The sequence below is a fragment of the Streptomyces sp. NPDC006193 genome (assembly GCF_040613915.1).
In the GTDB taxonomy this organism is placed as follows: domain Bacteria; phylum Actinomycetota; class Actinomycetes; order Streptomycetales; family Streptomycetaceae; genus Streptomyces.
In genome coordinates, this window is the sequence record NZ_JBEXTB010000028.1 from 1 (window position 1) to 55,775 (window position 55,775).

The window sequence follows — 55,775 nt, forward strand, 5'->3', positions numbered from 1 at the left end:
GAGTGGGCGACCTCCTGCCCGCCGCCCCGGCACAACTTCCTCACCCTGCCGCGGATCCGCAGCGAATCCCCGGCGTTCGACCTGCACCACCCCGAGATCGCCGCCCTCGAGCAGCTTGAGCACGCCGGCCACGGCAGCAGCAACGAGGTCGCGGGCAGCAAGGAGGCCGGCAAGTGAAGATCCAGGGCTGGATGTTCATCTGGCTGAGCCTGTTCATCCTCGGCATCGCCATCGGCTATGGCGTGTGGTCGAAGGAGCCGGCCGGCACCACGGCGCTCTTCCTGGCCTTCGGCCTGTGCATCATGATCGGCTTCTACCTGGGCTTCACCGCCCGGCGGGTCGACACCGGCGCCCAGGACGACAAGGAGGCCGACGTCGCGGACGACGCGGGCGAGCTGGGCTTCTTCAGCCCGCACAGCTGGCAGCCGCTCGCCCTGGGCATCGGCGGCGCGATCGCCTTCCTCAGCGTCGCCGTCGGCTGGTGGCTGATCTACTTCGCCGCCCCGATCATCATGATCGGTCTGTTCGGCTGGGTGTTCGAGTACTACCACGGTGAGAACCGCACCCAGTGATCCGCGGCAGGTGATCCGCACCGAGTGATCCGCGCCCAGCGCGGCCGGGAGCCCGGCCCTCCGTCAGGGGGGCCGGGCTCCCGGCTTTCCGCCGCGGCTGGGGCGGGTCTGTCCTTCGGCGCAGTGTCGTTCGCTCGTACGGATTACCCACCGTGCCGGTACGGTCACCATCTCATAGCGTGATCATATGAACCACATTCCGCGGACCCGCACCGTCGTCAGCTGCACCCTGCTGGTGGCCGCCCTCGGCGCGGGCGTCACCGCTTGCGGTTCGGACGGCGACCCCCTGTCGGACAAGCCGTACGACGCAGCGGGCCTGATCTCCTTCAGCGGCCCCACCGGTGCGAAGAAGCGGGCCGACCCGGACAAGCCCCTGGAGATCACCGCCAACAGCGACGAGGGCCGTATCACCGACGTCACGGCCCAGGACTCCACAGGGCGCTACGTGGCGGGCGAACTCACCGCCGACGGCAGCCGCTGGCACAGCACCTCCCCGCTGGCCGCCAACGCCCACTACACGGTCACGGTGAGCACCGAGGACGAGGACGGCGCACCCGGTCGCCACATCCTCGCCTTCGACACCAGCAAGCCCACGAGCAAGAAGCGGCTGCACGTCACCTTCGGGCCGAACGCGGGCACCTACGGCGTCGGGCAACCGATCACCGCCGCGCTCGACCAGGAGATCAAGGACAAGGCGCAGCGCGCCGTCGTGGAGCGCGCCCTGCGCGTGGACTCCACACCGGCCGTGACCGGCTCCTGGTACTGGGTGAGCGGCAAGGAGCTGCACTTCCGTCCCAAGGAGTACTGGCCCGCCCACGCCACCGTCCGGGTGCACAGCAACCTGGACGGCATCAGGATCGGCGACCGGCTGTGGGGCGGCGCCGCGAAACCGCTGAAGATCACCACGGGGGACCGGATCGAGGCCGTCACGGACGCGTCCTCGCACCAGATGACGGTCTACCGCAACGGCGAGGAGATCAACCAGATCCCGGTCACCACCGGCAAGCCCGGATTCGAGACCCGCAACGGCGTCAAGGTCGTCCTCGGCAAGCAGTACTTCGTACGCATGCGCAGCACCACGGTGGGCATCGCCGAGGGCAGCTCGGACTCCTACGACCTGCCCGTCTACTACGCGACCCGGGTCACCTGGTCCGGCGAGTACGTCCACGCCGCCCCGTGGTCGGTGGGCTCCCAGGGGTACGCCAACGTCAGCCACGGCTGCACCGGCATGAACACGTCCAACGCCGAGTGGTTCTTCAACACCGTCCGCGAGGGCGACATCGTCAAGGTCGTCAACTCCGAGGGCGACGGGATGGAGCCCTTCGGCAACGGATTCGGCGACTGGAACGTCGACTGGCAGAAGTGGCGCACGGGCAGCGCCCTCTTCGACGGCGCCCCGGACGGCCCGCCGCCGGCGGAGAGGGTGCGCCTCCGGCCGGCGGCGGTGTGAGAGCGGGACGCGGTGCGAGGGCGGGGCGCGGTGTGAGGGCGGGGCGCGGTGTGAGGGCGGGGCGTGCCGCGAGGGCGGGGCGTGCGGCCGCCGCGGGCCGCCGGCCGCACGCGGCGCCGGGCGCCCCCGCCCCTGCTACGCGCTCAGCAGCTTCCGCTGCCGCAGCAGGGCCGCCAGCGCCGAGGCGAACTCCACCGGGTCCACCGGCAGGGTGACCGCGGAGTCGGCCCGGCTCCAGGTGGCCAGCCAGGCGTCCTGGGGGCGGCCCATCAGCAGCAGCACCGGCGGGCAGGCGAACACCTCGTCCTTGATCTGCCGGCACAGGCCCATGCCCCCCATGGGCACGGCCTCGCCGTCGAGCACGCAGACGTCGACGCCCCCCTTGTCCAGCTCCCGCAGGACCGCGCCGGGCGTCGCGCACTCCAGGAACTCGACGGCCGGGACGTCCGGGGCGGGCCTGCGCCCGGTGGCCAGCCGTACTTGCTCGCGGGTGGTGGAGTCGTCGCTGTAGACCAGCACCGTGGCGGTCGGCTGCATGGTTCCTCCGGGACGTGGCGTCGTACGGACAGGACGGGCGGGGCCGTTTCGGCGGATGTTACTCCCCTGAAGACCACGTCAGCACCGGTTCGGCAAGCAGCAACACTCCGAACGGCACCCCCCGGAGTGAGGGCGGGATAAGCGACCGACATAATGTCGGTCGTGGCGACAGCAACGACAGTAGAAACCGGGCACGCGCACCCGTCGGTCAACCGGCCGAACCTCACCAGCGTCGGAACCATCATCTGGCTGAGTTCCGAGCTGATGTTCTTCGCGGCCCTCTTCGCGATGTACTTCACCCTCCGGTCGGTGACCGGACCGGGTCACTGGAAGGAGCAGGCGCACGCGCTCAACGTGCCCTTCTCCGCGACCAACACCACGATCCTGGTGCTCTCCTCCCTCACCTGCCAGCTCGGCGTGTTCGCGGCCGAACGCGGTGACGTGAAGAAGCTCCGTGGCTGGTTCATCCTGACCTTCATCATGGGTGCGATCTTCATCGGCGGTCAGATCTACGAGTACACGGAGCTGGTGAAGAAGGACGGCATCTCGCTGTCCTCCGACCCGTACGGCTCGGTGTTCTACCTGACCACCGGCTTCCACGGTCTGCACGTGACGGGTGGTCTCATCGCCTTCCTGCTGGTCCTCGGCCGCACCTACGCGGCGAAGAGGTTCACCCACGAGCAGGCGACCGCCGCCATCGTCGTGTCCTACTACTGGCACTTCGTCGATGTCGTCTGGATCGGCCTCTTCGCCACGATCTACCTGATCAAGTAGCCGGGACCGCTCCCGCACATCCAGAAGCACCGACGCAGAAGATCCTGACACCGGGGTAATCCGTGAAAAAGCTCTCCGCACGACGACGCCATCCGCTGGCGGCGGTCGTCGTCCTACTCCTCGCGCTGGCGGCCACTGGGGGGCTGTACGCCGCGTTCGCGCCCGCGGACAAGGCACAGGCCGACGACACCTCCCAGTCCCTGACCATCAAGGAGGGCAAGAAGCTCTACGAGGTCGGCTGCGCCAGCTGCCACGGCACCGGTGGCCAGGGCTCCTCCGACGGCCCCAGCCTGATCGGCGTGGGCGCCGCCGCGGTCGACTTCCAGGTGGGCACCGGCCGCATGCCGGCCTCGACCTCCCAGATGGCACAGCTGCCGCGCAAGAAGGTCACCTACACCCAGGCCGAGATCGACCAGCTGGCCGCGTACGTCGCCTCGCTGGGCGCCGGCCCGAGCGTGCCGACCAAGCAGCAGTACGGCCCGGAAAACGCGGACATCGCCAAGGGCGGCGACCTCTTCCGCACCAACTGCGCGCAGTGTCACAATTTCACCGGTAAGGGCGGTGCCCTGACCAAGGGCAAGTACGCGCCGAGCCTGGAGGGTGTCGCTCCGAAGCACATCTACGAGGCCATGCAGACGGGCCCGCAGAACATGCCGTCCTTCCCCGACACCACGATGTCGGAGAAGAACAAGAAGGACATCATCGCGTACCTGAACGCGGTCAACGGCGACGAGACGGAGAACCCGGGCGGTCTGGAGCTGGGCGGCCTCGGGCCGGTCAGCGAGGGTCTGTTCGCCTGGATCTTCGGCCTCGGCGCGCTGATCGCGGTCGCCGTCTGGGTCGCCGCTCGGACCGCAAAGGCCAAGAAGTCATGAGTAGCCAAGACATTCCAGAGAAGAACCTGCCCGCAGAGCAGGACCACGCACACGGCGCGGTAGGGGTGGCGGACGAGCAGAACCCGTTCGCCGATCCGGGCCTGCCGCCGCACGAGCACCGGATCCAGGACATCGACGAGCGGGCCGCCAAGCGGTCCGAGCGCATGGTCGCCCTGCTGTTCACGGTGTCGATGCTGGCCACCATCGGCTTCATCGCCTCGTACGTGGCGATCCCGCACGACACGTCGGTCTACGTCTTCCCGATCGGCCACCTCAGCGCGCTGAACTTCGCGCTCGGCCTGACCCTCGGCACGGCGCTGTTCTGCATCGGCGCGGGCGCGGTCCACTGGGCCCGCACCCTGATGTCCGACGTGGAGGTCGCCGACGAGCGTCACCCGATCGAGGCTTCCCCCGAGGTCCGCGCGAAGGTCCACGAGGACTTCCGCCAGGGCGCCAAGGAGTCGGCGCTCGGCCGCCGCAAGCTGATCCGCAACACCATGTTCGGCGCGCTGGCCATGGTGCCGCTCTCCGGCGTCATGCTGCTGCGCGACCTCGGGCCGCTCCCGCACAACAAGCTGCGGCACACCCTGTGGGCCAAGGGCAAGCGCCTGGTCAACATGAACACGAACCAGCCGCTGCGTCCCGAGGACGTCGCCGTCGGCTCCCTCACCTTCGCCATGCCGGACGGCCTGGAGGAGAAGGACGAGGAGTTCCAGACGGAGATCGCCAAGGCGGCCCTGATGATCGTCCGGCTGCAGCCGGGCAACATCAAGGACAAGCGCGAGCTCGACTGGTCGCACGAGGGCATCGTCGCCTTCTCGAAGATCTGCACCCACGTCGGCTGCCCGATCTCGCTGTACGAGCAGCAGACGCACCACGTGCTGTGCCCGTGCCACCAGTCCACCTTCGACCTCTCCGACGGTGCCCGAGTGATCTTCGGCCCCGCCGGCCACGCCCTGCCGCAGCTGCGCATCGGTGTGGACAGTGAGGGTTACCTCCAGGCGCTCGGCGACTTCGAGGAGCCCGTCGGTCCTGCATTCTGGGAGCGCGGATGAGTACTGAACGCAACGAGAAGTCCCGCTCCCGCGGGACGGCCCCGGCCGGCGAGCGGATCGCCGACTGGGCCGACGGCCGGCTCGGGATCTACTCCCTGGCCAAGGCCAACATGCGCAAGATCTTCCCCGACCACTGGTCGTTCATGTTGGGCGAAGTGTGCATGTACAGCTTCATCATCATCATCCTGACGGGTGTGTGGCTGACGCTGTTCTTCCACCCGTCGATGAACGAGGTGGAGTACCACGGCAGCTACATCCCGCTCCAGGGACAGCTGATGTCCGAGGCGTTCAGCTCGACCCTGCACATCTCCTTCGACGTGCGCGGTGGTCTGCTCATCCGGCAGATCCACCACTGGGCCGCGCTGATCTTCCTCGCCGGCATGTTCGTGCACATGATGCGCGTCTTCTTCACCGGCGCGTTCCGCAAGCCGCGTGAGATCAACTGGCTGTTCGGCTTCCTGCTGTTCGTCCTCGGCATGTTCACCGGCTTCACCGGTTACTCGCTCCCGGACGACCTGCTCTCCGGCACCGGTGTCCGCTTCATGGAGGGCGCGATCCTGTCCGTGCCGGTCGTCGGCACGTACCTGTCGTTCTTCCTGTTCGGCGGAGAGTTCCCCGGCCACGACTTCGTCGCCCGGTTCTACTCGATCCACATCCTGCTGCTGCCGGGCATCATGCTCGGCCTGATGGTGGCGCACCTGATCCTGGTCTTCTACCACAAGCACACCCAGTTCGCGGGCCCCGGCAAGAGCGAGAAGAACGTCGTCGGCATGCCGCTGCTGCCGGTGTACATGGCCAAGGCCGGAGGCTTCTTCTTCCTGGTCTTCGGCGTCATCGCGCTCATCGCGGCGATCGCGCAGATCAACCCGATCTGGGCCATGGGCCCCTACCGCCCGGACCAGGTGTCCACCGGCGCCCAGCCCGACTGGTACATGGGCTTCGCCGAGGGTCTGATCCGCTTCATGCCGGGCTGGGAGATCAGCTTCTGGGGTCACACGCTCGTCCTGGGCGTGTTCATCCCGCTGGTGCTCTTCCCGCTGGTCCTGGCGCTGATCGCGGTCTACCCGTTCATCGAGTCCTGGGTCACCGGCGACAAGCGCGAGCACCACATCCTGGACCGTCCGCGCAACGCCCCGACCCGCACGGCCTTCGGCGTCGCCTGGATCACCGCCTACATGATCATGCTGATCGGCGGTGGCAACGACCTGTGGGCCACGCACTTCCACCTGTCGATCAACGCCGTCACCTGGTTCGTCCGGATCTTCTTCTTCGCCGGACCGGTCATCGCGTTCATCCTCACCAAGCGGATCTGCCTCGGCCTGCAGCGCCGGGACCGCGACAAGGTGCTGCACGGCCGCGAGACCGGCATCATCAAGCGGCTGCCGCACGGTGAGTTCATCGAGGTGCACGAGCCGCTCAGCCAGGAGCAGCTCCACACGCTCACCGCGCACGAGCAGTACCGGCCGGCCGAGATCGGCCCGACGGTCGACGAGAACGGCGTCGAGCGCAAGGTGCCGGCCTCGGAGAAGCTGCGCGTGAAGCTCTCCAACGCCTACTACGGCGAGGACAGCCAGATCCCGAAGCCGACCGTAGAGGAGTACAAGGAGATCACGAGCGGCCACGGCCACCACTGATCACCGCGTCGCCACACCACGCCGAGGGCCCCGTCCGTGTCGCGGACGGGGCCCTTCGCCGTGCTCCGGGCTGGATAGGGTGGTGTACGACGGAGCAGGACCCCACCACCAGGAGCGGCTGATGAGCGCTGTGACCCCCGCAGGAGGCGACACCGCGGCGGGCCGGTCCTGGCCCGTCCTGCTGAACGGCCTGCTGGACGGCAGGGACCTGTCCGCCGACGACACCGCCTGGGCGATGGACCTGATCATGCGCGGGGAGGCGACCGACGCGCAGATCGCCGGGTTCATGGTGGCGCTGCGGGCCAAGGGCGAGACGGTGGAGGAGATCACCGGCCTGGTCCGCACGATGTACGAGCACGCCAACGTCATCGAGGTGCCCGGTCCCGCCGTGGACATCGTCGGCACCGGCGGCGACGGCGCCAAGACCGTGAACATCTCCACCATGTCCGCCATCGTCGTCGCGGGCACGGGCGTCAAGGTCGTCAAGCACGGCAACCGCGCCGCGTCCTCCGCCTCCGGCTCCTCGGACGTGCTGGAGAAGCTCGGGATCAATCTGAACCTCACCCCGCGGCGGGTCGCCGAGGTCGCCGAGGAAGCCGGCATCACCATCTGCTTCGCGGTGCGGTTCCACCCCTCGCTGCGCCATGTCGCCGCGGCCCGCGCCCAGCTGGGCATCCGCACCACCTTCAACGTGCTCGGCCCGCTCACCAACCCGGCCAAGGTGCGCGCCCAGGCGGTCGGGGTCGCCGACCCGCGCATGGCGCCGATCGTCGCCGGAGTCCTCGCCGAACGCGGCAACTCCGCGCTGGTGTTCCGGGGCGACGACGGCCTGGACGAGCTGACCGTCACCGCGCCCTCCCGGGTGTGGGCGGTCCGGGACGGCAAGGTGACGGAGGAGGTCTTCGACCCGCGTGACGTCGGCATCGGCCTCGTTCCGGTGTCCGCCCTGCGCGGCGGAGACGCCGGGCACAACGCGGAGGTCGCCCGCCGTCTGCTGGACGGCGAACAGGGGCCCGTGCGGGATGCCGTGCTGCTGAACTCGGCGGCGGCGCTCGTCGCCCTGGAGCCGACGGACGCGCCCCTCGCCGAGCAGGTGCGCGCCGGTATGGCCAGGGCGCGGGAGTCGATCGACTCGGGGGCGGCGAAGCGGACGCTGGAGCGGTGGGTGGCGGCGACCAACCGCTAGCCGCCCGCGACGACCGGGACCGGGCTTCCCTTCCGTCCTCAGGGCGGGCGGGGAAGCCCCGCGCACGACGTCCCATCCCGTCGGCCCGTCCCGGCATCCGGACACGAGTTGCACCGGGATGATCCGCTCGGCTAATTTCCGGATCAGGTCATGAGTGACAGTCATGAGGCCCCGGCCGACTGTCCGGCAACCCTCCGTCCGTGGCGGGGTGCCCCGGGTGAAGACCAGGCCGTGGACAGCAAGGTCCACGGCAAGCGCGGATCCCTCGACACCAAGGGATCCTGGTCGTCGAGGAGTCTTCCGTGAGCAAGCGAATGCGCTAGGGCCGCAGAGCCCCGCCTCCGCATCCCCCTCTCTTCTCCGCCGGCGCCGGAGCGTGCCCGCTCGCGCGGCGGATTCCACCTGCCTTCACGGGAGACCGCCCATGTCCGTCTTCACCGCTGCCGCCGACCGGTCCGTTCATGCCCCGCTGCCCGTTCTGGGCGGGGATGTCACCGTCCCGCTCGTCACCGGCGGCGAGGTCGCCTACGCCGCGCTCGACTACGCCGCCAGCGCCCCCGCCCTGCAGCGCGTCTGGGACGACGTCGCCGCCTACGCCCCGTACTACGGCAGCGTCCACCGCGGCGCCGGCTACCTCTCCCAGCTCTCCACGGACCTGTTCGAGAACGCCCGCGGGACGGTCGCCGCGTTCCTCGGCTGCCGGGCGGACGACCAGGTGGTCTTCACCCGGTCGACCACAGACTCGCTGAACCTGCTGGCCCGCGCCCTCCCGGCCGACTGCCGGGTGTTCGTCTTCGAGACCGAGCACCACGCCTCCCTGCTGCCGTGGCGAGGCGCCCCGGTCACCTACCTGGACGCCCCGCGCACCCCGCAGCAGGCGGTGCGGACCCTGGAGCGGGCCCTCGCCGACCGGGAACCCCACGGCCCCGCCCTGGTGTGCGTCACCGGCGCCTCCAACGTCACCGGCGAGCTGTGGCCGGTGCGGGAACTGGCCGCGGCGGCGCACGCCCACGGCGCCCGCATCGTCCTGGACGCCGCCCAGCTCGCCCCGCACCACCCGGTGTCCGTGACCGACCTCGACGTCGACTGGATCGCCTTCTCCGGCCACAAGCTGTACGCCCCCTTCGGCTCCGGCGTCCTCGCCGGCCGCGCCGACTGGCTGCGGGCCGCCGAGCCGTACCTCGCGGGCGGCGGCGCCAGCCGCAAGGTGACGCGCAGGACGGACGGGGGAGTGGACGTGGAGTGGCACGAGAGCGCCGCCCGCCACGAGGCCGGCTCCCCGAACGTCATCGGCGCCTACGCCATCGCCTCCGCCTGCAAGGCCCTCACCGAGGCCGGCTGGGACAGCCTCGTCGCCCGCGAGCAGCACCTGATCGGCAGGGTGCGCGAGGGCCTCGCCGGCATTCCCGAGGTGCGGATCCTCTCCCTCTTCGGCGACGACGCGCCGCGCGTCGGCGTCCTCTCCTTCGTGGTCGAGGGCTGGAACAGCTCCCACTTCGCCGCGGCCCTCTCCGCCGAGTACGGCATCGGCGTCCGCGACGGACTCTTCTGCGCCCACCCCCTGGTGCGCACCCTGCTCGGCAGCGACCCGCAGACCCAGGGCGAGTGCGGCGCCCCGGAGGCGGCCCCCGGCGAGAAGTCGCTCAACGCCGTCCGCGTCAGCTTCGGCGCGGGCACGCCGGACGAGCACGTGGAGCGCTTCGTGAACGCCGTGCGGGAGCTGGTCCGGGACGGCGCCCGGTGGCAGTACCGCACGGAGGACGGCCGCTGCGTCCCCGCGGTCTGACCCGCCGCTCCGTCCCGTCTCCGCCGCGCGGCGCGGCAGCGCGGCGCGGGGGTCGGCGGGGGTGCTCCTGCCGGGTCCCGGCGCCCCGGCGGCGGCGACGAGGGCACGGGTGCCCGGTCCGGGGCCCGGGAGAGGGCCCGCGCGCCGGGGGGCTAGTTGTCGAGGCCGATGGCGAACGCCGCTTCCAGGTCGTGCTGGGAGTAGGTGCGGAACGCGACGTGGGTGTCGGTGGCCTCCACGCCGGGGATCTTGCTGATCCGGCCCGGGATGACCTCGGCGAGGTCCTCGTGCTGCCGGACCCGCACCATGGCGATCAGGTCGTAGGTCCCGGTGACCGAGAAGACCTCGCTGACGCTGTCCAGCGCGGCGATCCGCTCCGCGATCTCGGGGATCCGGTCCACGCTGGTCTTGATCAGGACGATCGCGGTGATCACGGCTGTTTCTCTCCCTCGGTGACCGGAGCTGGGGCGGCTTTCACTCTAGTCGCCCGCCCGTCGCCCGCCGGCGCCCTGCCCGGGCCGCCCTTCGGGCCGGTCCGCCCGTACCGCAGCCAGGCGTAGACGAATCCCAGCCCGAAGCCCAGCAGGTGCGCGAGGTAGGCGACCCCGGGCCCGTCCGAGGCCCGCCCCGCCGCCAGCCACTGCAGGGCCGCCCAGAACGGCAGCACCACCCAGGCGGGGAACCGCAGCGGCAGGAAGAACAGGAACGGCAGGAGACTGGTCACGCGGGCGTGGGGGAACAGGTAGAGGAAGGCCCCGAGGACGGCCGAGATCGCCCCGGAGGCGCCGACCAGCGACCGCTCGGAGGCGGCGTTGGCGGCCGCGTAGCCCAGCAGGGCGAGGTAGCCGCAGCCGACGTAGAACAGGGTGAACTGCACCCGGCCCATGCGTTCCTCGGTCATCGCCCCGAAGACGAAGAGGAACAGCATGTTGCCGAGCAGATGCACCCAGCTGCCGTGCACGAACAGGGCGGTGGCCGGGGTGAGCGCCTCCCTGACCGGCGCGTCGAACAGCTCGGCCGGCACCACGCCCCAGCGGCGGAAGTACGTCCGCTGCGCGGCGAGCAGCGCGTCCCCGGCGCCGTACCCGGGGGTGAGCCCGGAGGCGGGACCGAGGAGGAAGATCACGGAGCACAGGGCGATGAGGCCGTGCGTGATCGGCGCCGTGGTGCCCCGGACCGCTCTCCGTGCCCTGCCGGCCGCCGTTCTCCAGGTGCTGATCATGACTACAGAGCATGACGTAACCGGACGCAAGCTGACAGACCGCCTCGCCGCCGTGGACGGACGGGCGGCGGGCAGCCCTCAGGCCGTAGGGTTACGTGCCACACGCGTCGGCGAGCGGCGCGGACCGACACGACAAGGAAGCGGACAGTCACGATGACGGTTCCCCTGCCGACGGCCACGACACGCTGGCGCTGCACCCTGTGCGGCAACCTGACCCGGTTCGACGTGACCCGCTCCTCCAAGGTGGTCGAGTACGTCCACCTCGACCTGGCGGGTGAGCCGACGGTGGAGGAGCGCGAGGTGGTCAGTGAGACCATCGAGTCGGTGCGCTGTCGCTGGTGCAACGCGGTGGACCAGGTGGAACTCGTGGACAGGCCGGGCGCCGGCTCCTGAGCGGAGCGGGCCCGCAGCAGCGTTTCTCATGTATTGGGGTGTGACGGATGGTGGAGACCGCAGGCGGGGGGCCGGGCGACGGCACCGCTGAGGTGCTTGACCGTCCGCTGCCCGACGGTGTGCGCCGGCGGGTGGTGCAGATCGTCTCGGACGGCTTCGGCGGGCTGACCCTGGTGGAGCTGCCCGCCCAGCTGAGGCAGTACGCCCGGTTCGCCCCCAACCGCCGGGCGAAGTTCGCCGGCAACGCGATGGCCGCGGCGCTGGAGACCGATCCGCTGTTCCGGCAGCGGATCGGGGAGAAGCTCAGAGAGGCGCAGCCGGAACTCGCCGGCGCCCTCGACTCCGGCTCCCCGCCCCCGGCCGCGGACCCGCTCGACGTGGCGGCCGCGGCCTACGTACTGCGCCCGGCGGGCTGGGTCAAGCTGGTGACCGCGGCCGGCGAGGAGGCCCAGCGGGCGGACGCCGAGCGGGCCGACGAGGAGAACCGGGCCGAGCTGGAGCGGCTGCGCGCCGAGCTGGCCCAGGCCCGTGAGCAGACCCGGACCGAGACCGAACGGCTGCGCGCGGAGCTGGAGTCGGCGAAGAAGGAGGCCGAGTCGCTGCACCGCAAGCTGCGTGCCGCCGTCAGCGACGTCAGGCGCGGCGAGGCCGCCCTGCGCAAGGCGCGGGGCGAGATCGACGCCGTCCGGGCCGAGGCGCAGGCGCAGGTGTCGGCCGCGGAGAGCGAGTCCCGGCGGCTCAAGGCCCGTCTCGGCGAGGCCGAGGCCGCCCTGGAGGCCACCCGCCGGGCGGCCCGGGAGGGCCGCAGCGTCGAGGACATGCGGGTGCGGCTGCTGCTCGACACCCTGCTGGAGGCGACGCAGGGGCTGCGGCGCGAACTGGCCCTGCCCCCGGTGTCGGTGCGCCCGGCGGAGACGGTGGACGCGGTGGAGCCGGGCCGGATGACCCCGAAGGACATCGCGGCACGGGCCCTGTCCGAGAACGATCCGGCCATTCTCGACCAGCTGCTGGCACTTCCGCAGGCGCATCTGGTCGTCGACGGTTACAACGTGACCAAGACCGGTTATCCGCAGATGCCGCTGGAGAAGCAGCGCCTCCGGCTGCTGGGCCAGCTGTCGGCGCTCGCCGCGCAGACCGGCGCGGAGGTCACGTGCGTCTTCGACGGCGCCGAACTGGCCGCGCCGGTGCTGCTCGCGCCGCCGCGCGGGGTGCGGGTGCTGTTCTCCAAGCCGGGGGTCACGGCCGACGAGCTGATCCGCCAGCTGGTGCGCGCGGAGCCGCCGGGGCGTCCGGTCATCGTCGTCTCCACCGACCGGGAGGTGGCCGACGGGGTGGCGCGCGCCGGCGCCCGCCCGGTGGCCTCTGCGGTACTTCTGAGGCGACTGTCCTGAACGCCCAACGGGCATGAGGCATGCCCGAATTGGCCGTATCGTCACGCAACGTAGTGTCAATCGCGCATCACTGCTTGTGAGTTCTGTGCAAAGAATGCATTGCGTGACCGGGTTTTTCGCTCCGAGGATTTGAACTGATCACAACTGGGTCACTAGGGTCTGGGCTCGAACCTGCGAACGGGTGATCACTCAGAAGAAGGAGTTCGTCCTCCGTGGCGTCCCACCGTCGACCCAAGCAGCCGAGTCGCACTCGCGTGACCGTGCTGACTACCGCAGCCGCCGCTGCCGTCGCGCTCAGCGCGAACGCCGCCAACGCCGCTCCCAGCGAGAAGCTGAGCAAGGACGAGGTGAAGGCCAAGGTCGACAAGCTCTACGAGCAGGCGGAGCAGGCGACCGAGAAGTACAACGGCGCCAAGGAGAAGCAGCAGAAGCTGCAGAAGGAGATCTCCACCATCCAGGACGACGTCGCCCGGGGCCAGGAGGAGCTCAACAAGCTCCGCGACGGCCTGGGTTCGCTGGCCACCGCCCAGTACCGCTCCGGCGGCATCGACGCCTCCGTCCAGCTCTTCCTCTCCTCCGACCCGGACGACTACCTCGACAAGGCGTCCACGCTCGACCAGTTGAGCAGCCAGCAGGTCGACGCGCTGAAGAAGATCCAGGACAAGCAGCGCGAACTGGCCCAGGAGCGGGCCGAGGCCACCGAGAAGCTCAAGGACCTCGCCGCCACCCGGACCGAACTGGGCAACAAGAAGAAGGAAGTCCAGGGCAAGCTCGCCGAGGCGCAGAGGCTGCTCAACAGCCTGAGCGCCAAGGAGAAGGCGCAGCTCGCCGAGGAGCAGCAGCGCGCCAACCGCTCCTCCACCGAGCGCGTGGACCTCAAGGAGGCGCCGCCCGCCTCCGGCCGGGCCTCGGCCGCCTTCGCCGCCGCCCAGAGCCAGATAGGCAAGCCCTACGTCTACGGCGCCACCGGCCCCTCCTCCTTCGACTGCTCGGGCCTGACCTCCTGGGCCTACGCGCAGGCCGGCGTCTCCATCCCGCGCACCTCCGAGGCGCAGGCGAACATCGGCACCAGGATCACCTCGATGAGCGACCTGAAGGTCGGCGACCTGGTCTTCTTCTTCAACGACCTGCACCACGTCGGCCTGTACGCGGGCAACGGCCAGGTCCTGCACGCCCCGCGCACCGGCACGGTCGTCCGGTACGAGTCCATGAACACCATCGGCGGCCCCTTCATGTTCGGCGTCCGGGTCTGACGCCCGGCGGAACCGGGGACACGGCGGCGCCCGAACGGGCGAATCACCGGAACCGGAACTGACTGCACGCCCCGCCGCTGACCTGCGTCAGCGGCGGGGCGTCATCCTGTGTTGACGCCGCGGTCTTTGGCCGGCGCCCCCGGACACGGCTACTGTCTGCCGCGTTTCCCCGGCGCCGGGGCCTCCCCGTCCCCAGGCGCCGGGAGACGGTCCCCGTCCGCCAGCAGAAGGACTGCCGTGGGCTCTCACCGCCGCCTTGCACCGTCCGGATTCGACCGGGGCGCCGCCGCCCTGTGCGTGCTGTCGGCCACGGCGGCCGCGCTCGGGGCCGTACCGGCGCACGCCGCGCCGCACGGCGGCACGCGCGCCGAGGTGGACCGCCTCTACGAGGAGGCCGAGCGGGCCACCCAGGCCTACGACCGGGCCGACGAGCGCGCCCGGGAGCTGCGCCGGGAGATCCGCGACGCCCAGGACCACATCGCCCGCCGGCAGCAGCGCGTCAACGACCTGCGGGAGCAGCTCGGTTCGCTGGCCGGCGCCCAGTACCGCTCCGGCGGCATCGACCCGGCCGTCGCCCTGCTCTTCTCCGACGACCCCGACAGCTACCTCGACAAGGCCGCCACCCTCGACCGCATCGGCGCCCAGCAGGCGGGCCGGCTGCGGCAGTTGCGGTCCGTGCTGCGCGATCTGGCCCAGGAGCGCGCGCAGGCGGCCGGTAAGCTCGCCGAACTGCGGCGCAGCCGCGCGGCGCTGGCCGCCCACAAGCGGACCGTGCAGCACAAGCTCGCCAGGGCGCGGCAATTGCTCGACGGCCTGTCCGCCGCCGACCGCGCCGCCTTCGACCGGGCCTCCCGCGGCGGCCGCACCGCCCTGCCGGACCCCGCCGCGGCCCCCGGCGGCCGCGCCGCCGCGGCCCTGGCCGCCGCCCGCGCCGCCCTCGGCCGGCCCTATGTGTGGGGCGCCAACGGCCCCTCGGGTTTCGACTGTTCGGGCCTGATGCAGTGGGCGTACGCGCACGCGGGGGTCCAACTGCCGCGCACCTCGCAGGAACAGCGGTTCGCCGGCCGCCGGGTCCCGCTCTCCCAGGCCCGCCCCGGCGACCTGGTCGTCTACCGCTCCGACGCCAGCCACGTGGCGATGTACGCCGGCGGCGGGCAGGTCATCCACGCGCCCTACCCCGGCGCCCCGGTGCGCTACGACCCGGTCGGGATGATGCCGATCGCGTCGGTCACCAGGCCCTGAGCGCGCGTCGCGCCGTACGATCGGCACGTGGGCGGACGCAGACGGGCGTGGAGCAGCAAAGCCGTGGGGCTCGCCCTGCTGCTGCCGCTGGCCGGATGCGGCACCAAGACGACGGCCGACCCGCTCAGGGCCGAGGTGCAGCAGGTGCTCGACCGGCGTGCGGCGGCCCTGCTCGCCCATGACGAGACGGCGTACGGCGCGACGGGCGTCCGCACCCAGTACACCCGGCTGCGCGCCCTCCCACTTGCCTCCTGGAGCTACCGGATCACCGGCCTGCGCCGCACCTCCTTGGGTGCCACCGCCGACGCCGACCTGCGCTACCGCGTCGCCGGCTACGACCGGGCCCCCGTCGACGCCCCCCGCACCCTCACCCTCGGCCGCACCGCCGACGGCCGCTGGTACGTCACCGCCGACCGGCCCGGCGGGCGGGCCCGGCAGCAACTGTGGGACCAGGGCACGGTGACCGCCGTACGGGGCGCGCGCAGCCTGGTGCTCGGCACCGGACGGTCCCCCGCCGCCCTCAGGCGGTACGCCCGGCTGGCCGACCGCGCGGTCCCGGCCGTCGCACGGGCCTGGGGCACGGACTGGTCCCGCCGGATCGTCGTCCTGGTCCCGCGCTCCCTGTCCGGCATGGCCGCCCTGCTCGGCTCGCCCGCCGACGGCTACCGGGGCATCGCCGCCGTCACCACGGGCGAGGCGGGCGGCCCCGGCCGCGCGCCCGCGGACCGGGTGGTGATCAACCCGGAGGCGTACGCGGTGCTCCGCGACGTCGGCCGGCAGGTGGTGCTCACCCACGAGACCACCCACGTGGCCACCCGGGCCCGCACCACGGCCGCCACCCCGCTGTGGCTCTCCGAGGGCTACGCCGACTGGATCGGCTACCTCGGCACCGGCCGCGCCCCCGCCGAGACCGCGCCGGAACTCGCCCGGGCCGTCCGGGACGGCGAGACGCCCGAGGCGCTCCCCGCCGACCGGGACTTCGGCTTCACCGGCGAACCCGGCCGTCTGGCCCGGGCCTACGAGGGCGGCTGGCTGGCCTGCCGGATGATCGCCGACCGGTGGGGCGCCGACCGCCTCGGCGCCTTCTACCGGGCCGTCGGCGCCCACGGGCAGCGGGCCGGCGCGGTGGAGGACGCGCTGAGGAAGGTGCTCGGGACGACACCGCGTGACTTCACCGCACGCTGGCGGGAGTACGTCACGGCACGGCTCGGCGGCTGAGCCGCGGCCCGCCGGGGGCGCGCCCGCGCCGCCGCGGCGGGGCGGTGCCGGGTGTCAGGAGGAGACCGGGGTCCGGCGCGTCCGGGCGGCCCGCGGCGGGGAAGGGGCCCCGGCGGCCGGCGCGACGGTCGAGCGCCACAGCCGGCGGGCCGCCGTCAGGGCGGCCGCGACCAGCAGGGCGTTGCGCAGCACCAGCAGCGTGACGCCGTACCCGTCGCTGGTCACCACGTGCGAGAAGCCGAGCGGGAACTCCAGGACCGTCACGAAGGACGCGAGGACGACCATCAGCGCGGGCGCGCCCATGCGGCCGGCCCGGTACGACAGGCAGACCGCGGCCAGGCCGATCAGCCACACCAGGTACTGCGGGCTGATCACCCGGCTGGTCACCGTGAACAGCAGCACCGCGGTCAGGGCCGCGTCGGCCAGGGTGTGCGGGGCGAAGCGGGAGGCGCGCAGCCGCCACAGCAGCAGCCAGCCGAACGCGACCCCGGTCAGTGCCAGCGCGGCCGTGCTGACCTGGTCCACGTACGGGCCGAGGAACTCGATCGACCCGTAGTTCAGCAGCACCTGCCCGTCCCAGCCGAAGTGCCGGGCGACGTGGAAGACCAGGCCGCCCAGCGACTCCACCTCGGTGCCGCGGTCCCGCTGGAAGGTCAGGAACGCGAACGCCCCCGGCACCGACACCGCGCACAGCGCCGCCAGACCGGCCGCGGTCGCCGCCGCCGACGTCCACGCCCGCCGCCGCACGGCGCCGACCAGCAGCAGCGCCGGCCACACCTTCAGCAGCGCCCCGAACGCGGTCAGCGCGCCCATCAGCCGCGGATGCCGGCCCGCGGCGAGCAGCGCCGCCACCGCCACCGCGGTCACCATCACGTCGTAGCGGGCGTACACCGTCGGCCCGAGCAGCGGCACCCCCGCCACCCACACCCACGCCCCGCGCGGCGACCGGCCCGAGCGGCCGCCCGCGTGGGCCAGCAGGGCCAGCACCACCGCGTCGGCGAGGCACGCCAGCACGAAGAAGGCGTGCGCGTAGGACAGGAACGGCAGGGCGGCGGGGGAGAGGATCGCGAGGGCCGCGACGGGCGGGTACTGCCAGGTCACGTCGTCCAGCGGGAACGTGCCCTGCCGCAGGACCTCGTACCAGCCGCGGTAGATCACCGACACGTCCGAGGTGACGTCCGGGCCCGGGAAGACGTACACCCGGAAGACGAACAGCAGCAGCACCGTGCGGGTGACGCCCCAGGTCGCGAGCAGCCGGGCCAGGCTCCGCCGGGCGGCCTTGGTCTTCACGTCGTCCCCTGTCGTCCGGTTTCCCGCTGAGCTTGCCGCGCCGTTCGATCACGCGTCGAGCGACCATACTGTCCTGCCCGGGCGTGCGCCTGCCACAGTCCCGGCCGCGCGGGGCCGCGTACGGCCGATTCGGTAGGGTCGGCCGCGATGCGCAAGACCCTGATCGTCACCAACGACTTCCCGCCCCGGCCGGGCGGCATCCAGGCCTTCCTGCACAACATGGCCCTCCGGCTGGACCCGGACCGGCTCGTCGTCTACGCCTCCACCTGGAAGCGCGGCCGGGAGGGCGCCCTGGCCACCGCGGCCTTCGACGCCGAGCAGCCCTTCACGGTCGTCCGCGACCGCACGACCATGCTGCTGCCCACCCCGCAGGCGACCCGGCGCGCGGCCGCGCTGCTGCGCGAACACGGCTGCACCGCGGTGTGGTTCGGGGCGGCGGCCCCGCTCGGCCTCATGGCGCCCGCGCTGCGCAGGGCCGGCGCCGAGCGGCTGGTGGCCACCACCCACGGCCACGAGGCCGGCTGGGCCCAGCTGCCCGCCGCCCGGCGGCTGCTGCGCCGGATCGGGGACTCCACGGACACGATCACCTACCTCGGCGAGTACACCCGGTCCCGGATCGCCGGCGCGCTGACCCCGGACGCGGCCAGCCGCATGGTGCAGCTGCCGCCGGGGGTCGACGAGAAGACCTTCCACCCCGGCTCCGGCGGCGACGAGGTGCGAGCCCGGCTGGGCCTCACCGACCGGCCGGTCGTGGTCTGCGTCTCCCGGCTGGTGCGGCGCAAGGGCCAGGACACCCTGATCCGGGCCCTGCCCCGCGTCCTGGCCGCCGAGCCGGACACCGTGCTGCTCATCGTCGGCGGCGGCCCCTACGAGCGGGACCTGCGCCGCCTCGCCCACGAGACCGGGGTCGCCGACTCGGTCCGCTTCACCGGCGCCGTGCCCTGGTCCGAGCTGCCCGCGCACTACGGCGCCGGGGACGTCTTCGCCATGCCCTGCCGCACCCGCCGCGGCGGCCTGGACGTGGAGGGACTCGGCATCGTCTACCTGGAGGCCTCCGCCACCGGACTGCCGGTCGTCGCGGGCGACTCCGGCGGCGCGCCGGACGCGGTCCTCGACGGGGAGACGGGCTGGGTGGTCCGCGGCGGCGACCCGGCCCAGGCCGCCGACCGGATCGTGACGCTGCTGGGCGACCCCGAGCTGCGCCGCCGCATGGGCGAGCGGGGCCGGCAGTGGGTCGAGGAGAAGTGGCGCTGGGACCTGCTGGCGGAAAAGCTCAGAACACTCCTCTGACCACACCCGCACCACCGCACCACCGCACCGCGCGCGCCACCCCGCCGCTGCGGCCCGTGCCCGCCGGTCCCGCGGAGGCGGGCGCACCGGCTGCGGCCTGTGCGGCCTCTCGGGCCTGTGGCCGTGCCCCGGCCCGCACGGCGGCGTGGTGCGGTCACCGGGGGTGCCGCGCCGGGGTGCCGCGCCGGGGGTGTCCGGCCGGGCACGGTGCGGGCTCGCACCGAGGGGGCCCACGGGCCGCCGCCGCGGGCGCCTACTTCGTGTACAGGGCTTCGATCTCGTCCGCGTAGTCCTTCGCCACCACGTTCCGCTTCAGCTTCAGCGACGGGGTGAGGTGGCCCGACTCCTCCGTGAACTGGGCGGGCAGGATGCGGAACTTCCGCACGGACTCCGCCTTGGACACCGCGGCGTTGCCGTCGTCCACGGCCGCCTGGACCGCGGCGAGCAGATCCGGGTCCTCCCGCAGCGACGCCGCGGTGGAGCCCGCCGGCTTGCCGTGCTCGGCGCACCAGCGGCCCAGGAACTCCTCGTCGAGGGTGATCAGCGCGCCGACGAACGGCCGCCCGTCGCCCACCACCATGCACTCCGCCACCAGCGCGTGCGCCCGGATCCGGTCCTCGATCACGGCCGGCGCCACGTTCTTGCCGCCCGCCGTGACGATGATCTCCTTCTTCCGGCCGGTGATCCGCAGGTAGCCGTCCTCGTCGAGGGTGCCGATGTCACCGGTGTGGAACCAGCCGTCGGCCAGCGCCTCGGCGGTCGCGCCCGGGTTGTTCCAGTACTCCTTGAACAGGTGCTCGCCGTGCAGCAGCACCTCGCCGTCGTCCGCGATCCGCACCACCGAGCCGGGCAGCGGCTGCCCGACCGTGCCGATCTTCTGCCGGTCCCACGGGTTGAAGGCGGTCGCCGCGCAGGACTCGGTCAGGCCGTAGCCCTCCAGCACGGTGAAGCCGATGCCGCGGAAGAAGTGGCCGAGCCGCTCGCCGAGCGGGGCGCCGCCGGAGATGGCGTACTCTCCCCGGCCGCCCAGGACCGCGCGCAGCTTGCCGTAGACCAGCTTGTCGAAGACCTTGTGCTTGATCCTCAGCCCGAACGACGGGCCCGAGGGGCTGTCCAGCGCCTTGCTGTAGGCGATCGCGGTGTCCGCGGCCCTGTCGAAGACCGCGCCCTTGCCGTCCGCCTGCGCCTTGGCCCGGGCCGAGTTGTACACCTTCTCGAAGACCCGCGGGACCCCGAGGATCAGCGTCGGCCGGAACGCGGCCAGCTCGTCGGTGAGGTTTTTGATGTCGGGGACGCAGCCCAGCTTGATCGGCGCCATCATCGGCGCGACCTGCACCAGCCGCCCGAAGACGTGCGCGAGGGGCAGGAACAGCAGCACGGAGCACTCGCCGGTGCGGAACAGCGGGCGCAGCCGCTCCACGACGTTCCCGCACTCGGCGAAGAAGCTGCGGTGGGTGAGGACGCAGCCCTTGGGGCGCCCGGTGGTGCCGCTCGTGTAGACGATGGTCGCCGGGTCGTCGGCCCGGGCGAGGGAGCCGCGCTCCTCCACCGTCTCGTCCGACACGCCCTGCCCGAGCCGGCCCAGCTCCGCCACGCCCCCGGCCTCGATCTGCCAGACGTGCTTGAGCGCGGGCAGCGACTCGCGCACCGACTCGACGGCCTCCGCGTGGCCCGGCAGCTCCACGACGCAGGCCGTCGCCCCCGAGTCGGACAGGATCCACTGGACCTGTTCCGGGGAGCTGGTCTCGTACACCGGCACGGTGACCGCGCCCGCGCTCCAGATCGCGAAGTCGAGGAGCGTCCACTCGTACCGCGTCCGGGACATCAGGCCCACCCGGTCGCCCGGCTGGACCCCGGCGGCGATGAGGCCCTTGGCGGCGGTGCGCACCTCGGCGAGGAACTCCCGGGCGGTCACGTCCTGCCAGGCGCCGTCCACCTTGCGGGCGATGACGGCGACGTCGGGATGCTGCGCGGCGTTTCTGCGGACGATGTCGGTCAGGTTGCCGTCCGCAGGGACCTCGTACAGAGCCGGAAGGCTGAACTCGCGCAAGACTGCTGCTCCTCATAGGGCGCCGGCGCCAACGACGCTGTGCGGTGCGACGGTGCGGTCCAAGGCTGGGGCGGGTGCTCCGGGGCCGGCAAGACTCGTATGCCGGCATCCTGAGCACGACTGGACTGCCCGGACGTTACCCGCCGGTATGGCGTCTACGACAGGGGGGCCCGGCGAGATGTTCGCCGCGTCACACAGGTGGACGTTCCTTCGCGCACAGTAGTCCACGGCCGAACCGACCGGCGAGTAACCGCAGGTGGCACCGGCACTGTTCACGAGTGCCGCGCTCCGCCTACCCTTGATCGCCATGGCGCCCACACGCTTCGGCAACCGGACCCGCGTCCACGTGGTCAGCGACGTGCACGGCAACGCCCGGGACCTGGCCCGGGCCGGCGAGGGTGCCGACGCCCTGATCTGCCTCGGCGACCTCGTCCTCTTCCTTGACTACGCCGACCACTCGCGCGGCATCTTCCCCGACCTCTTCGGCAAGGAGAACGCCGACCGCATCGTCGAGCTGCGCACCGCCCGCCGCTTCGAGGAGGCCCGCGCGTTCGGCGCCCGGCTGTGGGCCGGGATCGGCGCCGACCGGGCCACCGCCGTCGAACAGGCGGTGCGCCGGCAGTACGCCGAACTGTTCGCCGCGTTCCCGACGCCCACGTACGCCACCTACGGCAACGTCGACATGCCGTCCCTGTGGCCGGAGTACGCCCGGCCCGGCACCACGGTCCTCGACGGCCGGCGGGTGGAGATCGGCGGCTGGACCTTCGGCTTCGTCGGCGGCGGCCTGCGCACGCCGATGCGCACGCCGTACGAGATCGGCGACGAGGAGTACGCGGCGAAGATCGAGGCGGTCGGCGAGGTCGACGTGCTGTGCACGCACATCCCGCCGGAGGTGCCCGAGCTGGTCTACGACACCGTGGCGCGCCGCTTCGAGCGGGGCAGCCGGGCCCTGCTCGACGCCGTCCGCCGCACCCGGCCGCGGTACGCGCTGTTCGGGCATGTGCACCAGCCGCTGGCGCGCCGGATGCGGATCGGCGCGACCGAGTGCGTGAACGTGGGCCACTTCGCGGCCACCGGCAGGCCCTGGGTGCTCGAATGGTGAGCCCCGGCGGACGGGGTGAAGGCGGCAGGTCGGCGGCGCGGTAGCCTTCACGCTGCACACACGTGCGCAGCCCGGCGCACACAGACCTCTCCGCACGGCCGCATCTGGAGGAGCCACGACGATGGCGGAACACACCAGTTCGAGCATCACGATCGAGGCGGCTCCGGCCGACGTCATGGCGGTGATCGCCGACTTCGCGCGCTACCCGGACTGGACCGGCGAGGTGAAGGAGGCGGAGGTCCTCGCGACCGACGCGCAGGGCCGCGCCGAGCAGGTCCGCCTCGTCATGGACGCCGGCGCCATCAAGGACGACCAGACCCTCGCCTACACCTGGACCGGCGACCACGAGGTCTCCTGGACCCTGGTCAAGTCCCAGATGCTCCGCTCGCTGGACGGCTCCTACCTGCTGAAGCCGGCCGGCGCGGGCGCCACCGAGGTCACCTACCGGCTCACCGTCGACGTCAAGATCCCCATGCTCGGCATGATCAAGCGCAAGGCGGAGAAGGTCATCATCGACCGGGCGCTGGCGGGTCTGAAGAAGAGGGTCGAACAGAAGAGCCCGTCCGGCGCGTGAGACGGGGCCGTGCAGGCCGGAGGGGTCGAGGGCGCGCTCCCGGCCGCGGCCGGGAGCCGGTGCGGCACCGGTACCGTTCACCCTCATGCGCACCATCCTGATCACGGGCCCGGGCGGCAGCGGCCGCACGACCATCGCCGCCGCCACCGCGCTCACCGCCGCCCGCGAGGGCAGCCGCACCCTTCTGCTGAGCGCCGACCGCACCGACACCCCGGGCACGGCACTGGGCACCGCGACAGGACCGGTCCCCGCCGAGGCCGCCGAGCGCCTCACCGTCTGGCGGCCCGACCCGGCCGCCCGCTTCCGCGAGGACCTCACCGCCTTCCAGTCCCGCGCCGCGCACGTCCTCGACCTCCTCGGGGCCGCCCGCCTGGACGCCGAGGAGGTCACCCCGCTGCCCGGCGCCGAGGAGCTGTCCTTCCTGCGGGCGCTGCGCGACGCCGCCCTCAGCGAGCGCTACGACCTCCTCGTCGCCGACCTCCCGCCCCTGCCGCAGGCCCTCGCCCTGCTCGGCCTGCCCGAGGAGCTGCGCCGCTACCTGCGCCGCCTGCTTCCGCCCGAACGGCAGGCGGCCCGCGCCCTGCGCCCGGTCCTCGGCCGGCTGGCCGGCATCCCCATGCCCGCCGACTGGCTGTACGAGACGGCGGCCCGCTGGGACGTCGAACTGGCCGCCGTCGAGGCCGTCCTCGCCGACCGGAACACCGCCGTGCGGCTGGTCGCCGAACCCGGCCCGGCGGGCGCCGACGCCGTGCGCGCCGCGGGCCTCGGCCTCGCCCTGCGCGGCCTGCGCACCGAGGCGCTGATCGCCAACCGGACGCTGCCCGAGTCGGCGTCCGGCGGCTGGCCCGCCCACCCGTCGCCCGAACCGTCCTCCGCACCGGCCTGGGCGCCCCTGCTGTCCCTCCACGCCCAGCAGCGCAAGGCGCTCGCCGACTGGCGGGAGGCGTACCGGGTCCACCCCGTCCCGCACCTGGGCCGGGACCCGCACGGCCCCGACGACCTGGACGCCCTCGCCGTGCCCGCCGTCAACCCGGCGCCCGCCCCGGTCGAGTGGTCCGTGACCGACCGGATCGCCGAGGACGGCGTGCTGGTCTGGAACCTCCCGCTGCCCGGCGCGATACGGGACGAACTCGACCTGATCCGGCGCGGCGACGAACTCCTGATCACCGCGGGCCCGTTCCGGCGGATCGTGCCGCTGCCGTCCGCCCTGCGCCGCTGCACCGTCGCCGGGGCCGGGCTCCGCGACGGCGAACTGCGCATCCGCTTCGCCCCCGACCCCGGCCTGTGGCCCGCCGCCGGACGGTGAACCGGGTACGCCGTTCGGGTAACGTCGTAGGGGCGAACCGTAGTCAGGAGTCCGCCATGAGCGAAGAGCGCCCCGCGTCCGGCCCCTTCCAGGAGGAGCGGCCGCGCGCCACCGACGCCGACGCCTGGGCCGCGGCCTGCGCCGAGGACCTCGCCGCCGAGCAGGCCCGGCGCCGCACCGAGCACGGACCGCCGCCGGGCTCGGCCGCCGAGGAACTGAAGAAGCTCGTGGACACGGTGGCCGACAAGCTGTCCGGGTTCCAGTCACCGCTCCTGGGCGCCCTCGCCGGACCCGCCGCCCAGCAGGTGGTGCGGCAGGTCGTCCAGCAGGCGAAGGCCGCCGTCGAGCCCGTCGTGGAGCGCAACCCCGAGGTCTTCGACCACCTGGCCGCGGCCGGCAGCGAGCTGCTCGCCGCCTACCGCTCGGCGGTCCAGGCCCAGGAGCGCCGCTGGACCGCCCGTACGGCCGACCCCGCGCACGACCGGGCGGACCGGCCCGGCGGGGACGAGGGCACCGGCCCGGGCGAGCGTATCGACCTGGACTGAAGCCCTCCCACGGCAGGGCCTCGGGTACGGTTGGCCGTAGCGGGGCTCGACCGAAACTGAGGGATTCATGGGACTCACCATCGGCGTCGACATCGGCGGCACGAAGATCGCGGCCGGCGTGGTCGACGAGGAAGGCAACATCCTCTCGACCTTCAAGGTGCCGACCCCCACCACGCCCGAGGCCATCGTGGACGCCATCGCCTCGGCGGTGGAGGGCGCGCGCGCCGGGCACGAGATCGTCGGCGTGGGCATCGGCGCCGCCGGGTACGTCAACCGGCAGCGCTCCACGGTGTACTTCGCGCCCAACATCGACTGGCGCAACGAGCCGCTCAAGGAGAAGGTCGAGGCCCGCACGGGCCTCCCCGTCGTGGTCGAGAACGACGCCAACGCCGCCGCCTGGGGCGAGTACCGGTTCGGCGCCGGCAAGGGCCACCGCAACGTCATCTGCATCACGCTCGGCACCGGCCTCGGCGGCGGCATCATCATCGGCAACAAGCTGCGCCGCGGCCACTTCGGCGTCGCCGCCGAGTTCGGCCACATCCGGATGGTCCCGGACGGCCTGCTGTGCGGCTGCGGCTCGCAGGGCTGCTGGGAGCAGTACGCCTCCGGGCGCGCCCTGGTCCGCTACGCCAAGCAGCGCGCCAACGCCACCCCCGAGCGCGCCGAGCTCCTGCTGTCGCTCGGCGACGGCACCCCCGAGGGCATCGAGGGCAAGCACATCTCCATGGCCGCCCGCCAGGGCGACCCGGTCGCCGTGGACTCCTACCGCGAGCTGGCCCGCTGGGCCGGCGCCGGCCTCGCCGACCTGGCCTCCCTCTTCGACCCGTCCGCGTTCATCGTCGGCGGCGGCCTCTCCGACGAGGGCGACCTGGTCCTCGATCCGATCCGCAAGTCGTACAAGCGCTGGCTGGTCGGCGGCAACTGGCGCCCGGTGGCCGACGTGATCGCGGCCCAGCTCGGCAACAAGGCGGGCCTGGTCGGCGCCGCGGACCTGGCCCGCGAGCCGGATCCCATCATGTGACAGGGGCCGTGCCCGCTCGAACGGCGCGAAGGGCGCGGGGAAGAACGCGAGCAGCACGCGGGGAAGTGCGCGGCACGCCACGACGGACCGGCGGTCGCGCACGGACCCCGCGCACAGGCCCCGCGTCCGGCGCGCCCCGTGCCGTCCGCCGCCCGGCGCCCCGGCCCCCCGGGGCCCCGTGCCGCCCGGCGCCCCGTGCCGACCGGCGCCCCGTGCCGTCCGCCGACCGGCGCCCCGGCCCCCCGTGCCGCCCGGCGCCCCGTGCCGTCCGCCGTCCCGGCCTCCGGGCGGCGTACATTGACCGCATGGCCACCCCCCTGCTCCCCAACTCCCGCACAGAGCCCGACGGTTCGGCCCTGATCCGCGTCCTGAGCTACAACATCCGCTCGATGCGGGACGACACCGACGCCCTCGCCCGCGTCATCACCGCCTGCGCCCCCGACCTGGTCCTCCTGCAGGAGGCGCCCCGCTTCTTCCGCTGGCGCAAGAAACTCGCCCGGCTCGCGGCGGCCTCCGGCCAGGTGCTGCTCACCGGCGGGGCCACGGCGGCCGGCCCCGCCATCCTGTGCTCGCTCCGGGCCACCGTCGAACGGACGGAGGACGTCCTGCTCCCGCTCACCCCCGGTCTGCACCGGCGGGGGCTGGCCACGGCGGTGGTCCGGTTCGGCGGCGCCCGGCTGGGCGTGATCAGCTGTCACCTCAGCCTGCAGAAGGACGAACGCCACCGGCAGGGCCGTATGCTCCTCGACCGTCTCGCCGGACTCGGCGCCGAGCACGCCGTCGCGGGCGGCGACCTCAACGAACGCCCGCAGGGCCGCACCTTCCGCATGCTCGCGGAGGCCATGCAGGACTGCCACGCCACCGCTCCCTGGGGCGGCGCGCCCACCTCCACCCCGGCCGACCCCCACCAGCGCATCGACGCGATCTTCGCGACCCGGGCCGTCGAGGTGCTGGGCTGCGGCGTCCCCCTGGACCAGCCGGGCGTGACGCAGGCCGATCTGAGGGCGGCCACGGACCACCTCCCGGTGCTGGCCGCCCTCCGGGTCCCGGCGTCGTAGCCCGGGTCAGACCACGGCTCCGCGTCCCGGGTCGTCGTCCTCCTCGTCGTCCGTGCGCATCCGGGCCACCAGCGTCGCGAAGCCGCCGAGGAAGCCGCCGATGGCGCAGGTCGCCAGCCACCACGTCATGTCCCAGCCGAACAGCACCGCCAGCAGGAGCAGGACCGGGCCGCCGACCACGCCCAGCCAGGCGAACCGGGCGGTGGTGTCCGCGGACGGCAGCGGCGGCGGCTCCGGAGGCACGAAATGCCCCTCGTCGTCCTCGTCGAAGTCGTCCTCGGACGGCTCGGGCGCGGTGTGGTCGCGCGGGCCGACGCCGGGCGCGAAGGAGACCGACGCGCCCAGCGGCCGGGCCGGCTGCCGGCCCGCCGGCTCACCGCCCCCGCTGTCCTCGGCGGGGTCCTGCGCGGCGTCCGTCACGGTGTCCGTCCCGGTGTTCTTCTCCAGCAGCGCGAGATCCTCGACAGCCTTGAAGGGCCGGGCGCCCGGCGGATCCGGCGGCTCCTCGCCGTACCCGGCGACGATGGCGCGCCAGGCGGCGTCCACGTCCAGAGGCGCCCCCTGCCCGTCCGGCTCCCGGCCCTCCCGGCCCTCCCGGTCCTCCCGGTCCTCGCGGCCCTCACGGTCGGAGTCGTGCTCAGCCAACTGCGGCCGTCCCTTCCTTGCCGACACTGGGTGCGAGCCGGCCGATGAAGCCGAGGCTCTCCTCGAAGATCCGGTCCGCATCCTCGTCCAACGTCGCCACGTGGTAGCTGTGTTCCAGCACGACCTCCGTGACGTCCGTGGACGACACCCGGCTCAGCACCCGGGCCGAGTCGGCAGCCGGAACCACATGGTCCTGGGCGCTGCGCAGCAGCAGCAACGGCTGGGTGACCTGGGGCAGCTCCCCGTCCAGCCGGCGCAGGAACACCCGCAGCGAGTGCGCCGCGTGCAGCGGCACCCGGTCGTACCCCAGCTCCGCCGCGCCCTCCTTGGCGATGTCGCTGGCGATGCCCTTCGTCGTCCGCACGAGGTGCCGGGCCACCGGAAGGGCGTACGCCGACAGGCCGTGCACCTTGTTCGCCGGGTTGACGGCCACGACGCCCGCCACCCGGTCGCCGTGCCGCGCCGCGAGCCGCAGGGCCAGCGCCCCGCCCATCGACAGTCCCGCGACGAACACCCGGGAACAGCGCTCGGCGAGCAGGCGCAGTTCGCGGTCCACCTCCGCGTACCAGTCCTGCCAGCCCGTGAGCTGCATGTCCTCCCAGCGGGTGCCGTGGCCGGGCAGCAGCGGCAGGGACACGGTCAGGTCGTGGGCCGCGTGGTGCTCGGCCCAGGGGCGCAGCGACTGGGGTGAGCCGGTGAAACCGTGGCACAGGAGGACCCCCACCTCCCCGCCGTCGTGGCGGTACGGCTCGGCTCCGGGAAGAACTGGCATGTGCTTCACCGTACGCGACCGCACGGACACCGACCAGGGTCGTCGGGCCCTTTGACGGTCCTGCGGGTTATGGTCTCCTCGACGCAAACAGGAGGCACACGGGTGTTGTACGGCACGATGAAGGTCGCCATCGGAGGGCCGCTGAAGGTCGCCTTCAGGCCCTGGGTGGAGGGCCTGGAGAACATACCGGCCGACGGTCCCGCCATCCTGGCCAGCAATCACCTGTCGTTCTCGGACTCGTTCTTCCTGCCGGCCGTGCTCGACCGCAAGGTCACCTTCATCGCCAAGGCCGAGTACTTCACCACCCCCGGTGTGAAGGGCCGCCTCACCGCCGCCTTCTTCAAGGGCGTCGGCCAGCTCCCGGTGGACCGCTCCGGGGCACGCGGCGCCGGCGAGGCGGCCGTGCGGAGCGGTATAGAGGTGCTGCGGCGCGGCGAGTTGTTCGGCATCTACCCGGAGGGCACCCGCTCGCCGGACGGCCGGCTCTACCGGGGCAAGCCCGGCGGCCTGGCACGCGTGGCGCTGGCCACCGGCGCGCCGGTCATCCCGGTCGCCATGATCGACACCGAGAAGATCCAGCCGCCCGGCAAGGTCGTGCCCAAGCTGATGCGGCCCGGCATCCGCATCGGCAGGCCCCTGGACTTCAGCCGCTACCAGGGCATGGAGCACGACCGGTTCGTGCTGCGCGCGCTGACCGACGAGGTCATGTACGAGATCATGAAGCTTTCCGGCCAGGAGTACGTCGACATGTACGCCACCGCCGCCAAACGGCAGCTCGCGGAGGCGGCGAAGGCGGCCAGGGAAGCGGAGAGAGCCGAGAAGAAGCAGCCCGAGTCCTAGCCGGGGAGCGAGGACCGGGAGCCGGGGGACCAGGGGAAGGCAGGGGGCCGGGGGGACATGCCCGAACGCGAGCGCGTCATGCGGATGTCGGTCGAGCTGCCGCTGTGGCGCGCGCTCACCGGCTACCGCGTCCTGAGCATGCTCTACGCCATCGGCCTGTGCGCCACCGCCTACGACCAGTTCGTCCGGCCCTGGATCGCCGTGGCCTACTACGCCGTCCTGGTCGTGTGGACCTGCGCCACCCTGCCGAAGGTGGCCGACGCGGCGAGCTGCACCAGGCGTTTCCTGGCCGCGGACCTCGCCGTCGCCCTCACCGGCATCCTGCTCACCCCGCTCGCCGACAGCCACGAGCGGATCGCGGGCGGCGGCCCCACCCTGCCGTCGATATGGACCGCCGGCTCGGTGCTGGCCTTCGCCGTCAAGGGCGGCTGGCGCTGGGCCGCCGTCGCCTCCACCGCCGTGGCCGCCGCCAACCTGATCGAGCGCGGCGGGCCCGCCCGGGACACCGTCCACAACGTCGTCCTGGTCTGGGTCGCCTCCATCGCCATCGGCTACGTCGTGGAGGTCGCCCGCGTCTCCGAACGCACCCTCGCCCGCGCCCTGGAGATCGAGGCCGCCACCCGGGAGCGGGAGCGGCTGGCCCGGGACATCCACGACAGCGTGCTGCAGGTGCTGGCGATGGTGAAGCGGCGCGGCGCGGCCCTCGGCGGCGAGGCGGCCGAGCTGGGCCGGCTGGCCGGGGAGCAGGAGGTGGCCCTGCGCACCCTCGTGTCGGGCGGTCCGGTGCCGGTCTCCCGCACCTCGCGGGACTCGGCCGGCGGAGCCGTCGCAGGCCCGGCGGCGGAGCCCGGGGAGGACGGCATGGCCGATCTGCGCTCCCTGCTCGCCCCCTACGCGTGCGGCCGGGTCAGCCTCGCCGAGCCGGGCGCCCCGGTGATGCTGCCGGCCGCGGCCGCCCGGGAGGTCGCCGCCGCCGTCGGCGCCGCCCTGGACAATGTGCGCCGGCACGCCGGCGGCCGGGCGCGGGCGTGGATCCTGGTGGAGGACGAGCCGGACGAGATCGTCGTCACCGTCCGGGACGACGGCCCCGGCATCCCCGAGGGCCGGCTGGCCCAGGCCGAGGGCGAGGGACGGCTCGGGGTGGCCCAGTCGATCCGGGGCCGGCTGCGCGACCTCGGCGGCAGCGCCGACCTGGTCTCCGTCCCGGGGCAGGGCACGGAAGTCGAACTGAAGGTACCGAAGGGCGCCGTGCGGGCGCGGGCGAAGAAGGCGGAGCGGTGATGACACAGCGGCAGGGCCCGATCCGGGTCATGGTGGTGGACGACCACCCGATGTGGCGGGACGCGGTCGCCCGGGACCTGGCCGAGTCCGGTTTCGAGGTGGTCGCCACCGCCGGGGACGGCGAGCAGGCGGTCCGCCGCGCCAAGGCCGCCGCCCCCGACGTGCTGGTCCTGGACCTCAACCTGCCCGCGAAGCCCGGCGTGCAGGTGTGCAAGGAGCTCGTCGCGCACGATCCGGCGCTGCGCGTCCTCGTCCTGTCCGCGAGCGGCGAGCACGCGGACGTGCTGGAGGCCGTGAAGTCCGGCGCGACCGGCTACCTGCTGAAGTCCGCGTCCACCGGGGAACTGCTGGACGCGGTGCGCCGTACCGCCGTCGGAGACCCGGTGTTCACGCCGGGTCTCGCCGGGCTGGTCCTCGGCGAGTACCGGCGCCTGGCCGCCGAGCCCGCGCCCGCCGCGGGGGCCGGCGAGCCGGGCGCGCCGCGGCTGACGGACCGGGAGACGGAGGTGCTGCGGCTGGTGGCGAAGGGCCTGAGCTACAAGCAGATCGCCGAACGCCTCGTCATCTCCCATCGCACGGTGCAGAACCACGTCCAGAACACGCTCGGCAAGCTCCAGCTCCACAACAGGGTCGAACTGGTCCGGTACGCGATCGAGCGCGGACTCGACGACGCCTAGGGCCCGCCCCGGCCGTGGCCCGCGATGCCGTCCCCGCGGCGTCGCCCCGGCCGCCCTGTGGTCACGGACCGTCAGGTCCCGGCGCCGCCCGGCACGCTCGCGGTGCGCGCGCCGCGCAGCCGGCCGAGCAGTTCCCGCACCACGGCGGCGCCGTCCAGGCTGAGGACCGACTCCGGGTGGAACTGCACGCCCGCGAAGCCGGGGCCCCGCAGGGCGTGCACCTCGCCGTTCGCCGCCCGGCTCACCTCGACGCCGCGCGCGGCCAGGTCCCGGGCCGTCCCGTCGTCGCAGCGCGCGACGAAGCTGTTGTAGAAGCCGACGGTCCGCGGCCGCCCGAACAGGTCGATCACCGTCTGCGCCCCCTGGTACGGCACCTCCTTGCGGACCAGGTCCAGGCCCAGTTCGGCAGCCATCAGCTCATGGCCGAGGCACACGCCGAGCACCCCGTGCCGGTGCCGGCGGAGCACGGTGGCCGCCAGGTCGCGCAGGAACCGCATCTTCGGGTCGGCGCCGTCGCGGGGGTCACCGGGGCCGGGGCCCAGCACCACCGGTCCCTCGTGCGCGAGCACGGCGGCCCGCAGCCCCGGCTCGTCGTACCGCCGTACGGTCACCTCCAGGCCGCCCGAGCGCAGCAGGTGGGCCAGCATCGCCGTGAAGGTGTCCTCGCCGTCGACCACCAGGGCGTGACCGGCCGGCCGGGAGGGGCGCTCCTGCAGGCGCAGCCAGAACGGGGCGAGCCCGGCCCGCCGCCCGTCCAGCGCGGCCCGCACCCGCGGGTCGTCGGCGAGCCGGGGCCGCTCGCGCTCCGCGCGCGGCCCCGGCGGCCGCACCCCGAGCGCGGCCAGCACCCCCGCCGCCTTGGCGTGGGTCTCGGCGGCCTCGGCCGCCGGGTCCGAGCCGCGCACCAGCGTCGCCCCGACCGCGACCCGCAGCCGGCCGTCCGCGCGGATGTCGGCGGTGCGGATCGCGATGGGGGAGTCCAGGGTCTGTGCGCCGCCGGAGTCCCGCCCCAGCAGGGCCAGCGCCCCCGCGTAGTAGCCACGGCCGGCGCCGTCCGGCCCGATCGGCTCGTACCGCTCGATCACCCGGCAGGCGTTCTGCACCGGCGAGCCGGTGACCGTCGCCGCGAACATCGTCTCCTTCAGCACCTCCCGCACGTCCAGGGAGGACTTCCCGCGCAGCTCGTACTCGGTGTGCGCGAGGTGCGCCATCTCCTTCAGCCGCGGGCCCACGACGACCCCGCCGCCGTCGGCGACGGTGCACATCGTCTTCAGCTCCTCGTCGACGACCATCGACAGCTCCTCGGTCTCCTTGCCGTCGGCGAGGAAGGCGAGCAGGCCCTCGGGCGTCGGACCGCCGGCGGGATAGCGGTACGTCCCGCTGATCGGGTTCATCACGACCGTCCCGCCGGACATCCGCACGTGCACCTCGGGACTGGCGCCGACCAGCGTGCGGTCGCCGGTGTGCACCACGAACGTCCAGTACGCGCCCCGCTCGCCCGCCAGCAGCCGCCGGAACAGGGCGAGCGCGTCCGCGCGGCCGAAGCCCGGGACCGTCCCCCCGTACGTGCGCCGGATCACGAAGTTGGCGCCCTCGCCGCCGCCGATCTCCTCGCGCAGCACCCGGCCGACGATCTTCGCGTACTCCTCGTCGGACACGTCGAAACCGCCGTCCTCCACCCGCACCTCGTGCGCCGGGAGCTGGGCGAGGGCGTCGGCGAGGGGCAGCGTGTGCGACTCCTCGGGGACCAGCGCCACCAGGGGGGTGCCGTCGTCGCGGACGTCGAAGCCGCGCTCGCGGATCTGGCGGAACGGGACGAGCGCGAGGCACTCGTCGGGCAGCTCGGCGAGCCGCTCGCGCTCGGTGACCGGGCCGATCAGCAGCTCGACCTGGTCCGGGGCGCGGCCGGGCGTGCGGCGGCGCAGCAGGGCGAACGGGCGGGGGTCGTCGATCAGGTCACGCAGGTGCATGGGTCCGTCTCCTTCTCGCTGGAGAGGAACGGCCGGGCCGCGAGACACCGAAGGCCGCCCCTCGGGCGGCCTTCGCGAAGTCGAGCGTACGCGCAGTCAGTGGGCCGCCGGATGAGCGGTCCACCACCAGGTGCGGGTCGAAAGCGCGAACATGACGGGCAGCGTACCCCAACCCCCGCGGGCCGCGGTGCCCGTCTGCTCGTCGCGCCGCGCGCCGTCCTCTCGGTCGCTCCCGCCGACCCCGCGGTGCAGGACCGGCACCGACGGCCCGGCCCGACGGACCGGCCCGGCGGCCCGTCCTGGGCCCCTAGACCATGCTTCGCGCGGCGGACGCGTCCGTCTCATCTTCCGGTCCCGGGCATGGACGCGCCCGGCGACCCCGTAATGTTGGGGTGTGACCGTGAACGCAACCAGCCACCACGCTGGCAACACCTGGCGAGACCTGCCCGCGGCGCAGCAGCCCGAGTACCCCGACCCCGAGGCTCTGCGCGCAGTGATCGCGGACCTCGAGTCGTATCCGCCGCTCGTCTTCGCGGGCGAGTGCGACCAGCTGCGCGCCCGGATGGCGGCCGTCGCCAGGGGTGAGGCGTTCCTCCTCCAGGGCGGCGACTGCGCCGAGGCCTTCGACGCGGTGTCCGCCGACCAGATCCGCAACAAGCTGAAGACGCTGCTCCAGATGGGCGCCGTCCTGACCTACGCGGCCTCCGTGCCCGTGGTGAAGGTCGGCCGCATCGCCGGGCAGTACTCCAAGCCCCGCTCGAAGCCGACCGAGACCCGCGACGGCGTGACGCTGCCGGTCTACCGGGGCGACTCCGTCAACGGCTTCGACTTCACGCCCGAGTCCCGCATCCCGGACCCCGAGCGGCTGAAGCGCATGTACCACGCCTCGGCGTCCACGCTGAACCTGGTGCGCGCCTTCACCACCGGCGGTTACGCCGACCTGCGCCAGGTGCACGCCTGGAACCAGGACTTCGTGCGCACCTCGCCGTCCGGCCAGCGCTACGAGCAGCTCGCCCGCGAGATCGACAACGCGCTGCACTTCATGCGGGCCTGCGGCACCGATCCGGAGGAGTTCAAGACCGTCGAGTTCTACTCCTCGCACGAGGCGCTGCTGCTGGACTACGAGTCGGCCCTGACCCGGGTCGACTCCCGCACCGGCAGGCTGTACGACGTCTCCGCGCACATGGTGTGGATCGGCGAGCGGACCCGGCAGCTGGACGGCGCGCACATCGAGTTCGCCTCGCAGATCCGCAACCCCGTCGGCATCAAGCTCGGCCCGACCACGACGGCCGAGGAGGCGCTGCAGTACATCGACCGCCTCGACCCCGAGCGGGAGCCGGGCCGGCTGACGTTCATCGTCCGCATGGGCGCCGACAAGATCCGCGACCGGCTCCCCGAGCTGGTCGAGAAGGTCACGGCGTCCGGTGCGACGGTGGCGTGGGTGACCGACCCGATGCACGGCAACACCTTCGAGGCGGCCTCCGGGCACAAGACCCGCCGCTTCGACGACGTGCTGGACGAGGTCAAGGGCTTCTTCGAGGTCCACAAGGCGCTCGGCACCCACCCGGGCGGCATCCACGTGGAGCTGACCGGCGACGACGTCACCGAGTGCGTGGGCGGCGGCGACGAGATCTTCGTCGACGACCTGCACCAGCGCTACGAGACGGCCTGCGACCCGCGGCTGAACCGCAGCCAGTCGCTGGACCTGGCGTTCCTGGTGGCCGAGATGTACCGGGACCAGTGAGCGGCCGGCGGTGACCCTTCTGGGGCGCGGATCACACCCGATCCGCGCCCCTTCCGCTTTCGCGGTCGCGCCGGACTCGGTAAGGTTAGGTTTGCCTCACCGGACACCGGGACGGCAGAAGACGGAGATCCCGGCGGGAGGTGACCGCGTGTACGTGTGCAGCTGCTTCGGCATCACCGAGGCCCAGGTCAGGCAGCACGCGGAGCAGGGCGCCTGCACCCCCCGCCAGATCGCCTCCGCCTGCAAGGCCGGCACCGACTGCGGTTCCTGCGTCCGCCGCATCCAGGCCCTGCTCGGCCGCGCCGCCTGTCCGCGCCGCGAGGCGGCCGACCGGGGCGAGCCGGTGCTCGCGCGCGCGTCCGGGGCCCCCGCGGCCCCCGCGGCCTCCACCGTCCCCGAGGCCGCCTAGCTCTCCGGCTGCTCGATCAGCTGGGCGAGGTAGAGCGCCTCGCCGAGCTTGTCCACCAGCTCCAGCTGGGTGTCCAGATAGTCGATGTGGTGCTCCTCGTCGGCGAGGATGTCCTCGAAGATGTTCGCGGACGTGATGTCGTTCTTCTCGCGCATCACCCTGATGCCCCGCCGGAGCCGGTCGATCGCCTCCACCTCGATCTGCTTGTCCGCCTCGAACATCTCCCGCACGGTCTGCCCGACGCGGACGTGGAACAGCCGCTGGTAGTTGGGCAGCCCCTCCAGGAACAGGATGCGGTCGGTGAGCACCTCCGCGTGCTTCATCTCGTCGAACGACTCGTGCCGGGTGTACCTGGCGAGCTTCGTCCAGCCGAAGTGCTCCTGCATCTTGGCGTGCAGGAAGTACTGGTTGATCGCGGTCAGCTCGGCGGTGAGCTGTTCGTTGAGGAACTCGATGACCTCGGGGTCGCCCTGCATCGCAGCGGCTCCTTCCACAGGAGGGACGGGGGAGGTGCGCGGCGGCGTGATCGCACCGGGCACGGAGATCGTCCGTTATGCGCGTACCGGGGCAGTACGTGAGGTTGATGGTAGTTGTCCGCCCGGGGTGTGGGTGGTCAAGGGCACTGCCCGAGGTCTGTCAGGATGGATACATGGGTCATCCGGTGGAGCGAGAGTCTGGAGCAGCGGCAGGGTCCGATCTTCCGCCGGGTCAGCGGCTCCAGCGCGGCTGGCCGGTCACGCACTACGGGCCGGTGCCGAAGTTCCGGCCGGAGCGGTGGGAGTTCCGGGTCTTCGGCGCCACCGCCGACGGCGGCAAGCGCACCTGGAACCACGAGGAGTTCACGGCCCTGCCGTACACCACCGTGGTGGCCGACCTGCACTGCGTGACCAAGTTCAGCATGGTCGGCGCGGAGTGGGGCGGCATCCCGGCCCGCACCGTCCTGGAGCTCGCCCCGCCCGCGCCGGACGTCACCCATGTGATGGTCTGGGCGGAGTACGGCTTCAGCTCCAACATGCGCCTCGCGGACTTCGCCTCCGACCGCACGATCTTCGCCACCCACAAGGACGGCGAGCTGCTCACCGCCGAGCACGGTTTCCCGGTCCGCCTGATCGTGCCGCACCTGTACGCCTGGAAGGGCCCGAAGTGGGTGCGGGGCGTGGAGTACATGACCGCCGACCGCCGCGGCTTCTGGGAGGAGCGCGGCTACCACAACATCGGCGACCCCTGGAAGGAGCAGCGGTACTCCTACCAGGAGGAGCCCGGGGACGGCCCCGAGCTCTGAGTCCCGCCCCGTGCGCCTCAGTGGTACCGGTGCACCACCGCGTGCCCCCTGCCCCGTCCGATCGTCCACTTGTTGACCGGGGCGGTCACCAGGAAGGCGATCACGAGGGAGGCCGCGAGCGAGGTCCAGAACAGCGCGTCGCCCGGCATGGCCTGCCGGGCCGAGGGCCAGACCAGGATCACGCCGTTGTCGATCAGCTCCATGACCGCGATGGACAGGGTGTCCGCGGCCAGCGCCACCCGGAAGGCCGTGCGGAAGCCGACGCCGGCCCGCAGGACCCCGCGCAGGGTGAGCGAGTAGCCGAAGAAGAAGGCCAGGGCGATCGCCAGCGCCATGGTCGGCGGATCGCCCCAGCCGAGCGCCGTGCCGACGACCATGCCGAGCACCTCGCCGATGGCGCAGCCGGTGAGGCAGTGCAGGGTGGCCCGGGCGGCCAGGGGCCAGGTGGCGGGGGGCGCGCCGTGGTGGGCGTGCGCTGCGCGGCCCGCGTGTGCCGCCGGTGTGTCGTGCTGCATGACGACCCCCATGTCGGGTGATGGCTCGTGCACCGACCAGGAACAGCATACCCCCTAGGGGTATTCCGCGGCCCGGTGTCGGCCGTCGCGGGATCCCACCGCGTCCGGTGTCAGCCGTCGCGCAGCGCCTTCAGCCGCTTCACGTCCGCCGCGTGCCCCTCCTTGCCGCCGGGCGTCTCGATGATCAACGGCACCCCCTCGGTCGCGGGATGGGTCATGAGCGCGCGGAACGGGTCCTCGCCTATGTGACCGGCGCCGATGTTCGCGTGCCGGTCCTTGCGCGCGCCGGCCACGTCCTGGGAGTCGTTGGCGTGGATCAGCTTCAGCCGGCCCTCGCCGACGGTCTCCACCAGCGCGTCCAGCGTCCGGTGCATGCCGTCCGGGCCGGTCAGGTCGTGCCCGGCGGCGAAGACGTGGCAGGTGTCCAGGCACACCCCCAGCCTGGGATGGGCGTCCAGCGCCTCGAAGTACGGCCCGAAGTCCCAGGTGCGCGAGCACAGCGAGGCGCCCTGCCCGGCGGTCGACTCCAGCAGCAGGAAGGGGTCGTCGTCGTGGGTCAGCTCGTCCAGCAGCGGCAGCAGGTGCTCGCGCACCTGCTTCAGCGCCACGTCCCGCGCCCGCCCGCCGGTCGCGCTCCCGGTGTGCACCACCACGCCCCGCGCGCCGATCTGCCGCCCCCGCCGCAGGGAGTGCCGCAGCGACTCCACCGACCGCTCCACGGTCGCCTCGGTGTGCGAGCCGAAGTTGATCAGGTAGGGGGCGTGGACGTACGCCGGGACCGACTCCTCGGCGCACGCCGCGCGGAACGCCTCGTCCTGCCGCGGGTTCCCGGCGGGCGTGGCCCAGCCGCGCGGATTGGCGACGAAGACCTGCACGGCCTCGGCTTCCAGCGCCCGGGCGTACGACAGGCCGACGGAGTGCAGGCCGCCGGCCACCGGCACATGGCCGCCGACGGGGTTGCGGGGGAGGAGGGGCGACGCGACGGAACTCACCCGTTCAGGGTGTCATGCCCGCCCGCGCGCCCGCAGCGCGGTCCCCGGGGACCCCGGTCACCGGATCGTGATCGTGATCGTCGCCCCCTTGGGCGCCCGGTCGCCGCCCCGCACCGACTGCTCGCTCACCGTGTCGCCGAACAGCCCGAGCAGCCCGCGGTCCTCGTCCACCTCGAAGCCGGCGTCCTCCAGCCGCCGGTGCGCGTCGTCCACGCTGTCCCCGACCACGTCCGGGACCTCGATCATCTCCGGGCCCTTGGACAGCGTCAGCGTCACCGTGTCGCCCTCGGCGGCCCGGCTGCCCGGCCGCGGGCTCTGCGCGGCGACGTCGCCCCTGTCGTGGTCGGAGGTGATCCGCCCGGCGGCGATCCGCACCTTCAGCCCGGCGTCCGCCAGTTCCTGGCGCGCGCTCTCCGGGTCGTCGCCGCCGACGTCCGGCACGTCGACCGGACGGCCCTTGCTGACGGTCAGCGCGATCGCCGACCCGGCGTGCCGCTCGGTGCCCGCCCGCGGTGTCGTGCCGATCACCGAGCCCCTGGGGACGTCGTCGCTGAAGTCGCGCTCGACCATGCCCGGCTCCAGGCCCTTCGCCTTCAGCCGCGCCCGCGCCTCGGCCAGCGGCCGGCCGGCCACGTCCGGGACCTCGACCGTCTTCGGGCCCAGCGACAGCGTCAGCGTCACCGAGTCGTGCTCCCGGATCCGGGCGCCGGGCGCCGGGTCGCTGCTGATGACCGTGCCGCGCTCCACGGTGTCGTGGTAGGCGCGCTCGACCTTCCCCACGTCGAGCCCGGCGTCCTTCAGCCGCTCCCTCGCCTGCGCCTCGCTCTTGGCCAGCAGCGGCGGCACCGTGGTGAACTGGCCGGAGTTGATGTACCAGATCCCGGTGCCCGCGCCGAACACCACCAGGACGGCGGCGATCACCGCCAGCACCGCGCGCCGGGGCCGCGCCGGGCGTCCCCGCGGCGGCACGGGCGGGCTCGTGAAGCGGGCGGTGCGGTCGATGCCGTCCGCGGGGGCGTCCCCGCCGGCGGGCAGGGGCCGGGGCACGGTCGGCGAACGCGGGATCACGCGCGTGCGGTCCTCGGCGCCGTCGTGCTCCACGGCCAGGGCCTGCGGCGGCAGTGCGTCCAGCTGCTCGTCGGTCAGCCCCCGGCGGGCCTCGCGCACGTGCAGGAGCAGCGCGACCGCGTCCTGCGGCCGCGCGCCGGGTGCGCGGGCGGTGGCGGACGCGACCAGTTCGTCCAGCTGGTACGGCAGCCCCGGCACCGCCGCCGAGGGCGGCGGCACGTCCTCGTGGAGGTGCTTGTACAGCACCTGGGCCGGGGAGTCCCCGGAGTGCGGCTTCCCGCCCGTCAGCATCTCGTAGAGCACGACGCCGCACGCGTACACGTCGACGCGCGGGTCGGCGGTGCCCTGCTCGATCTGCTCGGGCGCCAGGTAGGAGACGGTCCCGAGGACGGCGCCGGTCGTGCTGGTCGCCGCGTCCACGGACCGCACCAGCCCGAAGTCGGCGACCTTGACCCGGCCGTCGTCCCCGATCAGCACGTTCTCCGGCTTCATGTCGCGGTGCACGAACCCGGCCCGGTGCGCGGCGCCGAGCGCGGCGAGCACCGGCTCCAAGATGTCCAGGGCGGCCCGCGGCTGCACGGCCCCGCGCTCGCGCAGCACGTCCCGCAGGGTGCAGCCGGCGATGTACTCCATCGCCAGGTACACGTACGACCCGTCGGCACCCTGGTCGAACACCTGCACGACGTTGGGGTGGTCGAGCCGGGCGACGGACTTCGCCTCCCGGATGAAGCGCTCGACGAAGGACCCGTCGGCCGCGAGCGCCGGGTGCATCACCTTCAGCGCGAGGACGCGGTCCAGACGGGTGTCCAGGGCCCGGTAGACCGTGGCCATCCCACCGGCCGCGATCCTCGCGTCGACGCGGTAGCGGCCGTCGAGCACCTGCCCGACGAGGGGGTCCTGAAGGGTCGTATCCACGCCAGGAGTCTACGAGGGGCGGCCGGCGGGACCGCCCCGTCCGCCCGCGTCGGGGCGGGACTGCAGCCGACCTGTGACGCACCCACGACCCGCGTGCGCCCGGCGGCGAGGACGCCGCCGCACGCGTGTTCAGAACGCGGGGCGCTCCGGATCGAGCACGGCCATGCCCTCCGCCGGAGACGACGCCTGCGCGAGGTACCGCCGGGGGATCCGCCCCGCCAGCCGGGCCAGCCGGCCCCCCTCCACGGCATGCCTCATGGCGGCGGCCATCCGCTCCGGGTCCTGCGCCCGCGTCACCGCGGACGCGAGCATCACCCCGGCGCAGCCCAGCTCCATCGCCAGCGCCGCGTCGGACGCCGTGCCGGCCCCCGCGTCCAGGATCACCGGCACGCGCGCCTGCTCCACGATCAGCTGGAAGTTGTGCGGGTTGCGGATGCCGAGCCCGGAGCCGATCGGGGAGCCGAGCGGCATCACCGCGGCGCAGCCCACGTCCTCCAGCCTCCGCGCGAGGACGGGGTCGTCGTTCGTGTACGGCAGCACCGTGAACCCGTCGTCGACCAGCGTCTCCGCGGCCTCCAGCAGCTCCACCGGGTCCGGCAGCAGCGTCCGCTCGTCCGCGACGACCTCCAGCTTCACCAGGTCGGTGCCCAGCGCCTCCCGGGCCAGCCGGGCGGTGAGCACCGCCTCCCCGGCGGTGAAGCAGCCCGCCGTGTTCGGCAGCACCCGGATGCCGAGCCGGTCCAGCACCGACAGCACCGAGCCGCGCACGGAGGGGTCCACCCGGCGCATCGCGACCGTGGTCAGTTCCGTGCCCGAGGCGACCAGCGCCCGCTCCAGCACGTCCAGGCTGGGCGCCCCGCCCGTGCCCATGATCAGCCGGGAGGAGAAGGTCAGTCCTCCGAGGACCAGGGGATCGTCGGCCACGGCTCAGCCTCCCTGCACGGCGGTGAGGACTTCGACCCGGTCGCCCTCGGCGAGGGCGGTCGCCGCCCACTGCGCGCGCGGGACGACGGTCTCGTTGACGGCGGCGGCCACCCCGCGCGGCGCCGCGGTGAGCGTCCGCACGAGAGCGTCCAGCGCGGTGCCCGCGGCGACCCGGCGGGGTTCGCCGTTGACGGAGACGGTGACGGTGACGGTAGTGCTCATGCCGGCTGCTCCAGTCGTCGTCCGTGCGCCGCGCCGAACCGCAGCGGTGTGAACGGGCGTGCCTCGTCGGGCAGTTCCCCGGTGGCCAGGGCGTGCGCCAGCGCGTCGCCGGTGACCGGCGTGAGCAGCACCCCGTTGCGGTGGTGCCCGGTGGCCAGCAGCAGCCCGTCCAGGCCGGACGGGCCGAGCAGCGGCGCGTTGTCGGGAGAGCAGGGGCGCAGCCCGGCCCGGGTCTCGGTGAGCGGCAGCTCGGTGATGCCGGGGACCAGTTCGTGGGCGTCGCGCAGCAGCTCGTACACGCCCCCGGCCGTGACCGTGGTGTCCCAGCCGAGCTCCTCGCTGGTGGCCCCGACGACCAGCTCGCCGTCCTCCCGGGGCACCAGGTAGACGTGGCCGCCGCGCACCACGGCCCGCACGGTGCGGCTCAGGAAGGGCGCGTACCGGCGCGGCACGGTCAGCCGCAGCACCTGCCCCTTCACCGGCCGCACCGGCGGCAGCAGTGTGTCCGGCACGCCCGCGAGGCGGCCGCTCAGGCTGCCGGCCGCGAGCACGACCTGGTCCGCGCGCAGTGCGGCGCCGCCGGTCGTGGTGACCCCGGCGGCCCGGTCCCGGACGACGTCCAGCCGCTCGGCCCAGGTCCGGTGGAACACCACACCGGCCCGCTCGCACGCGGCCAGCAGGGCCGCCGCCAGCCGCCGCGGGTCGACCTGGTGGTCCCCGTCCACGCGCAGCCCGCCGCGCACCCCGGGCGCCAGCATCGGCTCCAGCCGCCGGCACTCCCGCCCGGACAGCCACTGCGAGGCGAGCCCGCAGCGCTGCTGCAGGGCGTGCAGGTCGCGCAGGTGGGCGCGGTCGTCGGCGTCGAGCGCGACGGCGAGCGTGCCGCAGCGGCGGTAGCCGAGGCCGTGCCCGGTCAGCTCGGTCAGCTCGGCCGTGAACTCCGGGTAGCGGCGCGCCGATTCCAGGTTCAGCGCGAGCAGCGTCTCCTCGCCGTAGTGCAGCTCGGTGACCGCGGCCAGCATCCCGGCCGCGACCTGCGCGGCCCCGCCGCCCGGCTCGGGGTCGACCACGGCGGTGGCGAGCCCGCGCTGCGCGGCCCGCCAGGCCGTGACCAGGCCGATGATCCCGCCCCCGATGACGAGGACGTCGGACGTACGTGACGACATGGGCGTCCAGCCCCTCCCTTCGCCGGCATGACCCGGATCAGGTTCGTACGGTCGGAGGCCGCCAGCCTCCCTCTCAGCCCGGTGCGTCCGGGCTCCCGCGAGTGCTTGTACGGTGGCCACCCTAGCCCGCCCCGCCCCTCACCCGTAAGGGAGCCCCGCATGGCCCGGTCGCTCGACGGACTCGTCCTCGCCCCGGTGGCGGACCAGGCTCCGGGCCAGGTGGGCGCCCGCACCCGCTTCGCGTACCACGAGGAGGACGGCCGGATCTGGGCCGAGTACGCGGGCGGCGACGTGGTACGCGGCCATCTGGTCGGCACGCGCGCCGGCGACCGGCTGGACTTCCGGTACGTGCAGCTCGGGACCGACGGCACGACCGCCTCGGGGCACTGCCGGTCCACGGTCGTGGAGCTGCCGGACGGACGGGTGCGGCTGGAGGAGAGCTGGGAGTGGGAGTCCCGGCCGGGCTCCGGCACGAGCGTGGTCGAAGAGGTCGCCGAGCACGCCCCCTGACTGACGGACCGTCAATTGTCTAAGGTGATCGGGTGAGCGAGCAGACAGCGCAGCAGGGCAGGTCAGGAGGACGGCGCGTGGTCGTCGTCGGCGCGGGCATGGCCGGGGTGCAGACCGCGGTCGCCCTGCGCGAACAGGGCTTCCGGGACGCGGTCACCGTCATCGGCGCCGAACCGCACCAGCCGTACGACCGGCCGCCCCTGTCGAAGGCCGTCCTGCTCGGCAAGGCCGAGGGCTCCGCCTTCGACGTGGACTTCGAGGCCCTCGGCGTGGAGCTGCGGCTCGGCTGCGAGGTCCACGGGGTGCGCCCCGCCGAGCACGAGCTGGACACCGGGACCGGCCCGGTGCCCTACGACGTCCTGGTCCTCGCCACCGGCGCCGAACCGGTCACGCTGCCCGGCACCGAGGGCGTGCCCGGGGTGCACCTGCTGCGCACCCTGGACGACGCCGAACGGCTGCGGCCCGTGCTCGCCCGCCAGCAGGACATCGTGGTCGTCGGCGCCGGCTGGATCGGCGCCGAGTTCGCCACGGCCGCCCGCGAGGCCGGCTGCGCGGTGACCGTCGTGGAGGCCGCCGGCCGGCCGCTCGCCGGCGCCCTGCCCGCCGAGGTCGCCGCGCCCATGGCCGCCTGGTACGCCGACGCCGGCGCGGAACTGCGCACCCACGCGCGCGTGGAGCGCGTCGAGCCCGGCGCGGTGCTGCTCGCCGACGGCACCCGGCTGCCCGCGGGCGCCGTCGTGGTGGGCATCGGCGCCCGTCCCGCAACCGCCTGGCTGGCCGGCTCCGGCATCGAACTGGGCGCGCACGGCGAGGTCCTCGCCGACGACCGGCTGCGCGCCTCGCTGCCGGACGTGTACGCCGTCGGCGACTGCGCCTCCTTCCCGTCGGCCCGCTACGGCGAACGGCTGCTCGTCCACCACTGGGACAACGCCCTGCAGGGCCCGCGCACGGTCGCCGCGGACATCCTCGGCGAGACCCCCGCCGTCTACGACCCGGTGCCGTACTTCTGGTCCGAGCAGTTCGGCCGGTTCGTGCAGTACGCCGGCCACCACGGCGCGGCCGACCGCCTGGTGTGGCGGGGCGACCCGGCGGGCCCGTCCTGGACGGTGTGCTGGCTGCGCGAGGACCGGCTCGTGGCCCTGCTGGCCGTCGGCCGGCCCCGGGACCTGGCGCAGGGCCGGAAGCTGATCGAGGCCGGCCGGCGGATGGACGCGCGGGCGCTGGCCGACCCGGCCCGGCCGCTGAAGGACGCCACGGCCGGCTGACCGGCGCCCCCTGCGATCCGCGCCCGGGACGCGCGGGCGCCCCCGAGCAGCCACGACGGACCCGGCGGCGCGCACCACACACTCCCGCCACTTCCCGTCGCGGCCGGACCGGCGGAGCGCCTAGGCTGGTTTCCGTGACCGAGATTGACGCAAAGATCGATGCTCTCGTCCCCGCCTGGCTCACCCTGCCCGACATCGCCGAGATGCTCGGCGTCGAGGTGACGCGTGTCCGGCAGCTGGTCAAGGAGGGCCAGCTCATCGCCGTACGCCGAGGTGAGAACAAGGCGCTGCACGTCCCCGCCGCCTTCATCGACGGGGACAAGGTCGTCAAGGGCCTGACCGGGACCCTGACGCTGCTGCGGGACGACGGCTTCACGGTCGAAGAGATGATCGAGTGGCTCTTCACCCCCGACCCGACCCTGCCCGGCACCCCCGCGCAGGCCCTGAGCGAGAATCGCGGCACGGAGGTGAAGCGCCGCGCCCAGGCGCTCGCCGTCTGAGCCGACCCGCATCAGGGGGTGGCGTGCGGGCCCGCGCCCGTACGCCACCCGCACCACCAGGCACCCGACCTCGGGGGGATCCACGCATGTCCGACACCGCCCGCGCCGCCCTCGCCGACGCCCGCCTGTACCTGTGCACGGACGCCCGCACGCGCCAGGGCGACCTGCCCGAGTTCCTGGACGCGGTGCTGTCCGGCGGCGTCGACATCGTGCAGCTGCGCGACAAGGGCATGGAGGCCGCCGAGGAACTGGAGCATCTGCGGGTGTTCGCCGACGCCTGCGCCCGGCACGGCAAGCTCCTCGCGGTCAACGACCGGGCGGACGTCGCCCACGCCGCCGGCTCCGACGTGCTGCACCTCGGGCAGGGGGACCTGCCGGTCCCGGCCGCCCGCGCCGTCCTCGGCCCGGACGTCCTGATCGGCCGCTCCACGCACGCGGAGGCGGAGGCCGAGGCCGCCGCCGTCCAGGAGGGCGTGGACTACTTCTGCACCGGCCCCTGCTGGCCCACCCCGACCAAGCCCGGCCGGCACGCCCCCGGCCTCGGCCTGGTCCGCCACACGGCGGCCCTCGGCACCGGCCGGCCCTGGTTCGCCATCGGCGGCATCGACCTCGCCAACCTGGACCAGGTGCTGGACGCGGGGGCCCGCCGGGTCGTCGTGGTCCGGGCGATCACCGAGGCCGACGACCCGGGCGCCGCGGCCGCCGAGTTCGCGAAGCGGCTGCGCGAGGCCGGCTGAGGCCGGCCGGCCCGCGGGGACCCGGCCGGGCCCGCTGCCGCCGTGCCGTCCACCGCCGTGCCGTCCACCGCTGTGCCGTCCACCGCCGTGCCGTCACGGCCTGTCACCGCCCGGCTGTCCACGTACTGGACAGGAGCCCGGCAATCCCGGTCAATTCGCCTCCGTCCGGTTGGGGGTCCGGCCGCCCCTGGCTAACCTGCGGGTATGGCCCTCGGAACCGCATCCACCAGGACTGATCGCGCACGCACCGTGCGCGACATCCTCGCCACCGGCAAGCGGACGTACTCGTTCGAGTTCTCGGCGCCGAAGACCCCCCAGGGCGAGCGGAACCTGTGGAGCGCGCTCCGGCGGGTCGAGGCGGTCGCCCCCGACTTCGTCTCCGTGACCTACGGCGCGGGCGGCTCCACCCGCGCGGGCACGGTCAAGGAGACCCAGCAGATCGTCGCCGACACCACGCTCACCCCGGTCGCCCACCTCACCGCCGTCGACCACTCCGTCGCCGAACTGCGCAACATCATCGGCCAGTACGCGGACGCCGGCATCCGCAACATGCTCGCCGTGCGCGGCGACCCGCCCGGCGACCCCATGGGCGAGTGGGTCCCGCACCCCCAGGGCCTGACGTACGCGGCCGAACTCGTCCGGCTCATCAAGGAGTCCGGCGACTTCTGCGTCGGCGTCGCCGCCTTCCCGGAGATGCACCCGCGGTCGGCGGACTGGGACACCGACGTCGCCCACTTCGTCGACAAGTGCCGGGCCGGCGCCGACTACGCCATCACACAGATGTTCTTCCAGCCCGAGTCGTACCTGCGGCTGCGGGACCGGGTCGCGGCCGCGGGCTGCGACACCCCGGTCATCCCGGAGGTCCTGCCGGTCACCAGTGTCAGAATGCTGGAACGGTTGCCCACGCTGAGTAACGCCCGCGTCCCGGACGCCCTCAAAGACCGGATCCTCGCGTCGAAGGACGATCCGGCGGCGGTACGCTCGATCGGCATCGAGTTCGCCACGGAGTTCTGCGCACGGCTGCTGGCCGAAGGAGTGCCCGGACTGCACTTCATCACGCTCAACAACTCCACGGCGACCCTGGAAATCTACGAGAACCTGGGCCTGCACCACCCCCCGCAGGCCTAGACCGGCCGCCTCGCGATACGACACACTGCGTAGCGGCCACTGGGAGAGGGGCGTACATGGGCTGGACGGTCCTCTACATCGCGTTCGGCGTCGTCGCGCTGTGGTTGCTGGGCGAGGTGCTGCTGCAGTACAAGGCGCGGCTGCGCTGGCGGCTCCTGGCCTTCGCCGGCTTCCTCGGCGTCGTGCTCGGGGTGCTGATCCCGTCCGTCGTCGTCATCGGGATCGGCGCGATCGCCTTCGCGGTCGGCCAGACCTACGTCACGCTGTCGTTCCGCCGCGGTTTCGCGGCCGGCTGGGCGGTCAAGCGCCCCGCGGCCCCCGAGACCGGCGGCGGCAGCAAGCGCCGCCGCGGCAGGGCGGACCGGCACGAGACGCGGACCTCGGCGCCGGAGTTGGCCGGGGCCGCCGGCCTCCCGGAGGCCGCCCCCACCGCCTACGGCGAGGGCCGGGCGTTCGGCGGCTACGACGACTACGACCGGGACGACGTCTTCACCCCGGCCCCCTCCCGCGCGCCCGGGACCGCCGGCCTCCACGAACCGCAGCTCCTCCCCGAGGACACCGGCGCCTACGGCGTCCACGGCGGCGCCGCCTACCCGGACACCGCCCCGTCCCAGCCCGCCGACCAGCAGGGCTACGCCTACGACTACTCCGGTTACGCCCAGCAGGACTACGGCTACGACGCCGGCCCGCAGGGCTACGCCAACTACTCCGACCCGTACATCGGCGCCCAGCCCTACGGCTCCTACGACCAGGGCTACGGCCAGCAGCAGGGCTACCCGCAGGACCCGTACGCCGGCGGCGGCTACGGCGAGACCCCGGCCGGCGGGGTGTGGGTGCCGCAGCAGCGCACCGACGAGACCTACGGCGGCGAACTCCCGCAGGAGCAGCCGTACCCAGACCAGACGGGTGGACAACCCCACCCCGGCCCCGGACACGACGAGCAGTACCGCTACTGACACCCGCCCGCGCCCGGCCCTGACCCCGGTCCACCGGGCCGGGGCGGGCGCGGTCCGCTCACCGGGAGTCCGCTCACCGGGAGTCCGCTCACCGGCGGTGCGCTCACCGGGAGCCGCGGAAGTCCGGGCCCTCCACGATCAGTCCCGCCACCAGCGCACCCGACATGCCCGCGTGGGCCAGGCCGCCGCCGGGGTGGGACCAGCCGCCGACGGCGTACAGGCCCGGCACCGCCGTGGAGTTGGCCGGATGCAGGACGCCCTCCGGCGCGGCCAGCGCGGGCGGCGGCACCGCCCCGCCCGCGGCGCCCGTCTCCCGCTCCGTGTCCAGCGGCGTGCGGACCTCGCGCCACAGCACCCGCTCGCGCAGGCCGGGCACGGCCCGTTCGGCGGCGGCCACCATCCGGTCCGCGAAGTCGTCGGCGGCCCCCGCCGCGGCCCAGTCGTACTCCGCCGCCGACGGCACCGTCGACGTCAGCACCACGCTCTCGTGGTCCCCGTCGGGGCGCAGCGACGGGTCGTCCGGCCGGTCCACGACGGTCGTCGGCAGGGCGGGCAGCACCCCGTGCCGGAACAGGTCCAGATCGCCCTCGCCGTCGGCCGCGTGCACCACCGTGCGGTGCACCGCGCCCGCCTCCCGCGCGCCGCGCAGCGCCAGGCACACCACGACCCGGCCCGGGCGGCGGTCCTCGGGGTCCGGTTGGAACGCCTCCGGGCCGTACACCCGCCGGCCCGTCAGGGCGGGCAGCCGCGCGGGCCCGCCGCCGACCACGATGTCCGCCTCGGCCACCGTCCTGTCGGCCAGCTCCACCCCGGCCGCCCGGCCGTCCTCGTCCAGGATCCGGGTGACCTCGGCGCCGAACACGAACTCGACCCGCCGCTTCCGGCACCGCTCGTACACCGCGCGCGCCAGCTCCCGGACACCGCCGCGCACGTACCAGGTGCCGAACGCGTGCTCCATGTACGGCAGCACGGCCGCGCTCGCGGGGGCCGTCCCCGGGTCCACGCCGTAGGCGAGCGCGTACCACTCCAGCAGCGACGCCAGCCGCCGGTCGCGCAGCTCCCAGGAGCCGATCTCGTGCAGCTTCACGGCCCGCCGTGTGCGCAGCAGCCGCCGGTGGGCGACGCCCGGATACGGCTCCTTCTCCGTCAGCACGCCCCAGTCGGGCCACAGCGGCTCCTCCAGCAGCGGCCGGCGGGTGCGGTCCCACGCCTCCCGGGCCCGCACCAGGAAGTCGCCCCACCGCTCGCCCGCCCCCGCGCCCAGCGCCTCGTCGAGGGCCGCGACCACGCCCGCGCGGGAGGCGTTCGGCAGGGACACCGCGGTGCCGTCCGGGAAGACGTGCCGCGACGAGGGGTCGACCTGGACCAGCTCGACGCAGTCCTCCAAAGGCTCCTTGCCGGTCTTGACGAACAGGTCGCGGTACACGGCGGGCAGCGTCAGCAGTCCCGGTCCCGTGTCGAAACGGAACCCGTCCCGCTCGAAGCGGCGCACCGCACCGCCGTACGTCTCCGTCCGCTCGTACACCGTCACCCGGTGGCCCGCGACGGCCAGCCGGGCGGCGGCCGCCATCGCGCCCATCCCGGCGCCGATCACCGCAATCCGTGCCATGCCCGCGACTGTATCGACCGCCGCCTGCGGGTCCGCCGCCGGGCCGCCGGGCGCAGCGGCGTTCAGGGGGCCCGGGAGGCCGGCCGCCGCTCCTCGCGCCGCTGCGCCCGGCGGCGCAGGAACCGCCGGATGCGCGAGACGAGGAACAGCAGGAGCAGCAGCCCGCCGGCCAGCAGGACGGCCGCGACGACGGCCGCCGCCTCCGGGTGGAACATCGCGAACGCGACGACGCCCCCGACGCCGAGGTCCTCGGCGAGACTCAGCACGATGGTGCTGAACGGCTCCGGCGAGGTGTTGACCGCCATCCGCGTCCCGGCCTTGACGGCGTGGCTGGCCAGCGCCGTCGACCCGCCCAGCACACCGGCCGCCACGTCCGGCAGCGAGCCGCTCTGCCCGGCCAGCAGCGCCCCCACCCACGCGCCCGCCAGCGGCCGGACCACCGTGTGCACGAGGTCCCACGCGGAGTCGACGTACGGGATCTTGTCGGCGACGGAGTCGCACAGGAACAGCACGCCCGCCACGATCAGCACCTCGGGGCGCTGCAAGGTCTGCGGGACGTCGTCGCTCACCCCCGTCGCGCCGAACAGGCCGAGCAGCAGCACCACCGCGTAGGCGTTGATGCCACTGGCCCAGCCGCTGGTGAAGACCAGGGGGAGTACCGGCACGGACGCGATGGTAACCCGGCGGGCGGCCCATGGCGCCGGGCATGCGGACGGCCGGCTGAGTACCCGTACTCAGACGCGCAGATGAGTACCCGCGCGGATGGGGCGACCGCCCCCGGAACGGGAGAGTGGAGGCACGGCAGGGGGCGTGGCCCGGCACCGCCGACACGGGGCGGCGGAACGGCGCCCGCCCGCCGGCCGCTCCTTCCGCCGCTTCGCCGGCGGAAGCGAGACACGGGGAACCGGGGGGAGACCGCCACGGGGGTCCGCGGGGGGCCCGCACGGGGGAGTGCGGGAGGGAAGCACGGGGGCACGGGGGAAGGGGAAGGCGCCGGTCCGGTTCGGACCGGCGCCCTCCTCGTGCACGCGGGTCGCGGAGCGGGCCGCCGAGGCTCAGACCCTGCCGCTCACGCGCCCCTGGAGCAGCCGGGACAGGGCCGCGTGGACGTCGTCCAGGGAGCGCTCCGGCTGGAAGGACTTCCAGTCCAGCGCGGCCACCAGCACCATGCCGACCAGCGCCGCCGCCGTCAGCGGCACATCGATCTCCTCGCTGAACTCCCCGGCCGCCACGCCCTCGCGCAGCACCCCCTCGACCACCGCGACGGCCTCCTGCCGCACCACCATCAGGGTGGACTGCCAGGCCCGGTTGGTGCGCCACAGCTCGGCGACGTACAGCTGGGTGAAGGCCGGATAGCGGTCGATGAAGACCAGGCCCGCGCGGATCATCGCGTCCAGCGCGTCCACCTTGCCGCCGCCCGCGGCCGCGGTCCGCTCGGCCGCCTCCTTCAGCGAGGCGGTGAGCAGGCCCACGCCGTGCCTCAGCAGCTCCTCGAAGAGAACGGACTTGCTCGCGAAGTTGTAGTAGACCGTGCCCTTCGCCACTCCGGCCCGCTCGGCGATCTCGTCCACGGTGGTCGCGGAGAAGCCCTGCTCGGCGATGAGGGTGACGGCCGCCTCGTAGAGCTTCTGGCGGGTGGCCTCGCGGCGCGTGCCGCCGGACCTGGCGCTGCTGCTTTCCATGGCCCCGATTCTCACAGCTACGCGCACGTGCGGGCGCCTCGCGGGGATCACAGGCTCAGCTCCGGGTGCAGCCGGGCCGGCGTCCACACCTGGTGGCGCCGGGCCGCGAGGGCGGTCAGCGCGAGGGCGCCCGCCGTGTACGCGGCGAGCACCCCGCAGGCCTGCCATACCGGGTCCAGGCCGCCGCCCGTGATGAGCCGGCGCAGGGCGTCCACGATGTGGCTCATCGGCAGGAACGGGTGGATCGCGTTGAAGAAGCGGGGGCTCGTCTGCACCGGGTAGGTGCCGCCCGCCGAGGTGAGCTGGAGCATCAGCAGCGCCAGCACCAGGATCCGGCCGGCCGCGCCGAAGCGGGCGTTCAGCCACTGCACGATCGCCGCGAAGCAGGCGGTGACCAGGCAGAGGAAGCCGACGGTGCCGGCCGCCCGCAGCATCTGCAGACCGATCGCCCAGTGCAGTACGGCCATCAGGGCGGCCACCTGCAGCACGCCCACGGCGACGACCGGCAGCCAGCCCGCGAACGCGATCCGCCAGGCGGGCGAGCCGGCCGCGAGGGCACGCCGGTTGAGCGGCGGGATCAGCATGTAGGCCACCATCGCGCCGACCCACAGGGACAGCGGGATGAAGTACGGCGCGAACCCGGTGCCGTAGTTGGGCGCCCGGTGCAGGTCGTGGGAGGCCAGCTTGACCGGGTCGGACATCACGCCGGTGCGCCGGTCGCGGTCCTGCTTGTCGTAGTCCGGGATCTTCTTCGCGCCCGAGTGCAGTCCGCCGGCCAGCTTCCCGGAGCCGTCGGACAGCTTGTACAGGCCGCCGTTCAGGGTCTCGGCGCCCGCTTTCGCCGTGCCGACGCCCTTGTCGAGCTCCACCGCGCCGGTGCGGGCGGTGCCCAGTCCCGTGTGCAGCCTCTCGGCGCCGGCGGCGACCTTGTGCGCGCCGCTGTTCAGCTTGTCGATCCTGGTGACGGCGTCCTCGACGTCCTCCGAGAGGTGGGGCGCGCGCTCGGCGAGGGCGTCGGCCTGCTCGCGCAGCGCGGTGAGGTTGTCCCGCATCGTCTTCAGGTCGCCGTCCTGGTCGGCGATGAGCGTGTTGAGGTCGTCGGCGACGGCGGCGACCTCGGCGGCGGCCTTCTTCGCCCGCTTCAGCTCCGGGCAGGCCGGATCCGGGGCCGGGGCGGTCGCACTCTCGCAGCGCGCCGCGTAGACCTCCGCCAGGACGGCGGCGGAGGCGTGGGCCGTCCTGGCGGCGCCCGGCGCGTGCCGCACCAGGACGTCGAGGTTGTCCTCGACCGCCCTGGCCGAGTCGGACACCAGCCGGGCCGTGTCGCCGATGGTCTTCTCGTTGCGGCTCAGGAACGGTCCAACCTTCGCGTGGACCCCGTCGACCTTGTCCGCGAGCCGCTGGGTGCCCTCGGCGACCTGCCGCGATCCGTCCTCGAGGTCACCGGCGCCCGTGTCCAGCTTCTTCAGCCCCCTGGCGAGCCTGCCGCTGCCGCCCTTGGCCTCCTTCAGCCCGTCGGCGAGCTCCTCGGAGCCCTTCTGCGCCTTGCCGATGCCGGTGTTCAGCCGGTCGGCGCCCCGCGCGGCGGTGACGGTCTCGTCGTGGATGTCGGAGAAGGAGACGAAGATCTTGTCCAGGAAGGAGCGGGACGCCTTGCTGGACGCGGCCGCGCGCACCTCGTTGAAGACGGTCCGGGAGATCTGGCCGACGATGTAGTTGTTCGCGTCGTTGGTGCGCACCCGGAGGGCGCCGGTCTCCGGGGAGTCGCCGGAACTGGAGGCGATCCGGCGGCTGAAGTCGGCCGGCATGGTCAGCGACAGGTAGTAGGTGCCGTCCTCGACGCCCCTGCGGGCCTCCTCGTCGCTCACCTCGTGCCACGCGAAGGTCCGGCTGTCGCGCAGCCCGCCGGCGATGTCGTCGCCGGCGGTGATCCTCCTCCCGTCCGCCGTGGCGCCCTCGTCGTCGTTCACCAGCGCCACCGGTATGCGGTCCAGACGCCCGTACGGGTCCCAGAAGGACCACAGGTACAGCGCGCCGTACAGCAGGGGCAGCACGAGCAGCGCGACCAGGGCGGCGCGCGGCAGCCTCCCGCGTCCGAAACGCCTCAGCTCAAGCGCGGCCAGCCTCGGTGAGCGCATCCTCGGCCTCCTCCTTCGCGTCGCTGCCCTCGGCGCCGGCCTCGGGGGCGGACCGCCGGCCGGTGTCGGTGGAACTCCCGGAATCCGCGGCGGTGGTGCTCGCGGGGGTGGTGCTCGCGGGGGTGGTGCTCGCGGGGGTGGTGCTCGCGGCGGCGGCACCCGCGGGGGTGGGGCTCGCGGGGGTGGCGCTCGTCCCGGTGGACACGGCCACGCAGTCCGCGGGTGCGGTGCGGCTCACGGCCACGACCGTCGTCCCGGCGCGGGTGAGGGACCGCAGCAGGTCCCACATCTCGGCGCGCTCGGCGTCCGAGAGCTTCATGTCGACGTCGTCCACGCCGAGCAGCCGGGGCCGGCCGATCAGGGCCAGGGCGACGGACAGCCGCAGCTCCTCCAGCCGTTCCAGGTCGCGGACCGGCGTCCGCGCGCCCTTGGGCAGGCTCTCCAGGTCGAGTCCGGCGGCGGCCAGGGCCGCGTCCACGCGCAGGCGCGCCTCGTGCGCGCGGTGGGGGCGGGGGTTCAGCAGCTCGCGCAGGGACTCGCCGAAGCGCCGCTGCAGCAGGGCCCGCTCCCGCAGATGTTCCCCGACGGTCAGGGCGGGCTCGAGGTCGGTCACGCCGGGCACGTTGGCCACCGCGCTGACCCGGCGCAGGGCCGCCATGTGCCGGGGGAGTTTGAACCCGCCGACGGCGGCCACTCCTTCGGTGGGCTTCATCCGTCCCGTGAGCGCGAGCAGCAGACACGTGCGGCCGGAGCCGGACGGTCCCTCGATCGCGATCAGCGAGCCGGGCCCGGCGTCGAGGGTGACGCCGCGGAAGGCCCACCCCCTCGGCCCCTTGAGCCCGAGGCCCTCGGCCCTGACGTCCGCGCCGGCCGTGCCGCCCGTGCCGTCCACAAGCCCCCCTGCCGCTATTGAACTGACTGGTCAGTGCAAAAATACGCCCGAACCCCTGCGCGAGGCAAAAGGGCAGGTCAGAACGGATTGTCAGTGGCATACCTCACGATGGGCACATACGGCATACGTGCCGTCACCCAGACGACAGGAGGTTCGTCATGGCCAACCCGTCCGCAGCCGCCGCCCGTCGGCGCCGCGCCTCCGGCCCTGCCCCCTCACTGACCGGCCCGGCGAGCGACGTGCACCCCGTGCTCCGCCGGGCCACGGCCCCGCCCGCCGCCCTCGACCTGCTCGCGCAGGCCCGCGCCGGACTGGAGGAGGCCACCGTCCTGGACACTCCCAACGAGCGCTATGCCACCGCCCACCTCGCCGCCCTGCGCACCGCCGCGGCCGTGCTGGCCGCCCGGGGCCGGCCCGAGACCTCCCCGCGCCGCCGGGCCCGGATCCGCAGCGCCTGGGAGGTCCTCCCCGAGATCGCCCCCGAGCTGAGCGAGTGGAGCGCGCTGTTCGCCTCGGGCGCCGCCCGCCGGGCCCGCGCCGAGGCGGGCATCCGGGGGGCCGCCGGCCGGCGGGACGCCGACGACCTGATACGGGACGTGGCGATGTTCCTCCGCATCGTGGAGCGGATGCTGGTCCTCCAGCCGGTCCTGCCCCAGCCCCGCCAGGACACCGACGCCGACCGGGGCGCCCCGGGGAAGGGAGGCGGCCTCCCGGACACGGGCTGACCGGCGGCGCCCGCACGACCGGTCGCCGCCCCGCGGCACCCGGCCCACCGTCCGGGCTCGGGCCCCGCCGGGACGCCCACCGGATCCGGCGGACGGCTCGCGGCCGGCGCGGGCGGCGCCCCTGCGAGCGCCAGCGGCTCACCGGTCACCGGAGGTTCGCCGGTTTCCGGCAGCGGCCCACCGACCGCCTGCATAGGCCGAAGGCGACGGCCCAGCTGTCAAAGGGCCCACCGTCGCCGCTGGCGGCCCGCCGGTGCCGCGGACGGGCTGTCGGCCGGGCGTCAAGTGGTCCCGTCCGCCCGCGTACCGCGTACCGCATGCCGCGTGCCGCGGGCGGACTTGCCGGGACATCCCCGGCGCACGGTGGTCGCCGGTGCCGGGTGGTCACCGGTGGCCCGTTGGTCGCCGGCGGCCCGGCGGTCATCGGCGTCCGGTGCCGGGTGGTCATGGGCGCCCACCGGGTTGCTGGCGTCCGGTGGTCACCGTGCCGGGCAGTGCCGGGCGGCCCGGAAGTCAAGGGCGTCCGTCGGGCGATCGGTGCCGGGCGGTCACGGGTGACGGGCGGTCCCCGGCGCCCCGGCGGTCACCTGCACCCGCTGGTTCGTCGGCGTCCGGCGGGGTACCGGCGTCCGGCGGTCGCCGGTGCCGGGTGGTCACCGGCGGCCCAGCGGTCCCCGGTGCCGGGTGGTGACCCGCACCCGGCGGTCATCGGCGTCCGGTGGTCGCGAGGGGGCCGGGCCGGTGGGCCCGGGCGGGACCCGGCCGGGCGAGGCGTCCGGCAGGGGCGCGTCACCGCTGTGACCAGGCGCGGCGGCGGAAGGCAATAGGGTGGAGGTCGCCTGAAGCGTTCCGCCCTGCCGAGGAGTCACTGCCGTGTCGGACCCGATGCGCCCGCCCGTCTCCCCCCACCCTTCCCGCACGACGCCGCCGCGCTCCGACCCTCCTCGCCCCCGTGCCTCCCTCCGCACCGCCGTGGTCTGGGAGGTCCTGCAGGACGCCCTCGACCGCCGGGTCAAGGCCACGGGCAGGGACGCGCTGGACGTCCTCGACACCGGGGGCGGCAGCGGCCACTTCGCCGTGCCGCTCGCCCGGCTGGGCCACCGCGTGACCGTGGTCGACCCCAGCCCCAACGCCCTGTTCGCGCTGGAGCGCCGCGCCGCCGAGGCCGGTGTCGCCGACCGGGTCACCGGTGTGCAGGGCGACGCCCACGGCCTGTTCGACGTGGTGGAGCGCGGGCGGTACGACGCCGTCCTGTGCCACGGCGTCCTGGAGTACGTGGACGACCCGGCCGAGGGCATCCGGAACGCGGTCGCCGCGCTGCGCCCCGAAGGCGTCCTCAGCCTGCTCGCCGCCGGCCTCGGCGGAGCCGTGCTCGCCCGTGCCCTCG

55 protein-coding genes, 1 pseudogene and 2 riboswitches (1 of these 58 running past the window's edge) are annotated in these 55,775 nt (G+C 73.8%); of the genes and pseudogenes, 35 read left to right on the forward strand and 21 right to left on the reverse strand.

Going from position 1 to position 55,775, the window contains the following annotated elements; all coding sequences use genetic code 11:
• From ABZ261_RS22930 to ABZ261_RS22940, 3 genes and pseudogenes are all read left to right on the forward strand, one after another.
• Positions 1–177 (forward strand): annotated as a pseudogene (locus tag ABZ261_RS22930) (cytochrome ubiquinol oxidase subunit I); the annotation flags it as partial.
• Positions 174–572, forward strand: coding sequence for a cytochrome c oxidase subunit 4 (locus ABZ261_RS22935; RefSeq protein WP_356861999.1), 399 nt, complete (start codon positions 174–176; stop codon positions 570–572). The pseudogene ABZ261_RS22930 and the gene ABZ261_RS22935, both read left to right, overlap by 4 nt.
• A 187-nt stretch (positions 573–759) precedes the next feature.
• Positions 760–2,022, forward strand: coding sequence for an Ig-like domain-containing protein (locus ABZ261_RS22940; RefSeq protein WP_356862001.1), 1,263 nt, complete (start codon positions 760–762; stop codon positions 2,020–2,022).
• Positions 2,023–2,157: 135 nt separating this feature from the next.
• Here the strand turns inward: ABZ261_RS22940 and ABZ261_RS22945 are convergent, their stop codons facing one another.
• Complete coding sequence (locus tag ABZ261_RS22945; protein WP_356862003.1) at positions 2,158–2,559, reverse strand: hypothetical protein; 402 nt, start codon at positions 2,557–2,559, stop codon at positions 2,158–2,160.
• Between the two features lie 153 nt (positions 2,560–2,712).
• On the opposite strand from ABZ261_RS22945, the gene ABZ261_RS22950 reads away from it, so the two are divergent.
• The 6 genes from ABZ261_RS22950 to ABZ261_RS22975 all read left to right on the forward strand — a co-directional run bounded on the left by ABZ261_RS22950 (position 2,713) and on the right by ABZ261_RS22975 (position 9,869).
• Positions 2,713–3,333 (forward strand): heme-copper oxidase subunit III, encoded by a 621-nt coding sequence (locus ABZ261_RS22950; protein WP_356862005.1) that lies wholly within the window; start codon positions 2,713–2,715, stop codon positions 3,331–3,333.
• Positions 3,334–3,395: 62 nt separating this feature from the next.
• Complete coding sequence (locus ABZ261_RS22955; protein WP_356862007.1) at positions 3,396–4,208, forward strand: c-type cytochrome; 813 nt, start codon at positions 3,396–3,398, stop codon at positions 4,206–4,208.
• Positions 4,205–5,263 (forward strand): Rieske 2Fe-2S domain-containing protein, encoded by a 1,059-nt coding sequence (locus ABZ261_RS22960; RefSeq protein ID WP_356862009.1) that lies wholly within the window; start codon positions 4,205–4,207, stop codon positions 5,261–5,263. The genes ABZ261_RS22955 and ABZ261_RS22960 overlap by 4 nt, the downstream gene beginning before the upstream one ends.
• The gene (locus ABZ261_RS22965) at positions 5,260–6,897 is read left to right on the forward strand and encodes a cytochrome bc complex cytochrome b subunit (protein WP_356862011.1); all 1,638 of its coding nucleotides are present in this window, start codon (positions 5,260–5,262) and stop codon (positions 6,895–6,897) included. Before ABZ261_RS22960 ends, ABZ261_RS22965 begins: the two co-directional genes overlap by 4 nt.
• Positions 6,898–7,018: 121 nt before the next feature.
• Positions 7,019–8,083 (forward strand): anthranilate phosphoribosyltransferase, encoded by a 1,065-nt coding sequence (trpD, locus tag ABZ261_RS22970; RefSeq protein ID WP_356862013.1) that lies wholly within the window; start codon positions 7,019–7,021, stop codon positions 8,081–8,083.
• A 146-nt stretch (positions 8,084–8,229) separates the two neighbouring features.
• Positions 8,230–8,346: riboswitch (SAM riboswitch) on the forward strand.
• 161 nt (positions 8,347–8,507) lie between these two features.
• The gene (locus ABZ261_RS22975; protein ID WP_356862015.1) at positions 8,508–9,869 is read left to right on the forward strand and encodes an aminotransferase class V-fold PLP-dependent enzyme; all 1,362 of its coding nucleotides are present in this window, start codon (positions 8,508–8,510) and stop codon (positions 9,867–9,869) included.
• Positions 9,870–10,021: 152 nt separating this feature from the next.
• Here ABZ261_RS22975 and ABZ261_RS22980 read toward each other — a convergent pair whose 3' ends face one another.
• Both ABZ261_RS22980 and ABZ261_RS22985 read right to left on the reverse strand, forming a co-directional pair.
• On the reverse strand, positions 10,022–10,303 hold the full coding sequence (locus ABZ261_RS22980) for an Lrp/AsnC ligand binding domain-containing protein (protein ID WP_356862017.1): 282 nt from the start codon (positions 10,301–10,303) through the stop codon (positions 10,022–10,024).
• Complete coding sequence (locus ABZ261_RS22985) at positions 10,300–11,091, reverse strand: rhomboid family intramembrane serine protease (RefSeq protein ID WP_356862019.1); 792 nt, start codon at positions 11,089–11,091, stop codon at positions 10,300–10,302. The genes ABZ261_RS22980 and ABZ261_RS22985 overlap by 4 nt, the downstream gene beginning before the upstream one ends.
• Positions 11,092–11,244: 153 nt before the next feature.
• Here ABZ261_RS22985 and ABZ261_RS22990 point away from each other — a divergent pair, with 153 nt between their 5' ends.
• The 5 genes from ABZ261_RS22990 (at position 11,245) to ABZ261_RS23010 (ending at position 16,588) form a co-directional block, all read left to right on the forward strand.
• Positions 11,245–11,484 (forward strand): hypothetical protein, encoded by a 240-nt coding sequence (locus tag ABZ261_RS22990; RefSeq protein WP_014672226.1) that lies wholly within the window; start codon positions 11,245–11,247, stop codon positions 11,482–11,484.
• Between the two features lie 47 nt (positions 11,485–11,531).
• Complete coding sequence (locus ABZ261_RS22995) at positions 11,532–12,875, forward strand: NYN domain-containing protein (protein WP_356862021.1); 1,344 nt, start codon at positions 11,532–11,534, stop codon at positions 12,873–12,875.
• A 212-nt stretch (positions 12,876–13,087) separates the two neighbouring features.
• On the forward strand, positions 13,088–14,128 hold the full coding sequence (locus tag ABZ261_RS23000) for an NlpC/P60 family protein (protein ID WP_356862023.1): 1,041 nt from the start codon (positions 13,088–13,090) through the stop codon (positions 14,126–14,128).
• A gap of 237 nt (positions 14,129–14,365) precedes the next feature.
• Positions 14,366–15,370, forward strand: a complete 1,005-nt coding sequence (locus ABZ261_RS23005; protein WP_356862025.1) for an NlpC/P60 family protein — start codon at positions 14,366–14,368, stop codon at positions 15,368–15,370.
• 63 nt (positions 15,371–15,433) lie between these two features.
• Positions 15,434–16,588 carry a hypothetical protein gene (locus ABZ261_RS23010; RefSeq protein ID WP_356862150.1) on the forward strand — a complete coding sequence of 385 codons (1,155 nt, stop codon included), beginning with the start codon at positions 15,434–15,436 and terminating at the stop codon, positions 16,586–16,588.
• A gap of 54 nt (positions 16,589–16,642) precedes the next feature.
• Here the strand turns inward: ABZ261_RS23010 and ABZ261_RS23015 are convergent, their stop codons facing one another.
• Positions 16,643–17,878: a glycosyltransferase family 87 protein gene (locus ABZ261_RS23015; protein ID WP_356862027.1), complete on the reverse strand. Its 1,236-nt coding sequence runs from the start codon at positions 17,876–17,878 to the stop codon at positions 16,643–16,645.
• Positions 17,879–18,025: 147 nt separating this feature from the next.
• On the opposite strand from ABZ261_RS23015, the gene ABZ261_RS23020 reads away from it, so the two are divergent.
• A complete protein-coding gene (locus ABZ261_RS23020; RefSeq protein WP_356862029.1) occupies positions 18,026–19,168 on the forward strand; it encodes a glycosyltransferase family 4 protein in 1,143 nt (380 codons plus the stop codon).
• A gap of 253 nt (positions 19,169–19,421) precedes the next feature.
• Here the strand turns inward: ABZ261_RS23020 and ABZ261_RS23025 are convergent, their stop codons facing one another.
• Positions 19,422–21,218 carry an AMP-dependent synthetase/ligase gene (locus ABZ261_RS23025; RefSeq protein WP_356862031.1) on the reverse strand — a complete coding sequence of 599 codons (1,797 nt, stop codon included), beginning with the start codon at positions 21,216–21,218 and terminating at the stop codon, positions 19,422–19,424.
• 307 nt (positions 21,219–21,525) lie between these two features.
• On the opposite strand from ABZ261_RS23025, the gene ABZ261_RS23030 reads away from it, so the two are divergent.
• From ABZ261_RS23030 to ABZ261_RS23055, 6 genes are all read left to right on the forward strand, one after another.
• Entirely contained in the window at positions 21,526–22,320 is a 795-nt protein-coding gene (locus ABZ261_RS23030; RefSeq protein WP_356862033.1) for a metallophosphoesterase, read from the forward strand.
• Positions 22,321–22,441: 121 nt separating this feature from the next.
• Positions 22,442–22,894, forward strand: a complete 453-nt coding sequence (locus ABZ261_RS23035) for an SRPBCC family protein (protein WP_356862035.1) — start codon at positions 22,442–22,444, stop codon at positions 22,892–22,894.
• An 85-nt stretch (positions 22,895–22,979) separates the two neighbouring features.
• Positions 22,980–24,200, forward strand: a complete 1,221-nt coding sequence (locus ABZ261_RS23040; RefSeq protein ID WP_356862037.1) for an ArsA-related P-loop ATPase — start codon at positions 22,980–22,982, stop codon at positions 24,198–24,200.
• Positions 24,201–24,256: 56 nt separating this feature from the next.
• Entirely contained in the window at positions 24,257–24,745 is a 489-nt protein-coding gene (locus ABZ261_RS23045; protein WP_356862039.1) for a DUF5304 domain-containing protein, read from the forward strand.
• Between the two features lie 67 nt (positions 24,746–24,812).
• Positions 24,813–25,766, forward strand: coding sequence for an ROK family glucokinase (locus ABZ261_RS23050; protein ID WP_356862041.1), 954 nt, complete (start codon positions 24,813–24,815; stop codon positions 25,764–25,766).
• A gap of 305 nt (positions 25,767–26,071) precedes the next feature.
• Positions 26,072–26,824 (forward strand): endonuclease/exonuclease/phosphatase family protein, encoded by a 753-nt coding sequence (locus ABZ261_RS23055; protein ID WP_356862043.1) that lies wholly within the window; start codon positions 26,072–26,074, stop codon positions 26,822–26,824.
• Between the two features lie 6 nt (positions 26,825–26,830).
• Here ABZ261_RS23055 and ABZ261_RS23060 read toward each other — a convergent pair whose 3' ends face one another.
• Entirely contained in the window at positions 26,831–27,469 is a 639-nt protein-coding gene (locus tag ABZ261_RS23060; RefSeq protein WP_356862045.1) for a hypothetical protein, read from the reverse strand.
• Positions 27,462–28,241, reverse strand: a complete 780-nt coding sequence (locus ABZ261_RS23065) for an alpha/beta fold hydrolase (protein ID WP_356862047.1) — start codon at positions 28,239–28,241, stop codon at positions 27,462–27,464. The genes ABZ261_RS23060 and ABZ261_RS23065 overlap by 8 nt, the downstream gene beginning before the upstream one ends.
• Before the next feature lie 105 nt (positions 28,242–28,346).
• Here ABZ261_RS23065 and ABZ261_RS23070 point away from each other — a divergent pair, with 105 nt between their 5' ends.
• Genes ABZ261_RS23070 through ABZ261_RS23080 form a run of 3 tightly spaced genes read left to right on the forward strand, consistent with a single transcriptional unit; the run spans position 28,347 to position 31,039 of the window.
• A complete protein-coding gene (locus ABZ261_RS23070; RefSeq protein ID WP_356862152.1) occupies positions 28,347–29,081 on the forward strand; it encodes a lysophospholipid acyltransferase family protein in 735 nt (244 codons plus the stop codon).
• Positions 29,082–29,138: 57 nt separating this feature from the next.
• Positions 29,139–30,362, forward strand: a complete 1,224-nt coding sequence (locus ABZ261_RS23075; protein WP_356862049.1) for a DUF5931 domain-containing protein — start codon at positions 29,139–29,141, stop codon at positions 30,360–30,362.
• The gene (locus ABZ261_RS23080) at positions 30,362–31,039 is read left to right on the forward strand and encodes a response regulator transcription factor (protein WP_356862051.1); all 678 of its coding nucleotides are present in this window, start codon (positions 30,362–30,364) and stop codon (positions 31,037–31,039) included. Before ABZ261_RS23075 ends, ABZ261_RS23080 begins: the two co-directional genes overlap by 1 nt.
• Before the next feature lie 71 nt (positions 31,040–31,110).
• On the opposite strand, the gene ABZ261_RS23085 is transcribed toward ABZ261_RS23080, so the two are convergent.
• Both ABZ261_RS23085 and ABZ261_RS23090 read right to left on the reverse strand, forming a co-directional pair.
• Positions 31,111–33,009 carry an anthranilate synthase family protein gene (locus ABZ261_RS23085; protein ID WP_356862053.1) on the reverse strand — a complete coding sequence of 633 codons (1,899 nt, stop codon included), beginning with the start codon at positions 33,007–33,009 and terminating at the stop codon, positions 31,111–31,113.
• 96 nt (positions 33,010–33,105) lie between these two features.
• On the reverse strand, positions 33,106–33,354 hold the full coding sequence (locus tag ABZ261_RS23090) for a trp operon leader peptide (RefSeq protein ID WP_356862055.1): 249 nt from the start codon (positions 33,352–33,354) through the stop codon (positions 33,106–33,108).
• Positions 33,355–33,403: 49 nt separating this feature from the next.
• On the opposite strand from ABZ261_RS23090, the gene ABZ261_RS23095 reads away from it, so the two are divergent.
• Both ABZ261_RS23095 and ABZ261_RS23100 read left to right on the forward strand, forming a co-directional pair.
• Complete coding sequence (locus tag ABZ261_RS23095) at positions 33,404–34,753, forward strand: class II 3-deoxy-7-phosphoheptulonate synthase (protein WP_356862057.1); 1,350 nt, start codon at positions 33,404–33,406, stop codon at positions 34,751–34,753.
• 148 nt (positions 34,754–34,901) lie between these two features.
• Positions 34,902–35,162 (forward strand): (2Fe-2S)-binding protein, encoded by a 261-nt coding sequence (locus tag ABZ261_RS23100; RefSeq protein WP_356862059.1) that lies wholly within the window; start codon positions 34,902–34,904, stop codon positions 35,160–35,162.
• Here the strand turns inward: ABZ261_RS23100 and bfr are convergent.
• Positions 35,159–35,638 carry a bacterioferritin gene (bfr, locus tag ABZ261_RS23105; protein WP_356862061.1) on the reverse strand — a complete coding sequence of 160 codons (480 nt, stop codon included), beginning with the start codon at positions 35,636–35,638 and terminating at the stop codon, positions 35,159–35,161. The two genes, ABZ261_RS23100 and bfr, sit on opposite strands and share 4 nt — an antisense overlap.
• A 173-nt stretch (positions 35,639–35,811) precedes the next feature.
• On the opposite strand from bfr, the gene ABZ261_RS23110 reads away from it, so the two are divergent.
• Positions 35,812–36,444, forward strand: coding sequence for a sulfite oxidase-like oxidoreductase (locus ABZ261_RS23110; RefSeq protein WP_356862063.1), 633 nt, complete (start codon positions 35,812–35,814; stop codon positions 36,442–36,444).
• 17 nt (positions 36,445–36,461) lie between these two features.
• On the opposite strand, the gene ABZ261_RS23115 is transcribed toward ABZ261_RS23110, so the two are convergent.
• The 6 genes from ABZ261_RS23115 to thiO all read right to left on the reverse strand — a co-directional run bounded on the left by ABZ261_RS23115 (position 36,462) and on the right by thiO (position 42,246).
• Positions 36,462–36,959 (reverse strand): DUF4396 domain-containing protein, encoded by a 498-nt coding sequence (locus tag ABZ261_RS23115; protein WP_356862065.1) that lies wholly within the window; start codon positions 36,957–36,959, stop codon positions 36,462–36,464.
• Between the two features lie 110 nt (positions 36,960–37,069).
• Positions 37,070–37,951 carry a deoxyribonuclease IV gene (locus ABZ261_RS23120; protein WP_356862066.1) on the reverse strand — a complete coding sequence of 294 codons (882 nt, stop codon included), beginning with the start codon at positions 37,949–37,951 and terminating at the stop codon, positions 37,070–37,072.
• A gap of 57 nt (positions 37,952–38,008) precedes the next feature.
• A complete protein-coding gene (gene pknB, locus ABZ261_RS23125; protein WP_356862068.1) occupies positions 38,009–39,934 on the reverse strand; it encodes a Stk1 family PASTA domain-containing Ser/Thr kinase in 1,926 nt (641 codons plus the stop codon).
• Between the two features lie 129 nt (positions 39,935–40,063).
• Positions 40,064–40,858 carry a thiazole synthase gene (locus tag ABZ261_RS23130; RefSeq protein WP_356862070.1) on the reverse strand — a complete coding sequence of 265 codons (795 nt, stop codon included), beginning with the start codon at positions 40,856–40,858 and terminating at the stop codon, positions 40,064–40,066.
• A gap of 3 nt (positions 40,859–40,861) precedes the next feature.
• Positions 40,862–41,080, reverse strand: a complete 219-nt coding sequence (gene thiS / locus ABZ261_RS23135) for a sulfur carrier protein ThiS (protein WP_356862072.1) — start codon at positions 41,078–41,080, stop codon at positions 40,862–40,864.
• Positions 41,077–42,246, reverse strand: coding sequence for a glycine oxidase ThiO (gene thiO / locus ABZ261_RS23140; RefSeq protein ID WP_356862074.1), 1,170 nt, complete (start codon positions 42,244–42,246; stop codon positions 41,077–41,079). The genes thiS and thiO overlap by 4 nt, the downstream gene beginning before the upstream one ends.
• Positions 42,244–42,355, reverse strand: a riboswitch (TPP riboswitch). Its footprint overlaps the gene before it by 3 nt.
• 50 nt (positions 42,356–42,405) lie before the next feature.
• On the opposite strand from thiO, the gene ABZ261_RS23145 reads away from it, so the two are divergent.
• From ABZ261_RS23145 to ABZ261_RS23170, 6 genes are all read left to right on the forward strand, one after another.
• Positions 42,406–42,756 (forward strand): hypothetical protein, encoded by a 351-nt coding sequence (locus ABZ261_RS23145; RefSeq protein WP_356862076.1) that lies wholly within the window; start codon positions 42,406–42,408, stop codon positions 42,754–42,756.
• A gap of 32 nt (positions 42,757–42,788) precedes the next feature.
• The gene (locus ABZ261_RS23150; protein WP_356862078.1) at positions 42,789–44,021 is read left to right on the forward strand and encodes an FAD-dependent oxidoreductase; all 1,233 of its coding nucleotides are present in this window, start codon (positions 42,789–42,791) and stop codon (positions 44,019–44,021) included.
• A gap of 134 nt (positions 44,022–44,155) precedes the next feature.
• A complete protein-coding gene (locus ABZ261_RS23155) occupies positions 44,156–44,521 on the forward strand; it encodes an Rv2175c family DNA-binding protein (RefSeq protein WP_356862080.1) in 366 nt (121 codons plus the stop codon).
• Positions 44,522–44,607: 86 nt separating this feature from the next.
• Positions 44,608–45,258: a thiamine phosphate synthase gene (gene thiE, locus ABZ261_RS23160; RefSeq protein ID WP_356862082.1), complete on the forward strand. Its 651-nt coding sequence runs from the start codon at positions 44,608–44,610 to the stop codon at positions 45,256–45,258.
• A 204-nt stretch (positions 45,259–45,462) separates the two neighbouring features.
• Positions 45,463–46,386 carry a methylenetetrahydrofolate reductase [NAD(P)H] gene (metF, locus tag ABZ261_RS23165; RefSeq protein WP_356862084.1) on the forward strand — a complete coding sequence of 308 codons (924 nt, stop codon included), beginning with the start codon at positions 45,463–45,465 and terminating at the stop codon, positions 46,384–46,386.
• A 56-nt stretch (positions 46,387–46,442) separates the two neighbouring features.
• Positions 46,443–47,342 carry a hypothetical protein gene (locus ABZ261_RS23170; RefSeq protein ID WP_356862086.1) on the forward strand — a complete coding sequence of 300 codons (900 nt, stop codon included), beginning with the start codon at positions 46,443–46,445 and terminating at the stop codon, positions 47,340–47,342.
• 103 nt (positions 47,343–47,445) lie between these two features.
• On the opposite strand, the gene ABZ261_RS23175 is transcribed toward ABZ261_RS23170, so the two are convergent.
• The 5 genes from ABZ261_RS23175 to ABZ261_RS23195 form a co-directional block, all read right to left on the reverse strand.
• The gene (locus ABZ261_RS23175; protein WP_356862088.1) at positions 47,446–48,951 is read right to left on the reverse strand and encodes an NAD(P)/FAD-dependent oxidoreductase; all 1,506 of its coding nucleotides are present in this window, start codon (positions 48,949–48,951) and stop codon (positions 47,446–47,448) included.
• Positions 48,952–49,013: 62 nt separating this feature from the next.
• Complete coding sequence (locus ABZ261_RS23180; protein ID WP_356862090.1) at positions 49,014–49,616, reverse strand: DUF4126 domain-containing protein; 603 nt, start codon at positions 49,614–49,616, stop codon at positions 49,014–49,016.
• Between the two features lie 390 nt (positions 49,617–50,006).
• Entirely contained in the window at positions 50,007–50,633 is a 627-nt protein-coding gene (locus tag ABZ261_RS23185) for a TetR/AcrR family transcriptional regulator (protein ID WP_356862092.1), read from the reverse strand.
• A 47-nt stretch (positions 50,634–50,680) separates the two neighbouring features.
• Positions 50,681–52,771, reverse strand: a complete 2,091-nt coding sequence (locus ABZ261_RS23190) for a YhgE/Pip domain-containing protein (RefSeq protein ID WP_356862094.1) — start codon at positions 52,769–52,771, stop codon at positions 50,681–50,683.
• A complete protein-coding gene (locus tag ABZ261_RS23195) occupies positions 52,743–53,663 on the reverse strand; it encodes an ATP-binding cassette domain-containing protein (protein ID WP_356862096.1) in 921 nt (306 codons plus the stop codon). Before ABZ261_RS23195 ends, ABZ261_RS23190 begins: the two co-directional genes overlap by 29 nt.
• A 158-nt stretch (positions 53,664–53,821) precedes the next feature.
• Between ABZ261_RS23195 and ABZ261_RS23200 the strand changes: the two genes are divergently transcribed.
• Together ABZ261_RS23200 and ABZ261_RS23205 are read left to right on the forward strand one after the other, a co-directional pair.
• Positions 53,822–54,388, forward strand: a complete 567-nt coding sequence (locus ABZ261_RS23200) for an SAV_6107 family HEPN domain-containing protein (RefSeq protein ID WP_356862098.1) — start codon at positions 53,822–53,824, stop codon at positions 54,386–54,388.
• An 873-nt stretch (positions 54,389–55,261) separates the two neighbouring features.
• Positions 55,262–55,775: the 5' portion of a methyltransferase gene (locus ABZ261_RS23205; protein ID WP_356862100.1), read on the forward strand. The gene runs 314 nt beyond the window's last position; 514 of the gene's 828 nt are visible here — the first part of the coding sequence; its start codon is at positions 55,262–55,264; its stop codon lies off the right edge, out of view.

Coding starts and splice junctions, on each gene's coding strand:
- ABZ261_RS22940 (WP_356862001.1), top strand. CDS start 760: ATGAACCACATTCCGCGGACCCGCACCGTCGTCAGCTGCACCCTGCTG.
- ABZ261_RS22945 (WP_356862003.1), bottom strand. CDS start 2,559: ATGCAGCCGACCGCCACGGTGCTGGTCTACAGCGACGACTCCACCACC.
- ABZ261_RS22950 (WP_356862005.1), top strand. CDS start 2,713: ATGTCGGTCGTGGCGACAGCAACGACAGTAGAAACCGGGCACGCGCAC.
- ABZ261_RS22960 (WP_356862009.1), top strand. CDS start 4,205: ATGAGTAGCCAAGACATTCCAGAGAAGAACCTGCCCGCAGAGCAGGAC.
- ABZ261_RS22965 (WP_356862011.1), top strand. CDS start 5,260: ATGAGTACTGAACGCAACGAGAAGTCCCGCTCCCGCGGGACGGCCCCG.
- trpD (WP_356862013.1), top strand. CDS start 7,019: ATGAGCGCTGTGACCCCCGCAGGAGGCGACACCGCGGCGGGCCGGTCC.
- ABZ261_RS22975 (WP_356862015.1), top strand. CDS start 8,508: ATGTCCGTCTTCACCGCTGCCGCCGACCGGTCCGTTCATGCCCCGCTG.
- ABZ261_RS22985 (WP_356862019.1), bottom strand. CDS start 11,091: ATGATCAGCACCTGGAGAACGGCGGCCGGCAGGGCACGGAGAGCGGTC.
- ABZ261_RS22990 (WP_014672226.1), top strand. CDS start 11,245: ATGACGGTTCCCCTGCCGACGGCCACGACACGCTGGCGCTGCACCCTG.
- ABZ261_RS22995 (WP_356862021.1), top strand. CDS start 11,532: ATGGTGGAGACCGCAGGCGGGGGGCCGGGCGACGGCACCGCTGAGGTG.
- ABZ261_RS23020 (WP_356862029.1), top strand. CDS start 18,026: ATGCGCAAGACCCTGATCGTCACCAACGACTTCCCGCCCCGGCCGGGC.
- ABZ261_RS23030 (WP_356862033.1), top strand. CDS start 21,526: ATGGCGCCCACACGCTTCGGCAACCGGACCCGCGTCCACGTGGTCAGC.
- ABZ261_RS23035 (WP_356862035.1), top strand. CDS start 22,442: ATGGCGGAACACACCAGTTCGAGCATCACGATCGAGGCGGCTCCGGCC.
- ABZ261_RS23040 (WP_356862037.1), top strand. CDS start 22,980: ATGCGCACCATCCTGATCACGGGCCCGGGCGGCAGCGGCCGCACGACC.
- ABZ261_RS23045 (WP_356862039.1), top strand. CDS start 24,257: ATGAGCGAAGAGCGCCCCGCGTCCGGCCCCTTCCAGGAGGAGCGGCCG.
- ABZ261_RS23050 (WP_356862041.1), top strand. CDS start 24,813: ATGGGACTCACCATCGGCGTCGACATCGGCGGCACGAAGATCGCGGCC.
- ABZ261_RS23055 (WP_356862043.1), top strand. CDS start 26,072: ATGGCCACCCCCCTGCTCCCCAACTCCCGCACAGAGCCCGACGGTTCG.
- ABZ261_RS23065 (WP_356862047.1), bottom strand. CDS start 28,241: ATGCCAGTTCTTCCCGGAGCCGAGCCGTACCGCCACGACGGCGGGGAG.
- ABZ261_RS23075 (WP_356862049.1), top strand. CDS start 29,139: ATGCCCGAACGCGAGCGCGTCATGCGGATGTCGGTCGAGCTGCCGCTG.
- ABZ261_RS23080 (WP_356862051.1), top strand. CDS start 30,362: ATGACACAGCGGCAGGGCCCGATCCGGGTCATGGTGGTGGACGACCAC.
- ABZ261_RS23085 (WP_356862053.1), bottom strand. CDS start 33,009: ATGCACCTGCGTGACCTGATCGACGACCCCCGCCCGTTCGCCCTGCTG.
- ABZ261_RS23090 (WP_356862055.1), bottom strand. CDS start 33,354: ATGAGACGGACGCGTCCGCCGCGCGAAGCATGGTCTAGGGGCCCAGGA.
- bfr (WP_356862061.1), bottom strand. CDS start 35,638: ATGCAGGGCGACCCCGAGGTCATCGAGTTCCTCAACGAACAGCTCACC.
- ABZ261_RS23110 (WP_356862063.1), top strand. CDS start 35,812: ATGGGTCATCCGGTGGAGCGAGAGTCTGGAGCAGCGGCAGGGTCCGAT.
- ABZ261_RS23115 (WP_356862065.1), bottom strand. CDS start 36,959: ATGCAGCACGACACACCGGCGGCACACGCGGGCCGCGCAGCGCACGCC.
- thiS (WP_356862072.1), bottom strand. CDS start 41,080: ATGAGCACTACCGTCACCGTCACCGTCTCCGTCAACGGCGAACCCCGC.
- thiO (WP_356862074.1), bottom strand. CDS start 42,246: ATGTCGTCACGTACGTCCGACGTCCTCGTCATCGGGGGCGGGATCATC.
- ABZ261_RS23145 (WP_356862076.1), top strand. CDS start 42,406: ATGGCCCGGTCGCTCGACGGACTCGTCCTCGCCCCGGTGGCGGACCAG.
- thiE (WP_356862082.1), top strand. CDS start 44,608: ATGTCCGACACCGCCCGCGCCGCCCTCGCCGACGCCCGCCTGTACCTG.
- metF (WP_356862084.1), top strand. CDS start 45,463: ATGGCCCTCGGAACCGCATCCACCAGGACTGATCGCGCACGCACCGTG.
- ABZ261_RS23170 (WP_356862086.1), top strand. CDS start 46,443: ATGGGCTGGACGGTCCTCTACATCGCGTTCGGCGTCGTCGCGCTGTGG.
- ABZ261_RS23175 (WP_356862088.1), bottom strand. CDS start 48,951: ATGGCACGGATTGCGGTGATCGGCGCCGGGATGGGCGCGATGGCGGCC.
- ABZ261_RS23185 (WP_356862092.1), bottom strand. CDS start 50,633: ATGGAAAGCAGCAGCGCCAGGTCCGGCGGCACGCGCCGCGAGGCCACC.
- ABZ261_RS23190 (WP_356862094.1), bottom strand. CDS start 52,771: ATGCGCTCACCGAGGCTGGCCGCGCTTGAGCTGAGGCGTTTCGGACGC.
- ABZ261_RS23200 (WP_356862098.1), top strand. CDS start 53,822: ATGGCCAACCCGTCCGCAGCCGCCGCCCGTCGGCGCCGCGCCTCCGGC.